Below are 57546 nucleotides of genomic sequence, written 5' to 3'. Positions count from 1 at the left end.
TGGAACGTCTTTCCGCCCCCATGATCAGTTTGTCCTTGGCTTTTTCCAAGTCCACCATGCTGACTAAACGCTTGTTGTAGCGCGCGGCAAACAAGGCCGCTTCGTTAACCAAGTTGGCTAAGTCAGCACCGGAAAATCCTGGCGTACCTTGGGCGATATATTTGATTTTGACGTCATCCGCCGCAGGGACTTTTTTCAAATGCACATTAAGGATTTGTTCCCGGCCCCTCACGTCAGGCAACCCGACTACCACTTGACGGTCAAAACGGCCTGGACGCAACAACGCTTTATCCAACACGTCGGAACGGTTGGTTGCGGCGATAACGATAATACCTTCGTGACCTTCGAAGCCGTCCATTTCAACCAGCAATTGGTTCAAGGTTTGTTCGCGCTCGTCGTTGCCACCGCCCAAACCGGCACCACGTGAACGACCAACCGCATCGATCTCGTCGATGAAGATAATGCACGGTGCGTGTTTTTTAGCTTGTTCGAACATGTCGCGCACCCTGGAGGCACCAACACCGACGAACATTTCCACAAAGTCCGAACCGGAAATAGTGAAGAACGGCACTTTGGCTTCGCCGGCAATCGCTCTGGCCAACAAAGTTTTACCGGTGCCCGGAGGCCCCACCATCAAGGCACCGCGCGGTACTTTACCACCCAGTTTTTGGTATTTTGACGGGTCTTTAAGGAAGTCGACCATTTCTTCGACCTCTTCCTTAGCCTCGTCGCAACCTGCCACGTCGGCAAACGTCACCTTGTTTTGATCCTGATCCAGCATCCGTGCCTTACTTTTACCAAAGCCCATCGCACCGCCGCGACCACCGACGCCGCCGCCTTGCATTTGGCGCATGAAGAATACCCAAACTGCAATCAGCAACAAAATCGGACCAAATGACACGAAGATTTGCATCAGCATAGACGGCTCTTCGGGAGGCTGAACGGATATTTCCACACCATTAGCCAACAGATCGTCGATCAAATGCGGATCGTTAGGCATATAAGTCTTAAACTTATCGCCGGAGACCATTTTGCCTTTGACAGTATTATCGGAGATCGCAACCTGCTGAACTTGTCCAGCTTTGACAGCGTCGATCAATTGCGAGTACGAAAAAGTCGCGTCGCTACGAATCGCCCGCGACCCGAAACTGTTGAATACAGCCATCAACACTACGGCGATGACCACCCACAAAATTAAATTTTTAATCATATCGCTCAAGTTACGCGCTCCGGCCTGGAATGGCCTCAAAATTTAAAAACCGAGTAATTGTATCAGGACTACTCGCATCCCACCGCCATCATAGCCCTATGAACGGCGACTTTCGCAGTTTTATTTAAAACCTTTCGCCAAAATATACACTTCGTTACTTCTGGGCCGCGAAGCTTTCGGCTTTCTAATCACCACACTGCTGAACTGCTGACGCACTTGATTATAGTATTCATCAAATCCGGCGCCCTGAAACATCTTGATCAAAAACGTCCCACCCTTAGCCAATATATGTTGCGCGGCATCCAGAGCCAATTCGCCCAAGTAAATCGCCCGCGGCTGATCCATTTCCCGACTACCACTCATATTGGGGGCCATATCCGACAATAACAAGTGAACCGGTTCGCCATCAAGCACTTTATATAGCTGCTCCAGCACATCGTCTTCCCGGAAATCGCCTTGAATAAAATCGACGCCATCAATAGGATCGATAGGCAATAAATCCAGCGCAATCACCTTATTTTTTTTACCGACGATTTTGCTGACATATTCGGACCACCCACCTGGTGCAGCGCCCAGGTCAACTATATTAATACCAGGTTTTATGATTTTGTCTTTTTCTTGGATTTCTATCAGCTTGAACACGGCACGAGAGCGGTAGCCCATGGCCTGCGCTTTCTTGACATACTCGTCTTGGAAATGTTCCTGCATCCACTGCTGGCTACTTTTGCTGCGTGCCATATTTTCTATTCGTGTAAAATTGCTGGGTTTTTAAAGTTTAAGGAAACAGAGTGAATCCTATTCAAAAGAAAAAGCTGAAAGCTGAAGCTCACCCGCTCAATCCGGTGGTGATTATCGGCCAGGCAGGCTTGACCGAAGCAGTTATCAAAGAAATTAATGTAGCGTTGGACGCTCACGAGCTGATCAAAGTCAAAATTCGCGCAGAAAGAGACGAGCGTGCGGCTATTAGAGAACAAATCTGCGCGCAAACCAAGGCGGAACTGGTGCAATCTATTGGTCAAATAGCCGTTATTTATCGTTTGAACCCCAAGAAATAAACTCAATGGGGAGGCATGCCTCCTCCCCATTACCAATCGACTTAAATATATTGGACCGAGAGAATCTCGTATTCGATATTGCCGCCCGGCGCTTTTACCGTCACCACGTCTTCAACTTCCTTGCCGATTAATGCCCTGGCAATCGGCGAACCCACCGAAATGCGGCCTTCCTTGATGTTGGCTTCGTCTTCGCCGACGATCTGATAGGTCACTGTCTTGCCGGAATCGAGATCTTCGATTTCCACTGTCGCCCCGAACACGACCTTGCCGTTGGCTTCGGTTTTTGTCACATCAATGATATTGGCGTTGGATAACTTGCCTTCGATTTCAGCGATGCGGCCTTCGGCAAAGCTTTGCTGTTCGCGCGCCGCGTGGTACTCGGCATTTTCTTTTAAATCGCCGTGTGCGCGCGCCTCAGAGATGGCCTGAATGATGCGCGGTCTAACCACAGTTTTAAGTTCTTCCAATTCGGCGCGCAATTTATTGGCACCCACCACTGTCAGTGGAAATTTTTGCATTTACTGCTCCCCTCTTGAATTCAAATTCATCCGTTAAAATGTCTTATGCAAGTCTTGCAGGCAATTCACGTCGCCGGCATCGAGTTCGCCCAAGGCATAACAAGCCGCACGCGCACCCGCCATCGTCGTGTAATAGGTTACCTTGCGCTGCAAGGCTTCGCGGCGCATGGTAAACGAATCAGCCACGGCTTTAACACCCTCGGTGGTATTTACGATTAATTGCACTTCGCCGTTTTTAATCATGTCCACGGTATTGGGCCGACCTTCGTTGACCTTGAAGATTTCCTTGCAAGGAATACCGGCTTCTTTCAATACCTTGGCAGTACCGCGAGTGGCCACAATCTCGTAATTTTTGTCGATCAGCATTTTGGCCAGTTCCGGCAGCTTAGGTTTGTCGGCATCACGGATACTGATCAACACCTTGCCGCTGTGACTCAAATCCACACCACACGCGCGTTGCGATTTGGCAAACGCTTCGCCGAAGGTCTTACCGACGCCCATGACTTCACCGGTCGATTTCATTTCTGGTCCCAACAGCGGATCAACGCCGGGGAACTTAATGAACGGGAACACCGCCTCTTTCACCGAGAAATATTCGGGAATACGCTCTTCGGTAATGCCCTGCTCTTGCAAGGATTTACCGACCATCACCCGCGCGGCGATTTTCGCCAGCGGATAACCGGTGGCTTTGGAGACAAACGGCGCGGTTCGCGAGGCCCGCGGATTGACTTCCAGTACATAGATGGTTTCGCCTTGAATCGCAAACTGAGTATTCATCAGACCGCGTACACCCAGCGCTTCGGCCATTTTCGCGACTTGTGCACGCAGCTGATCCTGCATATGTGCCGGCAAGTCATAAGGCGGCAACGAACACGCAGAGTCACCGGAATGCACACCGGCTTGCTCGATATGTTCCATCAAGCCACCAATCAGCACTGTCTCGCCGTCGTAAATCGCATCAACGTCCATTTCCACCGCATCGTCCAGAAATCTATCCAGCAATACGGGCGAATCGTTGGAAACGCTGACCGCTTCTTTCATGTAGCGGCGCAGCCCTTCTTCGTTGAACACGATCTCCATCGCCCGACCACCCAACACATAGGATGGGCGCACGACCAAGGGATAACCGAGTTCGCGAGCCGAATTAACGGCTTGCTCGACCGAACGTGCAGTGGCATTGGGTGGTTGCAACAGATTCAAACGCTCCAGCAATTTCTGAAAACGCTCGCGATCTTCAGCCAAGTCGATAGAGTCCGGCGAAGTGCCGATAATCGGCGCACCAGCAGCTTCCAAGGCCCTAGCCAGTTTCAACGGTGTTTGCCCGCCGTACTGGACGATGACGCCTTTGGGTTTTTCCAATTCGATAATTTCCAACACATCTTCCAGCGTCAAAGGCTCGAAGTACAAACGGTCGGACGTATCGAAGTCGGTAGAAACGGTTTCCGGGTTACAGTTGACCATGATGGTTTCGTAACCATCTTCGCGCAACGCCAAGGCCGCATGTACGCAGCAGTAATCGAACTCTATACCCTGACCGATCCGGTTCGGGCCACCGCCAAGGATGATGATTTTTTCCTTGTCGGACGGATTAGCCTCGCATTCCTGTTCGTAAGTCGAATACAGATAAGCCGTATCGGAAGCAAACTCCGCCGCGCAAGAATCGATGCGCTTGTATACCGGGCGCACGCCTTTTTTGTGGCGGACGCTACGCACTTCCGATTCCTTGGTTTCCAACAGTTTCGCGAGGCGTCTATCAGAGAAGCCTTTACGCTTCAGCCGCAACAACTCGCCCGGCTCCAGGGTCGCCAGGGTTTTGGTGGACAAGGTTTTTTCGGTATTAATCAGATCCTCGACTTGCGCCAGAAACCACGGATCAATTTTCGACGCCTGATGAATATCCGCAAAACTCAAACCACTACGGAATGCATCCGCCAAATACCAGAGGCGTTGCGGGCCGGGATAGCGTAGTTCTTTGAGAATGGTGTCTTCGCTATTAGCATCGTTCAAATCGGCAATTTCATCCAGACCATCGACACCCACTTCCAAGCCACGCAAAGCTTTTTGCAAAGATTCCTGGAAGGTGCGGCCAATCGCCATCACCTCGCCGACCGACTTCATTTGCGTGGTCAGCCTGTCATTAGCTTGCGGGAATTTTTCGAAGGCAAAGCGCGGCACCTTGGTAACCACGTAATCGATGGACGGCTCGAACGACGCAGGCGTAGCGCCGCCGGTAATTTCGTTACGCAATTCATCCAGCGTATAGCCCACAGCCAATTTGGCCGCGACTTTGGCAATTGGAAAACCAGTGGCTTTAGAGGCCAGCGCCGATGAACGCGACACCCTGGGGTTCATTTCGATGACAATCAAGCGGCCGGTGTCGGGATTGATGGCAAACTGTACGTTGGAACCGCCGGTATCCACGCCGATTTCCCGCAATACCGCCAAGGAAGCGTTACGCAGAATTTGATATTCCTTGTCGGTCAGAGTTTGCGCCGGGGCTACGGTGATCGAATCGCCGGTGTGCACGCCCATAGGATCGAAATTTTCGATCGAGCAGATAATGATGCAATTGTCTTTGGAATCCCGCACCACTTCCATTTCAAACTCTTTCCAGCCCAAAATGGATTCTTCGATCAATAGCTCGCTGGTCGGCGACAAATACAGGCCGCGCTCGCAAATCTCGATGAACTCTTCGCGGTTATAGGCAATACCGCCGCCGCTGCCGCCCATCGTGAACGAGGGGCGAATCACGGTGGGGTATCCCACTTCTTCCTGTGCGGCAAACGCTTCTTCCATGCTGTGTGCGACTTTGGCTCTGGACACTTCCAAACCAATGCGCGCCATCGCTTCATTGAACAGTGCACGATCCTCGGCCATATTAATCGCTTCTTTGGTCGCGCCTATCATTTCCACGCCGTATTTCGCCAATACGCCGTGTTTGTCCAACGCCAACGCGCAGTTCAGCGCGGTCTGGCCGCCCATCGTCGGCAGGATGGCGTCGGGACGTTCTTTTTCGATGATTTTCTCAACGGTCTGCCAGTCGATAGGCTCGATGTAAATTGCATCGGCCATATCCGGGTCGGTCATGATCGTCGCCGGATTGGAGTTGACCAGAATCACCCGGTATCCCTCTTCCCGTAGCGCTTTGCAAGCCTGGGTGCCGGAATAGTCGAACTCGCAAGCCTGACCGATGACAATCGGTCCTGCGCCCAGTAATAAAATCGATTTTATGTCGGTTCTTTTTGGCATATCACTCTGTATAAAACTTAAGCGGAACGAGGCTGGTTCATCAAATCGATGAAATCGTCGAACAAGGACTCGACATCTTGCGGGCCGGGACTGGCTTCCGGATGCCCCTGAAAGCTGAAGGCCGGCACGTCGGTGCGGGCGATACCTTGCAGACTACCGTCGAACAGCGACACATAGGTCGCTTTCAGATTGGCGGGCAAAGAGTCGGCGCTGGCGGCAAAACCGTGGTTTTGGCTGCTGATCATCACCCGGCCGGTTGCCAGTTCTTGCACCGGATGGTTGGCACCGTGATGGCCGAATTTCATTTTCTCGGTTTTCGCGCCGCTGGCTAAAGCCAATAACTGATGGCCCAAACAAATACCGAACACCGGCACTTTTTTATCCAGGATGGTTTTGATCGCTTCGATGGCATAGGTGCAAGGCTCCGGATCGCCGGGGCCATTGGATAGGAAAACACCGTCAGGATTCATTGATAACACTTCGGCGGCGGGCGTTTTGGCCGGAACGACCGTGACCTTGCAGCCGCGGTTGGCCAACAAACGCAGGATATTGCGCTTGATACCGAAATCGTAAGCCACTACATGCTTGGTCAAATCAGGCGCTTGTTGATGACCTTCGCCCAGCTTCCAGACGTTTTCGGTCCAGACATAGGCTTGCGCGGTAGTCACTTCCTTCGCCAGATCCATGCCTTTCAGGCCTGGGAAGCCTTCGATGGCCTGTTTCGCAGCGTCTAAATCAACGGATTCGCCGGCCATGATGCAACCGCGTTGCGCGCCTTTGTCGCGTAACAAGCGGGTTAATTTGCGGGTGTCGATGTCGGCAATCGCCACCACGTTGTGCTCGCGCAAATATTCGGGCAGGGTTTTCGCGTTACGCCAGCTGCTGGCCAGCAAAGGCAAATCCCGTATCACCAGGCCGCTGGCAAACACTTTGACAGATTCGTCGTCTTCAGGATTAGTACCGACATTGCCGATGTGCGGATAAGTCAATGTGACGATTTGCCGTGCGTACGACGGATCGCTGAGAATTTCCTGATAGCCGGTCAGTGCCGTGTTAAAAACCACTTCTCCCACGGAACAGCCGTCGGCACCTATCGAAATGCCGTGAAACACCGTCCCGTCTTCTAGTACCAGTAATGCAGGTTTGTTCAAGATTGGCCACCTTAGATGTAGAAAACGGGATAAATCTTGCGATTCATCCCGTTCCTGATAGATAAAAACTTAGGTGATTTTACGAAATTATGGCTGTTTGGTCATTAACAATTTTCTAACTTGGTGCGTCACCGAGATTCCGCTGTTTCACAAAGGCGCTGTATTTATTGCCAATTCCGCCTTATCCGGATTGGCCGGGCGCCAGCAGCCACTGCACCGGGCTGTGTAAGGACAACAGGTTCAGTCAATGTTCGAATTTGCCGATTTCGGCTTGCAGTTTTTCTTGCTGCGCCGCCGTTAACAACATAAACACCTCATGATCGAGCTTGGATTTTTCCAAGGCCATCTGCTGATGCATCGCTGCGGATTTCTCAAGCAACGCTTTGGCCTGTTCCTCATTGTAATCCGCGGAAAAGCTCAAAGCGTGCAATTCGGCTCGTAGCGCATGCTCGTCTTTAAATCGGGCCTGGCCGTCACCAATTCGGGTTTTCATTAAATTCTTGATATCCGCTTCCTGCTTTTCGCTGAGATCAAGATTTTTTAAAAATCTCGGCAAATGTTGCTCGCCGTCCGCTTCGCCAAACCTATGTATCGGCGGTTTGCCGCCGCCATGGTGCCCGCCGTGCGGCGGCTCAGCCATTGCAGTTAGGGGTAACAAGCCAAGCACTAACACTAATTTTTTCATAACACTCTCCACAAAACGATGATAAATCCAAGGACAAAACCTGTTCAATTTCGTCGTAGCCAGTATTTCAAATCAGAGGTTAAGTGCTGTTAGTGCCGTGTAAAATCAGGTAAACCCCGCTGGTTGTCTAAAGAAGCCGCGGCTATGATGATGAACACACAGCCAACGAGCGAGAACCATGCATAAAGTGTTAATTATCGATGACGACGTCGAACTGGCGGGATTATTCCGAGAGTATCTAACGCAGGAAGGTTTTAATGTGGACGTCAGCCATACCGGCGCATCCGGACTGCAACATGCCCTATCCGGCGAATATCAATTAGTCATTTTGGACATCATGCTGCCGGATATCAAAGGCACCGAGATATTGACGCGCATCCGCCTGGAAAGCAGGGTTCCGATACTGATGTTTACCGCCAAGGGCGATGACGTGGACCGCATCATTGGCATGGAATCCGGCGCCGACGATTACGTCCCCAAGCCCTGCACGCCCAGAGAACTGGTTGCCAGAATTCGGGCGATTTTGCGCCGAACCCAGCCCGCCGCCAGTTTGTCATCAGGACCGATTGTGGCCGGGCCGTTGAAACTGTGGCCGGAAAAACGCAAAGCCACCTGGTTTGAGCAAGACCTGGACCTAACCAGCACCGAGTTCAATTTACTGGAAACTTTGGCCAGTCAGGTGGGCCGGGTCGTCAGCAAAAACGAGCTCTCCGAAAAAGCCCTGGGCAGGCCTCTGGCGCGTTTCGACCGTAGCATTGACGTCCATATGAGCAGCATCCGCCAGAAACTCGGCAACCAACCGGACGGCCATTCTTACATTCAAACCGTGCGCGGCCAAGGCTACCAGATGATCAAGGTATAAGATGGGCAGATTGTTTTGGAAGTTTTTCTTTGCTTTCTGGCTGGCTCTATTGACCGCAGGCATCGGTGTCGGTACCGCCGTCTGGCTAAGACACTCCGCGCAGCAAAACCTGTCGGCCAAACCAGCCGATGTCGTCGATGTCAGACGCGCTTCGCTAGTCAAGCTGGCCGCCAGCACCATGCCGCATGGCGGCGTCAAGGGCTTGCACGATTTTATTCAGACCTTGCAAAACACCCGTTTTCCACCGATATACGCAGTAGACGATACGGATCGGGAATTACTGGGCAGACCCTTAGCGACAGAGGTATTGCAGCAGGCCAGAGCCTTACAGCGAAAAAACGCCTACCCGGATGCCATACAAATGATTGCGGCCGACGACGGCCATCGTTATCTACTTTTCGTACCCTTGCCGGAACACGGTTTTGGCAGCCTGTTCAGGCCGTCATTTCCGGGCAACCCCGAACTGCCTGCATTTGGCTTCGACGGCCCCCTTTTTGGAGACCGGCCACCCCCGTCGAGCGCTAACCTGGAAGAGCACGGCCCTCGCCCGCACCGCGAGCCGCCCACGCCGATTTTACCGATAATCTCCGGCAGCTTGGCTAGCCTGCTGTTCAGCGGACTGTTGGCCTGGTATTTCGCCAAACCCATTCGCAGCCTGCGCGACGCTTTAAGCGCTGTAGCTCAAGGCCGGCTAAATACCCGCATCGGCAATGCAATGGGTAGACGGAGCGACGAATTGGCGGACCTGGGTCGTGACTTTGACCATATGGCGCAACAAATCTGCTCGCTAATCAATGCTCAGCAACGTCTGCTGCACGATGTATCCCACGAACTTCGCTCGCCGTTGGCGCGTATCCAAGCCGCTATCGGCCTAGCCCAACAACAACCGGAAAAATTGCCGGCCACGCTGGAACGCATCGAACGGGAATCGCAACGCATCAGCGATTTGGTCGGCGAACTATTGATGCTATCTAAGCTGGAAGCGGGCGTTGCGCCAGGAAAACTGGATGCAATCAATCTCGACGACCTACTGGCCGACATTGTCGCCGATGTGCGTTTCGAAGCAGAACCGAAACATATCGAACTGAGGTATCTCGGCGATGTTGACGTGGAGGTCGAATGCCAAGGCGAACTATTACATCGCGCTATCGAAAACGTGCTGCGTAACGCCGTGCAGCACTGTCAAGCCGACGGTACGGTATGCATTGCCGCCGATTTTGATAGCGCTAATCGTCACTTAAGAATTCGGGTGGACGATGACGGCCCTGGGGTACCCGATCAGGATTTGACGGCCATTTTTCAGCCGTTTTTCCGTAGCGGACAAGCACAAAAACCGCACAGCACCGGCCTGGGACTCACCATCGCGCATCGAGCCGTCGAGGCGCATGGCGGCAGCATCAGCGCTAGCAACCGGCTGCAAGGCGGTTTAAGCGTGGCGATCGAGATCCCGTTTCCAACGCGACAAACAAATTAGAGGTACATATGCTGAAATTAAAACACCGGATTACCGTCGCGCTGGCGGTTTTATTGGCGGCAGCAACTTTTCATGCCGACGCCGGCCCACACCATCACGGCGGTGGACATTTTGGCGGCCATTTTCATCCTGGCTTCGGCTTCTACTTCGGCGCTCCACTCTATCCCCGACCGTTTTACCCGTCCTATCCTTACTACCCGGCTTATCGGTATTACCCGCGGGAAATCATCACGGTACCGGTGCAACCCCCGGTCTATATCGAACGCGAGCGCAGCCAACCCCAGAACAGCCCCTTAGCCGAAGGCTACTGGTATTACTGTACCGATCCAGCCGGTTACTATCCTTACGTAAAAGACTGTGCGACTGGTTGGCAACAAGTTGAGCCGACGCCGCAAAATTAACAGGAGATCGCAAACATGAGCACTAACCTCCAATTGGCTGGAATCTGCATGGCACTGGCCTTGAGCGGCTGCGCCCATATGCCTTCGGGCCCGAGTGTGATGGCGCTGCCCGGCACCGGCTTATCATTCGAACAATTTCGCCAGGACGACTACCAATGCCAGCAATACGCGGCAGGGCAAGTAGGCGCTACGCCGAATCAGGCCAGCACCGATAGCCAAATCGGCAGTGCCGCAGTCGGCACGGCAGTGGGAGCGGCCGCCGGTGCCGCTATTGGTGGAGGCGGCGGAGCCGCAATCGGCGCAGGCACCGGTTTGGTTGCAGGTACTATCGTCGGCAGTGGCGAATCAAGACGCTCCGGCTATGCCACCCAACAAGGTTACGACAATGCCTATGTGCAATGTATGTATGCCAAGGGCCACCGGGTGCCGGTATCCGGTCAGTTTTCTTACCAATCGCCGGCCCCGAAAACATCACAGCCTAGCATCCCGCCACCACCGCCCGGATTACCGCCACCACCTCCGTATCGGTGATAGTCAGGAAGGGCTTGCGTAACTAAAAAGTCATCCGCAAGCCCGCTTCCAGAATGTGGTCGGAAATATTGGTTTGGCCCAAGCGGGTTTCATAACGCACGAACCCTGAGCCGCCATTGGGCAATGTAGCGCTGAGCGAACCGCCGAGGTTGACATAATCGCGATCGGGCTCGCCGGTTTGAATCGTAAAATTACCCTGCCCCGGCTCGGCCTGAGCCAAGCGCATGTGAATCAGCCGGTTGTCGTTAAGGTATTGATGCTCCCATTCCACGCGCGCGGCCGGCGTGAATACGCCCCATGACGTGCTGAGCGCATAACTGATTTGGGTACCGAGATTGCTGACGAAAGAATGATTGATTTGCTCGCCTGTGATTATGTCGAAACCGTTGCCGCTGTGCTCTTGGTATTGGGCGATATTCATGCCCAGATACTCTAAACGCAGATAAGGGCCGATGGCCCACTCGTCCCAATTGAAGTCTTTGCCGCTGCTTAATGCAAAACCGTATTGATTGCCGGTGGTTGTCGATGCGGATTGGCCGGCGAATCCGGAAAAGGCGTATTGGCGGTTAAAGGCATAGTCATTACCGCCGTAATTTCCCACCCAATCCAGATAAATATCCTCGGGCAGATAATAGCTGCCGTATAGTGCGCCCAGATAAGTATCGCTGCTCATATTGCCGGCCGAATCGGCATATTGGGTGGAAGAATGCGTGTAGTTAAACGCGGCACCAACCACCAATTTGTCGCTAAGTCGATAATCCGCGCCGCCCGTTACGGTGCGCGCTTGCGAATCAAAGCCGCGATCCCAGGCATCACCGCGCAGATTGGCAAAATTAAAGCGGGTTTGTAAAAACACACCCAGCGGCGAATCTCGGAACAACTCGTCATCGCCCGCCGCGCCGCCTAGCCCCTGAGAGCCCACGGGGTTGGCGGATAATTGGATCCCGTTAAAATTCACCGACAAAGGCGCACCGCCGCCGCCTGCCCGTAAGCTCGCCAATCGGGTCAGCGGGCCATCCATGCGCGTTGCGCCCAATTTCACCGGCCCGGCCATCTGGCTCGGCACCTGATCCGGCGTTAATGCTGCAACAGCGGTGGTTTGCTGCTCCGGACTGAGTGCTTGCAGTTGCAGACACCGGGTAGCCAAAATCCCGCTTGGCGTAGCGCAAGCCTCATTCAAGGCGGGCGCGAAAGTCTGCTGGTTAAAGGTTAATTCCGCTGAGGTGCTGGTTTCGGTCGTAAAAGGTTGCAGACTCCAGGGTGCCAATTGGCCTCGACCCCCACCGAAACTGCGTATCGCTCCCAATAAGTATTGGTTTTCCGGCAGATTGGGGTCGATGTAAATGTTGTAGTCGCTGCTAATGCTGCTTAATTGGTTCACGCCATCCGCCAATACCAGTCGACTGGCATACAATGCGGCGCCCGGCGTGCTATTACCATCGACCAAGCTCAAACCGTTGCCGCTCGCTACCGTTACAGAACCCCAGGCAAAATTATTGACCGCACCGGCAGTGGTCTGCCCCTGATCGCTACCCACCAAGCTCATCGCATGCTGCGTCGCGCTCGGGCCGCTGAAAACCAGATCGGCATTTGCGGTATTCCACAGGGTATTTTGCGTACTGGCATTAATAAAGTCGCCGGTTACGATGAAAACATCGCCGGCACCGCCCACCAAATAACCGCTGGCACCTATGGAAAGATTGTTGAATTGATTGATCGACGGGTCGCTCTCATAGCGGCCGTTATTCGTGAAGTTACCGGTAAACGCCACCGAGGTATTTACCGTTCTGAAAACACCGTCGTTACTGACATTGCCATCAAACCGATGCGTGTTGTTACCGGAAATATCGACGCGCCCTTGCCCGCTGTTATAGAAATCGCCGGTCCCGGTAATTAGACCGGTTTGCGCCAGATTGAATTGGCCGGTATTGCTTATAGTGCCGGTATTGTTCAGCACGCCGTGATTGCTGAAAGTACCTTGGTTACTCAGTTGCCCGGCGTTGCCGAAACTTCCCTGATTGACCAGTGCGCCGGCGTTTGTCAGCGTATTGCCCGTTACATTGTCGATGCTGCCGCTATTGACCATCTGTCCGGCATTCTCGATTACACCTTGGTTGTTGATGGCGCCGAAATTGGCGAAAACGCCTGAGCCATGACTGAACGTGGCGCTGTTATTGACTAATGTGCCATAGTTGTTGAAATCGCCGCCGGTGTTGTAATAGTAACCGGGCAGAGTGCTGAAACTGTCATTCGCACTAATAGAACTAACGGCTATAGGTGTGACAGTTACCTGAAAAGGCGCGAAACCGGATACGCCATTCTGGTCTTTCCCAAACCCGCCGGCAGTATTCGGTTGGTAAACATAGTCCAGCGTTGCGCCAAGACCGATAAAGTAAGTCCCCGGCGTTTTAGGGGCCGTGAGTTGACCGGAAAACGATCCGCTCAGGCTACCGAAACCGGGACCGATTCCGCCGGAGTAAAACCCGGCCGAGCCAGCCTGTGCCGGGGCAATCCAAGCGGTATAAAGCTGGATAATGCAGCCTGGGCAGTAACTGGTGTCGCCTTCCTGGATGCTGTAACCACCCGCCAAATTAACAGTGGCCCCAGACCCTACCGTTGCCGAATTTCCGGCAAAACTCCCCCTGTCTGCGCCGGCAAAGAACGGCTGAGTAATCGTGACATTACGCCCAATCACCGACCAGGACACATTGGATGACAACGCATCGGCTAGCGCAGACCCGGAGGCGCAAGCCAACAAGCCAATCCGTATCGGACCCTTTAATTTCATCACACTGTTAATTTGCTATGCGCTTGGATTGCGGGATTTGAAGAACTATGCACATAAGATTAGCCGAATCATTCAACAAAACAACCGCATCGTTAGGTACTCTCAACGATGCGGAATATCAAATAATTTACAAGGACCCCAAATAAGCGGCCACCGCCTTGATGTCGTCTTCGCTAAGCGATTGTGCCAGAGCATTCATTTGCGGGGCCTTGCGCGCGCCTTTTTTGAAATCGGTTAGCTGTTTGGCTAAATATTGCGGATGCTGTCCGGCCAGTTTCGGCACCATACCCATACCTTGCGCATTGTTGCCGTGGCAACCCAGACACATAGCAGCTTTGTCTTTACCCTGCTTAACCAAATTGGCGTCGCTGCTACCGGCCGATTTGCCGTGCAAGCTGGCGTAATACGCAGAAATATTTTGAATGTCGGTGTCGCTCAAGCCTGAAGCCAAGGGCTTCATCACCTCGTTATCACGCTGACCGTTGCGAAATTTATTCAGCTGACTCTCGATATACACCGCGCTCTGCCCCGCCAGACTGGGCCATAACGGGCTGCTACTGACGCCGGCCGCACCGTGGCAACCTTGGCATGCAGCCGCTTTCGCCTTGCCTGCTTCGATATCCGCTGCATTGACGCCTGCGGCAAACAGCCCCAGCATGACGATATATTTCATTTTATGATATTTATTATTCATCGGAATCACCCTTGGTTGGCTTGTTGTACAATCCTGACCACATAATGCGCTATCAGGCTTCTGCATCATAGTCAGGCGACATTGACTAAGCAAACCTAAATCCCTTCAACCCACTCGAACCAAAGGAATAGGCCATGTCGTGGTTGCTATCGCTTTTTAATCAAGATTCCGTGCCGCACACACTACTAATTATTAGCTTGGTAGTGGCAAGTGGCCTGGTGTTGGGCAGAGTAGCGCTGGCCGGCATTCAACTGGGCATCGCCGGCGTGCTGTTTTCCGGACTGCTATTCGGGCATTTCCAACTGAGTATCAATCCGGAAGTGATGCATTTCTTGCGAGAATTCGGCTTGGTACTCTTCGTTTACGCGATTGGTTTGCAAGTCGGCCCCAGCTTTGTCAGCTCGTTTTTTCGTTACGGCCTGCGCCTGAACGGCATGGCCGCCGCGATTGTGCTATTGGGCGCATTGATCACGGTCTTGATCAGCATTGTCGGCGAGATTCCGATGCCGGTAGCGGTGGGCCTGTTTTCCGGCGCCACCACCAATACCCCATCGCTGGCCGCCGCCCAGCAAGTACTGGGCGGGATTACCGGCATCGACAGCGAAACCTTGAAAATGCCGGGCTTGGGCTATGCGGTGGCCTACCCATTCGGTATCGCCGGCATCATTCTGGCCATGCTACTAAACAAACGCTTGTTTAAAGTCGATATAGCCGACGAAGCCAAAAGCTTTGCCGACCAACAACAGCAAGACACCCATGTACCGATCTGGAAGGATTTGCGGGTGGAAAACCCTAATCTGAACGGTTTAACGCTGAGCCAAATTCCGTTTTTCGAAGGCATGAACGTCGTTATGACCCGGATTCTGCATAACGGTGCCGTCGATGTTGCTGGCCAGGAAAGCCGCCTGGCAATTGGCGACACCATCCGCCTAGTCGGCGAACGTGAACCTTTGGAACAACTGAAAATTCTGATCGGTCCGGAGTCGGATATCGATCTAAAACAAATTGCCACCAATTTGCAAAGCAGACGATTGGTAGTCACCAACAAATCCGCGATCAATCAAACCGTCGGCAATCTGTGCATGCTTTACGGCGTCACTATTTCCCGAATTCATCGGCCTGATGTCGAGTTCTCGCCCACCAGCAATGTGCATGTCCACTTCGGTGACGAGCTGAATGTGGTGGGTCATCAGGAAGCGTTAAACAGTATCGAAAAAGCCCTGGGTAACTCGCTGGAAGAACTCAACCATCCGCAGATCATGCCGATTTTTATCGGCATCTCGCTGGGAGTGTTGCTGGGCAGTCTGCCGATGTATTTACCCGGCATTCCTTCCGCGGTAAAGCTGGGTATGGCCGGCGGGCCGCTCTTGGTGGCGATTATGCTGAGCAGGGTGGGCAACTGGGGCACGATGACCTGGCATTTACCCAAAAGCTCCAACATCATTTTAAAAGACATAGGGATTGTGTTGTTCCTGGCCTGCGTCGGTTTGCACTCCGGCGATCAATTCGTCGAGACACTGGTCAAAGGCGATGGTTTTTACTGGATGGCCTGCGCGGCATTAATCACTTTGCTGCCTCTGCTGATCGTCGCGGCCGTGGGCCGGATAGTCTACAAACTCAACTTCCTAACACTTTGCGGCTTGCTGGCCGGCAGCATGACCGATCCGCCCGCGTTGGCGTTCGCTAATAACCTCAGCCCGGCGGCAGCGGTGTCCATGGCCTATGCGACCGTGTATCCCCTGGTCATGATTCTGCGGATCATCGCCGCGCAGCTGATTATCTTGTTGGTGCATTAAAACCGATTCATTCATCGGATTGTCTGGTTTGGCGGCTAAATCCCCGAGCCAGATGAGGCGCGTAATGCGATGACATCGAGCTTAAACATCAACTACCAAAATCTGGCTCCCCGCAATGGCAAGTTATATCTTCTGCCAGCCTTCTACCCAACCGGCATTGCAGACAGTTATTTGCACAGCTTATTGCAAAACCTGACCTGGCAAACCGAGCAAATCCATATCTTCGGGCGTTGGGTGCCGGTACCGCGCTTGATGGCCTGGTACGGCGACCCTGGCGCCTACTACCGCTATTCCGGGGTAGATCACCAACCCTTGCCCTGGACCAGCGAGCTACAATCCATACGAAGCGACGTTGAAACCGTTTGCCAGCAGTCTTTCAATAGCGTATTGGCCAATCTGTATCGCGACGGCCGGGACTCGATGGGCTGCCATGCCGATAATGAAAAAGAGCTGGGAGCGAATCCGCTGATCGCGTCGCTCAGTTTCGGCGAGACGCGCTTACTGCGTTTTCGGCATACCCATAACCGCAGCACGCTGGATATTGAGCTGCGTCACGGCGACTTGTTGATCATGGCCGGCGCGTTGCAACACCATTGGCGCCACGAACTACCCAAAACTCGGCAAGCCAAGCAAGCGCGTATCAATCTGACTTTTCGGCGGATTGTGTCAACGCCCACTTCGCCCGCGCTATCCGCAGCGCGTTAACCTTTTCGACCAACAGCTGCCGGACAGTCTGCTCAGCCGGTAGCTTGCTATTTACGCGAGTATTATCGCCATCCAGTTTCACCAGATATTCTTGGTTTTCGGCAAATACACTAACCATATCCCGATTATCGCCGCGCCGATGAATAATGTATTTAGGCGAGGTTTTCGCTGCGCCGAACAATACCCCGTTCCAATCCGAATAACATTGTTTGCCGGCAACCAAACCTCGCAAGCTGTTAAAAACATCAATTTGTTGATATTGATTATTTTCCACGCTTGCAGGCTGATAACCATCGGCAATTACTAAGGGCACTTTGGCCGACGCTTTATACTGGCCATATAACTCGACTTCGGCTTTTTTTAAGGGCGTCATCGAATGATGGTCGCCGACAATAATCAAGAGACCATTCTTGAAAAAGCCCTTATTTTGTAGTTCTCGATAAAACCGGCCTATTTGCTTATCGGTATAGGTAATGGCTGCCGATTCGGATTTTTCCTTAGTCTCGGGATTAATATAGGGATGATGGCTGCTAACCGTTTTGATAAACAGCAAAAAATTATTTCTCTTATTTTTCTCTATCCTGTCCAAGACTCTTAAATATAAGGCCTCATCCGGCGCGGCCTCAAAATGAAACCGTTCCCATTTTTCGTACTCCGGCTGGTCGTGGCCTTCGATATAATCAAAACCTACACTTTTTGCCCAGACTCCGGTATTACCAAACTCCAAATCGGCAGTCGTTAAAAATTCGGTTTTATAACCGTGCTTTTTAAGAATATTGGGTAGGGAATCTTTTATATTATAAAAACTATAAAACGACGTACCGCCGTCGTCGGTATAACTGGAGGGCGGATAGAGCGGCTGCAAGCCCGTCAGCAGCGCGACTTCGCCATCTTCGGTGATAAAACCGTTGGCGTAAAAATTCTTGAACGCTTGATGTTGGCTGGCAATGGCATCCAGATTGGGCGTCCAATCGTGGATGCCGGAGAAATATCGGCTTTGATAAGCGGAAAGGGACTCCACCATCAAAATAATAATATTCTTAGTGTCTACCGGTTGAGTTTGGCAGTTTATAGGCTCTTGAAAACTAAAGTTATCGACATAGGCGGCGCTATACGGCGCAGCCTCGGATAATATGGTTAAGTTATAGTCAATGACGTTTTTATAAATCCAGGCATGGGCGTATTTTTCATTATCGGCAAACGCCGCGGCCAACGGTAAGCCAAGAATTAAGCAGATGGGCCACTTTTTGAAATAAGGATTTATGGATTTAAACCTTACCCACGAAAAATATAACGGCACAGCCAAGACTAATGCGCTAAGCCCAAGCATACCAAAATCGCTTAATCCATAAATTTGCTGAATATATTTATACGAATAATCCGCATATTTTATTGCGTCACCCAAAGCCAAATGGGTATTAAAATTAACGATAATGGCGTAATCGATAATATAAAGCGCAAACAACAACAAAGCCGCCAAACGTAATATTGCTGCCAGCCCACGCATGATAGTCGGCAGAAACGAAAAATACAGCAATATAAAAATACCGCCATAAATCAGCGCGTCATTACATAAAACCTGAGTAAATCCCAGCAAACGGGTGCCGGTATAGTGATAAATAAAATTATCGACATACCACCCTTTCAGCAGCAAGGGCGCAACCAATATAAGCCATAAAACAGTTTTGCCCATGCCGAGGAAGCAGTTGAAAATGCGGTTAATCGCGAGTTAACTTCAGGAAGTTGAAGATATCAACTTCAATTACACCGAATGCACTGATCCACAGCAACGCATCGTAAGCATCCAGCCATTCTGACTGCATCAGCCAAGCCACGACCATACCGATCAAGCCAATAAATACCAGCACGGTGACCAACCAAAACGCCTGCCGGTGCCGCTCCACCAAAGCCGGCCAGCGCACTTCCAACTCGAGCAACACGATCAATCCAAACCAAAGCAAGGAGTTGACCACATCCAGCCATTCGTTATCGCGGACGTAGCTGCCGAACACCAGCGCAATCACCACAATCAATACATTACGCACTGCGTGCAAGGTACGCTCGTTGAATGGCGCGGCCTTGACGGTTTCCAGCTCGAACATCACCAACAATATCACCCAGGTCAGCGCATCAACCGCCGTGGTCAGCGTATCGACCGCTGCGTATATGCCGATATTCAACGTCAACAAGGCCAGTATCGCCAGTTTGTATTTGGGGTAGGTAAGAAAAAACTCGGCGTTGGGCATAACGGTAAGATGAATTGAGTCGAACGCCAAACTACTCATGGCAAAGGTTCGACGGAAAAGACATGAACCAAGACGACGTCAGGCTGGCGCCGTCATGACCAACAGGAATTATTTAACGAAACAGGCTTTTTCCGCCTCGGCATCAGCGTCTTTCAGCTTGGTGCGCAAATCCTTCGATTGTTTGGGATCGCGAAACGCCGCGCCGGCTTCGCCTGGGGTTTTTTGCATCTGGGTAAAGGTTTTGGCCGATTCGTATTCCTCAAAACTGAGTTTTTCGGCGATTTTGTCGATTTTGCAACCGCAAGCGTATTGGCTGATATAGGTTAGGCCGCCATGTTTGGCCACACATTCCAGCACGTATTCGACGCGGTCGCGGGTGGGATAATCATTGACCAGTGCCGCAGGCTCGCCGGCAGCGGCGTCCGGTTTTGAATTTTCCTGGGTAGCGGCGCAACCGCTTAACAGCGTGATAACAGCGAGAGTAGCGAAGAATGATTTTGTCATGGTGCTCGTTTTTTCGTTATAGGGATATTAAATTATTGCTCGGCGGCGAAGTCGACAATCTGTCGTAATTGCGGGTTCATTTCCTTGGCGAATTTATTCAAGACGGGGTTGCCCGTATCTTCCGGTAACAAATGCGTCCTGACGATGGTTTTACCTTCGAATTGATAGGTCACCACATTGCAGGGCATATAGCCTATCGCGTGCGGGGTGATTTCCAGCACTACTTTTGCCAACGTCAGATTGCAAAACTGTACCGTATCGTATTCCGGAAAGTTCGTGGCCCCTCTGTCGCGGATGACCTTCCCCACCCGACTGTGGCCAGTAATGCGAAAGTTATGTTCGGCAATCGCTACTTCCAGTTCGGTCAATACTTCGTCGTAGGGTTTGCTGGTTTCCACCTGGTAATACGTCACTTCTTCGGTATGCACAGACTGCGCGGCACAACTTGCAATCAACGGCAGGCTTGCGAAAATGACGACTCTTTTAAACATCGGCAAAGCTTACCATCATGAACGGGCAAAACAAAGTGAGCGGCGTAGTGCTGGCGGGCGGTATGGCTCGGCGCATGCAGGGCCAGGACAAGGGCTTGTTGATATGCCATAACCGGCCCTTGGTGAGTTATGCGCTGGCCGCCATGAACCCATTAGTCAACGAGTTATTCGTCAGTGCTAATCGCCATCAAGACCAATACCGGCAATTCAATTATCCGGTCATCAGCGATGCCGAACTCAGCTTTGACGGACCGCTGGCCGGCATTCTGGCGGCGATGCAGACCGCTCAGCATCCGATATTACTGGTAGCGCCGTGTGATTCACCGTTGGTTGCAAGCATGCATTTGCAACGCTTGCTCGACGCATTAACAAGCCAGGATGCTGACATCGCCGTGGCATTTGACGGCGAACGCTTACACCCGGTTTTCGCCGCGCTGAAAACCCGCTTGCAAACGGATTTACAGAACTACCTGCATAGTGGTGAGCGCAAGTTACAAGCTTGGTTTCACCGACATTCAATGGTCGAGGTGGATTTCAGCGACTCGCAGCACCTCTTCGTCAATATTAATACGCCGGCGGAATTGTCGGCGGTGGAGCAATCGTTAGCCGAAATCTTGCCTTAATAGCGAGTTGCTATTAGCCGCTCAGTGCACCGCTTTTTCACTGCTGACGATTAACAGCGCTTCTCCCGAGCGATTACCCAAAACCGTAGCATGCATACGCACCGGGATAATTTTCTGATCCTTGGTGATACGTTTGGTCTTAATACTTTTCACGCCGCCGACAAGAATCAATTCCTGAATCAGTTGTTGGGTAATGCCCCTTTCATCGTCAGAGACGATCTCGGCAAACGTCATACTGGCGGCGTCCAAGCTATCCCAGCCGTATAAGATTTCGGCACCTTTATTCCAAGCGGTAATCTTACCTGACACTTCAAACAGGATGATCGCTTCATCGGTGTCCATCACTATCGTGGCCAGCTTTTGCAAACAATTTAAACACTCCTGTTTTTCGACCTGATGCTGGTGAACGTAATCGCGCTCGGTTAACGCGATTAACTCCCTGGCCGAATTCTCGGCCTGGAACATACAAGCCGACGCCGAAACGTGCACCACCTTACCGGATTTGCTCAGCCGCTTGGCCTGAAACGACGGCAAGGTGTTACCCACTTTCAGGTTGCTTAAACCTTGCTTGGCAAAATGCTTTTCGTCGTCCGGAATCAGATTGTAAAAATTCATTCCCAGCGCTTCATGCGCCGACCAGCCATACAGTTTCTCGGCAGCATGATTCCACGTCACGATGGTACCGTCCGGTTCGAGCAAGGTAATCGCATCGTTGGAAAACTGCACAAACTTGGCCAATCTCAGTGTTTCCTGCTCTTCACGCTTATGCAACTCCAATTGCGCGCTTTTCAGCTGATTGATGTCCACAAAAGTCAAAATAACGCCGGCATTCACTTTGGCTGAAACCACGTAGGGAATTACCCGCAATAGATACCAGGTGCCGTTTTCAAGTTGAATTTCCTGATCGAAACAGTTGTGTTGATCGTTGACACCTTTAACGACAGCGATAACATCCAGGTCTTTGATGGTATGCGTCAAGTGATAAAACGGCCGCCCGAGATCGGTTTCCAAAATATGGAATATCGACTGTAGTTTCGGAGTAAATCGCCTAATATCCAGATTCTCGTCTAAAAACAGCGTAGCGATATTGGTACTATTGAATAAGTTATCCAAATCGTTATTCAGTAAGGTCAACTCGACAATTTTGCCCTGGTGTTCGGCATTGACGGTGTAAAGCTCTTCGTTGACCGATTGCAATTCCTCATTCGTACTCTGCAATTCCTCATTACTTGCCAATAATTCTTCGTTGGTGGCTTGCAGTTCCTCGTTGGAGGTTTCTAACTCTTCCACGGTGGCTTGCAGGTTTTCGCGGGTAAACTGTAATTCTTGCTCCAGATCGATGATGCGTTGTTTAGCATCTAAATTGACATCGTAGACCAAGGTTTCCGTTTCGCTAAAACAAGAAGGATCGACCGTCTCCGTGATCATCGCCGCTACTAAGATTTCTTGGCCCTTCTTGCCCGGCAGGGGTTTAAATTGCAGTCTAAACGTCCGTAAACTGTCCTGCTCTCTGACCCGAATATTGGACAACACAATTTCGTTATTCGCTTTTAAGGCTTTTTGGATACCTGTGGAAATGGGTATGGATAAATCTTTTTTAACAATTTTACTGACATTACTCACCAGTTTACCGCTGGGATAACTCAAATAATCTTTAGAATCGCCGAAAATATGGGATATTTCCATATTCTCATTAATTATCATCGTAAACGGCAATACGTCGTTTGATATTGCCCTAATGAACCGGTCCAATACTCTTTCTTCCTGACCACTAAGCGCATTCGAGGAGCGCACCGAACTCGGATACGGCGCGTAAGTCATCAAAGCACTGGGCGAGGCGGTAAAACCCAAGGATTTATATTTGCCTTTGGAACGATATAATTTTGATTTGGCGCTTGCCACATCGAAATACTCACCCATATCGCCTATCGTTTCACTGGTACCCAGCACCAACAAGCCTTCCTTTACCAGAGAAAAGTTGAATAACTCCAATATTTTTTTCTGTAAAACAGGTTGCAAGTAAATCAACACGTTTCGACAGCTGAGAATATGAATATTGGTAAACGGCGGATCTTTAATCAGGTTATGCTGGGCAAACACCACCATTTCCCGAATTTTTTGACTGACCTGAAAATAATCTTCCCGGCGAATAAAGTATTTCGACAGGAGCTTGGGCGGAATATCCGCAATAATACTTTCCGGATATTTACCGTTACTGGCTTTCTCAATGGCTGTTAGATCGACATCGGTCGCAAAAATCTTCACGCGAAAATAATGTCCTGAATACTCCCGATATTCCGATAACAACATCGCCAAGGAATAAGCTTCCTCACCAGTGGAACATGCGGTCACCCAAACTCGCAACTCATCTTCTTGCAATAACTTGACAACTTTTTTTAACCAATGCTCACGAATATCGTCAAATACGTGCTCGTCGCGAAAAAAACTGGTAACCCCTATCAACAACTCCTGAAATAACACTAAAACTTCATGAGGATTTGTTTGCAACAAGTTTAAATACTCGGATATATCTTTTAAGTGATTGATCGATATACGCCGTTCAATGCGTCTAACTACCGTATTGGGTTTATAAAAGGTAAAATCGATTTTGCACTTTTCTCTAAGGATTGAAAAAATCCGCGTGATGTCACTGTCGTCAGACGAGACGATATTTTTTTCCTGTAAGGTGGCATAGGGATGCTTAACAAACGCCAACAACTGACCGGGCATCTTCTCCGGCGGCAAACTAAAATCCGCCAAACCCGTAGCAAAAGCATTTTTGGGCATACCGTCGAATTTGGCGGAATTTTCGTCTTGCACCATCACCATGCCGCCGAATTCTTTGATGGCCCGAATACCACGTGTGCCATCACTGCCGGTGCCGGACAAAATGATACCTACCGCCAGCTCTCTGGCGTCCTCGCTCAAGGAGCGCAAAAATATATCGATCGGCAGATTAATCCCTTTGCTGGGATCTTGCTCGGCCAACAATAGCTGGTTGTGAAACACCGTGACGTTTTTCCGGGGCGGAATCAAGTAAACGGTGTTGCGCTCGATTTTCATACCGTCCTCGATGCGCCTCACCGGCATGGCGGTATGTTTGGACAATAGTTCAGCCATCAAACTTTTATACTGTGGTGACAAATGCTGAATCACCACAAACGACAAACCGCTATTCGCAGGCATATTCTTGAAAAATGCCTCAATCGCTTCCAAGCCTCCGGCCGAAGCACCGATCCCGACAATATACTGCGGCGGCACTTTTACAGTGTTTTGATTATCCATAAAACCATGTTATTTAATATCAATCGTTTAAATCAATAAAGCCTCTGGACAACATTACCCTTCACGCGGCGATAAAAAAAATCAAGCCTTATTTGCGTCGGTGATCACGTCGCTAATATTTGTGATAGTCACGACTAATTTACGCGCTTTCAAATCAAACGATTCGCCTGCCGTATCACTGCCGTCATCCGCATTACCTTTGATTAGAGCAGGGAAAGCAAAATTCTTATCCCCTTGCAAACGCAACTGTAAACTTTTATGGGTTGGCGCTTTGAAAAAAGCGTCAAAACGGTGAATAAATATATTCTTGTCTTCTTCGAAAATTAGCTTGGAAAAATGCGTTTTCTGTAATTTACTGGCTTTATAGCCCAACATATCTGCAAAGGTATGATTCGCTTGTTCTATGAAGCCTTGATAATCTAGGGTTATAATACCCACTGGAACACAATGGTAGGTAAAGTTTAACTTATTGTTTAAACGGGACAATTCAAACTGCGCTTTTTGCAGCTCTTCATTCTGCATTTGCAATTCAATTTGGTAAACTTGTAAATCATAAAATAAACGCTGAATTTCTTCCGGCGTAATACTACTGATTTCTTGCGGCGTGAAATCTATAATTTTCTCCGCCATTTCTTTTAATTTAGCAGCATGAGAATCTAATGTCATAACAGTATTTCCTTATTAATTTATATTTATTTTTTGAAAACCTTAGCGGAAAATTCTAGTTCCCACTATTTCTACTCCCTATCGATTCGTCCACTTCTATCCTCTTCGGATTTTACCGATACCTTACCTGCAACTTATTGAATTAAAAACTGACGCAGCGCCCAGCACTGGGATTGTAATACAGAACAAGATACTCGAGCGTTTGCTGCGTAGTGTTTGCCTGCCTTAATACCCCTACTTTTTACTTGAACATTTATTTCAAGCGGTGAATTTTTTAGTTCCCGAATAAACAGATATCCGCGCAAATAAACCACCGCCTTTTCGGATCAAACACAAGCAAACGCAGCGTAGTTTTCCGCAAAATATCAGCACTGGCAAACACTACAATTAGTGGCGTTAATATCCTACCGATCAAAGGTTGTGTCATTTACGCCGCATTATGCTAACGTAAATTTTTTTTTGCTTGGAACCACGATGAAACGATCCACTCTCGCCATCATTCTGACATGCTGTTCGTCGGGTATTTTTGTCCCATCAGCCTTTGCAATCACTACGCCGGCAGATCAGGATAAATTGCGCATTCATACCAGCATGCCTCGAAGAACCAGCGATTCGCTGTTTTCATACACGGCGGAATGGCGTATCGACGATGGGGAGCTATATCGCTCTACCGGCTTGAGCTTTCTGAATGCACACAAGTTTGATGATCCGACACAGGCTCACGCGGTCACCAAAAAACTACTTACATCAATGAAAGACGGCATGATTCAGCTCGATCCGAATTGGCGCGGCATCACTATTACCCAACCGCCGGAACAAGCAGAATTAATCATCGCCAACAAAACCGGCTATTCGTTGACCACGGTAACGGTTAGAGATTACAGCAACCAAGGCTTGCGTTTCGATCTTGCCGATAAACACTTCAACGCCAACGGCGTGCAAGTGGCTTTTGATTTGGTGTTCAGCGCGGATGTCGAATATCTGGACGGCTTTTCCTCGAAAAAAGCCCTCACCGCCTCACAAGGCGAAATCGAGATTAAGATAGACGACCAAAAACCGATTCATATCAAAACCGACGGTAAAACCACTCGCGAACTCGAGCAAGAAATCGCCAAACAGTTGAGTGTCTCTCACCTTGCTGAAACACCGCTTTATCCTGGCATGGTCAGCAACGATACCCGCAACAACAAACCGTTCGATGGCAGCGAAGTGCAATTTTTAAATCTTGCCGCCAAATCGATTGCCATTGACATTACCGACCCCGCCTTGGGCGTACTCGCCAAGTTCAAATTCAAAGACGAAAATCATTCGGTGAAGGTCGTGGAACCGCGTTTCATGCTTGGCGCGTTGGCCTTGACGGTACTTTTAGCCATTGTCTATTTTCGGCGCAAAAACCAACAGAAATCGATATAGCAGTTCTAATCTCCGGGTGGCCGCCAGCGCGCGCGGCCACCCGGCCTAACGTTTAAATCAATGCCCGGAATGTTCAGGCTGCTTATCCGTGACGCTGGTTCGACGCAAAATGTAGCGATCAGCAAGTTTGCCGGTGAACCGGTTGCCGTTACCATCCAACTGAATCAACGCATCTTTTTCAACCAGATATTGCTGGGAAGTTGCGCCATTCTTTGGCGTCAAAACCAGAGTGTTGGCTTTTTCGCCAGGGGCAAACTTACCCTTTTCAGTAAACTCCCTTTCCGATTTCCCCAAAAATTGGGTCATCAGCAGATAACTGCCGTTTTTGTTCAAAGCCAGCGTGGTTTTCACGCCGATGCAGTCGGCACAGGGGGTTAGGCCATTATAAATCCCCGGCCAATCCATACTCTTGTGTTCGTGATGAGCATCCTTGTCGTCAGTCCCCGCCGTTTCGGCAAGCACTGGATTAAAAGCAGAAAAAGCAGCCATCACCAGAAAAATGACCAGATTTTTTTTTAATTTTGATCTAACTGTCCGCATATTTGCTCCTGAGCAAACCGTCGCTAATAATAATTTTTTGAGTACGTACCACGCTGGAAATCCTTTGTGCGCCGGAGTTCATTCACGACAAGTCTGGCTAAGGAAAAATCTGCAGTAGACACCCCATGCCCACCGTTTGATTTCTATTCATTGACCTAAGCGCATACAGTTGCTCTATTAAAGCCCCGCTTACAAAACCTCAGGATTCCAACTGCCTATTGTGGCATAGCTGCAAAGGATTGACTGATTTCAATCAACAAACATATTTAACGGAAGCAACAAAGCTTTAAAACGGAAATACCGATAGATTCAAACCGATCATCGCGACATTCATTACAAATCCGTAGTTAGCCATGGTTTTGCGGAGTTTCGACTTAAACATCGCCACGGCAGCCAACGCTAAGCCAACCAGATCCATCACGATAAAAGCCACCACTAAGAAGCGTAAGCCATCGCTGTTGGAGACGCCATCCGTAGCGGCATAGATCGGAAATAAAATAAATAACCAGATAACAAAGTTACAAGCTGCCAGCAACAACGCCGCATTAGAAAACCCAAGCAATCGAAATTTCACATGGCGGGGCGGCGTTTCTTGAAATTCGTTGATCGGTTGATTCATTGTGGCTACCACGGGTTAGTGATTCGACAAGGACGCTTGCAAGCAGTTTTTCGGTGTTTCATGCCAGCGGGTCCCGTTAACTTTTTTGGGGCAAACTATCGATTTGCACCAAATAGTGACACGACGACTTCGCCATTACCAGTTTTTTGGCTTTTTGGCTCGCATCAGAGATTTCCAACCACACAGGGTTTTTAAATTTCCCGTCCTCCATGTCTTCCCCGCTCCGGTAAATACCGAGGCCGTTCTCGGCGCGCTTTCAGCCCACCCTCCTCTAACAATTAGTACCGCTGATTTATTGCTTTCGGTTAGCCCGGCGCTAAAGGTATGATTACCCTAGCAATCAGATGGTAAAGTCATCAGTAAGAATGACAAAGCCCCTGCTGTTCATGCCGTTGGTTGCCAACCTAATTCCTATCAAAACGCATACAAGAAGGAAGGATATGAACAATCTCTCAGAAGAAGAACGTCAAAAAATTTTGCAAAGCTCACCGGTCGGCACCTGGGCATTGATGTTGATAGTCGGCGGCGGCATGGTCGTAGCCTGGCTGTTGATGTATTACGGCATCTTTTTGCCTCGCGGCCATATTGGTTAAGGGGGAGACATGCATATCGATAAACTGGAAAAAAACTGGGCCGGTATCTCGTTAGGGATAGCCGGCCTGTTTGTGACCGTCATTTTAGGGTCGGCGTTTTTTCACGGCATTCACGCGCCGAGTAACGTCGAAACCATAGACTCCGCCAAACTGCATCTTTCTGCGGAATTTGCCGAGGATAAACTCGGCGTACAACATAATGCTAACGGTAGCGTCACCGTGCGCATGGTAGCCGGCCGCTACGGCTTTTATCCGAAAGAACTCACCCTGCCCGCCGAAACCGAAATCACTTTTCGCTGGGTGAGTCTGGATGTAATTCATGGCGTGCATATGCCGATGACCAATATGAGCACGATGATTGTGCCCGGCTACGTTGCGCAGGTAAGCACCGCCTTTCATCACGCCGGCGAGTATCCAGTGCTGTGCAACGAATATTGCGGCATGGGCCACGCGCATATGTGGAGCAACATCAAAGTGGTGAGCAAGGCGCAATGGGAAGCACTCAACAAACAAGGGGGAGCAAATCATGGATAACGCAGCGGAAAAAAAATTGGCGCTGACCCATTTCTGGGTAGCGTTTGGCTCGTTCGGGCTGGCGGCAGTGATGGGCCTGTATCAGGTCATCGAGCGTAGCGGCTTCTTCGGCTTTCTGGAATCGCGGGAAGTGTATTACGCATCGGTCAGCACCCACGGGGTGTTGATGGGCTTTGTCCTCACCACATTTTTTATTATGGGCTTTGGCTACTATGTGGCCAACACCACCCTAAAACTGCCGGTTTGGAATAAGACTTTTGCCTGGACCGGCTTCGGCGTGGCATTGACCGGCGTAGTCTTGGCGGCATTACCGTTGCTGCTGGGCCAAGCTTCGGTGCTGTTTACCTTTTATCCGCCATTGATGGCGCATCCGCTGTTTTACATCGGCGCCACGCTGCTGGTCGTCGGCTCCTGGTTTTGGTGCGTGTCGATGATTGTCATGTACATGCAATGGAAAAAGGCTAATCCGGAGCAACCGGTGCCGCTGGCTATGTTCGCCACCACCGCCAATGCAATCCTCTGGCTGTGGACCAGCGCCGGGGTTGCGGCTGAAGTCTTGTTCCAACTGATACCTTGGGCCTTGGGCTGGATCGATACGATCGATGCCGGCTTGGCGCGCACGCTGTTCGCCTGGACTCTGCATCCCATCGTTTATTTCTGGCTGATCCCGACCTACACCGCGTTTTATACCTTGGTACCCAAGCAAGCCGGCGGCTTTTTGTTTAGCGATGAGATGGCCAGAGCGGCGTTCATTCTATTAGTGGTATTCAGCTTGCCTATCGGCTTTCACCATTTGTACATGGACCCGGAACAAGGCCACGGCTGGAAAATTCTGCATGCGATTGGTACCTTTGTCGTCACCTTGCCAACCTTCATCACCGGTTTTACCGTGATTGCCTCACTGGAAATCGCCGGTCGTTTGAACGGCGGCAAGGGCTTGTTCGGCTGGATTGCCGCCCTGCCCTGGAATAATCCCATGGTATTGGCCATCATTCTGGGCTTGTTGATGCTGATCTTCGGCGGCTTCGGCGGCTTGGTTAATGCCAGCTACGCGATGAACGCGATGGTGCACAACACCGCCTGGATTTCCGGACACTTCCATCTGATCTTCGGCGGCACCACTATCATCATGTACTTTGGCATTGCCTATTACTTCTGGCCGATTTTGACTGGCAAGCCGCTGTTCTGCCCGTCCATGGCCATTGCCCAGCTTTGGAGCTGGTTCATCGGCATGATTATCATGACCACACCTTGGCACATCTTGGGCTTGCTAGGCCAGCCACGCCGCATCGATAGCGTCAATTACAACAATCTGTTGACGATTTCCTGGGAACCCTACGAGGTCACGATGATTTTCGGCGGTTTGATCCTGGTCGTTTCGGCCGGCATGCTGGTTTACAACCTGTATAAAACCCATCTCGGCAGCGAAAGTTATCAGGGTGAAGTGGAATACGCCGAGCCGATTCACGCGGTCAGTAATCTGCCCGGCTATCTAAACAACTTCACCTTATGGAATATCGTGATCGGCGTGTTCATGCTGATCGCGTTCGGCTATCCGATCCTGCAATTCTTCTTGATGGAAACCTTTGGTTCAGGCAGATGGGGGGTCTGATCATGAAAAAACTCATTCTAAGCGCAGCATTATTGTTGCCCAGCGCGGCTTTTGCCCAGCCTTCCTCACAAGTCGCCTGGACTGCCGAACAGTTAAATTTCGTGAAAGCCGGCAACCCGCAAAAAGGCGAAGAACTAGCCAAGGCTTGCAGCGCCTGTCACGGCGAAAAAGGCATCAGTATCTCGGCGGCGTTCCCGTCGCTAGCCGGGCAATTGCCGACCTATTTGTACAAGCAATTGCAGGATTATGCCGACGGTAGCCGGGATAACGCGATGATGTCGGGCTTGGCCAAAACCCTGAGTAACCAGGACGCCGCCGATTTGGCGGCATGGTTCGGCTCGCAACCGCCAGCCTTCCAATCGAAAACAGTAATGGTCTATGAAAAAGCCGAAGCCTTGGTTAAAAACGGCAGCCGTGAGCGGGTGTTACCACCTTGCGAAGTCTGCCATGGCGGCGACGGCAAGGGGCAAGCCGTCGATATTCCGGCCATCTCCGGCCAAAATGCAGATTACATCTCGGCCACACTGCATGCGTTTAAGGAAGGCTCTCGTCACAACGACATCTACAGCCGGATGCGCATCATCGCGCAAACCCTGACTGATGAAGAAATCAGCGAACTGGGTTATTACTACCAAAATATCAAAAACTAGTAACATGCTTGGCACGGGAGGCAAGGCTTTTGCCTCCCGTTTGAAACCTTGCGCTAAGCGATACCCTGCTCAATAACCCGGAAAACATCTATGTCTGATCGCAACCAAACACCTGTTAAATATGCGTACAAAGGCGCCAATCTGATCAGCTTCGGCCTCTCGATCAAATTGCTGTTCACCGGTTATCTAACGACGATAGCCGCCGGTTATTTAATGGCCTTAATCCAGATTTTGTTTACCCACGGCATGGCCGACGGCAAATTCGGTTTGTCGATGGACGATATTGTTTACAGCTACTATGGCGACCGCTCCGGTTCGGTGTTGGAATCCAAATTGAATGGATCGATGAAATACAACGCACCGGAACAGGAGCGTTTCAAAATCATTCAATGGGTCAGGGATGGCGGTGACGAAGCGGTTTATAACAAGGACATCAAACCCATCGTCGAGCAATTTTGCATAGGCTGTCATAGCGCCAATGCCGGTTCGTTGCCGGATTTCACCAAGTTCGAAAACTTAAAAAAGCTGACCGAATCAAACGAAGGCGCAACCTTTCAATCACTGACCCGCCTGTCGCATATCCATTTGTTTGGGATCAGTTTTATTTTTATGTTTGTCGGCATCATTTTCAGTTTTAGTACCGGTGTGCCTTGCAAATATAAATACCCCGCCATCGTGATGCCTTATTTGTTTCTACTGATTGACATCGCCTCGTGGTGGCTGACTAAACTCAATCCCCACTTCGCCTTGTTGGTGATTGTCGCCGGGGCCGGCTTGGGCGTTTCCTTTGCCTTTATGTGGACCGTGTCCATGTATCAAATGTGGATACTGGGCGGCATTCTGAAGCAATCCGACCGCCGCAACGCGATATTGCGCGATTGACTGCTGAGTTGATTGGTGGGGCGCCGGCAAATTTTTAGGCGCCCACTTGGCGATGACAGGCGGCGAATTTAATCGGTAAGTTGTTCCGCAGTGGCTAGAATTTTCGCTAAATCGTCATTCTGGCTGTCGAGTATTTCCAGACAAACCGCCTCATCCAACCCCAGCAAGTCCGGCACTTCCTCCGGACACACCTGGTTCGATGCGTCGCCTATGCCTAAACGTCCCAACAGGCAATCGCTGTAAAACGTCAGCAGATTCAGTTGGTGGTTTTCGCCGCGATAGAAGGGGTTGTGATGGTGATAGACAATATCGGTAATCATGCGCGGCATCGACCACACATTCATCAGCCAGGCGCCGATTTCGGCATGATTCAGCCCGAAGGCAAAAGTTTCCAGATTGAAAATCGCCAGACTGGGATTGGCGGTGATCAAGCCACTCAAATAACTGAATTCGTCAGGAAAACGATGCCCCAGTAACGGGAAACCAATATTGTGCATCAAGCCTGATAAAAACAAGGCTTGCGGCTCAGGTCGCGTAGCGGCCGGCATAACAGCGGCCAACTGCGCCATCAAGCGGGTGCTGGCCAAGGCATGGGTCCAGAACATCCGCGTACCTATCTGCCCTTCCTTTGGCGATTTCAACGGTGCCAGCACCGCCAAACCCAAAGCCAAATCCAATACAAAATCAAACCCCAAAACACGAGTAATCGCATCATGTACCGTCGTGATCTGGCCGCGATAACCGTAGAGCGCCGAACTGGCCCAACGGGTAATTTGCGCTGTCAATAAAGGGTCGAGTTCGATGATGTCGGCTAATTTGCGCGCATCCGCGCTGGGATCGGCGATCAGATTCAATATGCGCAGCGCGCTGCCGGGCAAAGGCGGCAGCGCTTTAATCTGGGCGATAGTCTCGCGCATGTCGCGCGGCGGGGTCAAACCGTTGCGTTGCCGGCTGCCAACGTTATCAAGCGTCCAGTTTATCAGGTTGGATTCCATCATTGCCCCGCCACTTAATTTAGATTGAGTCGGTTAAGTTTACGGTACAGCGTTCGTTCACTGATATTCATTTCCGCCGCTATCAACTTGCGATTCCCCTGATACTTGCTGATCAAACTATTGATAAACTCCGCCTCGAATTGCGCCATGCTGTTAATTGGCGGGGAATATGCATCGGCACTTGCCTCACTGGCGGCGGCCGGCTCCCCTACTGCTTGGCGCTGCATAAAATGTATGTCGGCTTCTTGAATGCTTTTATCCTGACACAAGCCGGCCGCCAATTGCAGACAGTTTCTCAGCTCGCGAATATTGCCGGGCCAAGCGTATTGGATAAGCTTGATTAAGGCCGATTGCGTCATTGTATAGCCGCTATCGGCCTCGGTGTTTAACTGCGCTAAAAAATGATCGATCAATAAGGGCAAGTCCTGTCTACGCTGCCTCAGTGGCGGCACTTCGACCGGAAACACCGATAAACGGTAGAACAAATCTTCGCGAAACCGACCGGCTTTGACCATGTCCGCTAAATTTCTATGCGTAGCACATACCACTCTGACATTGGCTTTTTGCATCGCCGTGCCGCCTACCCGCCGAAATTGGCCGCTTTCCAGGGCGCGCAGCAGTTTGGGCTGTTGCGACAGCGGCAAATCGCCAATCTCGTCGAAGAACAGGGTGCCATTGTTAGCTAATTCGAATAAACCTTTTTTTGCAGATGTCGCGCCGGTAAACGCACCCTTTTCATGCCCGAACAATTCGCTTTCAAATAACTCTTCGCCCAGAATCGTACAATCGACAATCACAAAATTGCCATCCGCCTGCCGGGAATGGCTATGCACAAATTCCGCCGCCAATTCCTTACCGGTGCCGGTCTCACCCAGCAATAATACCGGTGCTTGCGTATCCGCCGCCTGTTGCAGCCGAGTTTTGTATTGTGCAAACGCCGTCGACTTACCGATCATGGCCGGTGCCTCGTTGCCTTTTGCCGCGGATCTTTTCAACACGGTTAGCGTTTCGCCTAAATACAATGTGGCATCGGCATCCAGCAACGGAAAACCGCGCGCACTGAAAGAACGCTGGGAACTGGCATCGTTGGTGTCGGCAAAAATACCGGCGTAGGCTTCCAGAGTTTGAAATAAGCGCTGATGGCGGCAATTGCGGTTATCGACGCAGCACGGTTGGCCGACCAAATTCTGCCGCATGACGCCAAAACTCTGTTCCCAAGCGCGATTCACTGCCACGATGCGTAAATCGGCGCCGATGATGATCAGCGGCAGATCATGAGTTTCCAGCAACGATTCCAGCGTAAAGGCACTGTGCGGCATAAATTCCTATCAATGTTTTCGGTGTTGTTAGCGCGTTAAAGGCCATTTAAACCCTTCGGCCCTTGGCATCAATGTTGCGCAATACCGCTAAGCATAACTCATTCATCACCAGGGAACACCTATCAAAGTTGGTCAACTGCCGTTATGAATACGCCTATGTTTTAACCCTAGGGCAAGCGAAGCAGCATAACTATAGACTCAGATGCGCCTACTGGGTGGGTCATCAAAACCGCGATGGCGAGAATAGGCGTCTCATTCATCCCTCAACGATAAGTGTGCCGGTATGCGAGCCACTGCTAATGACCGCAATCCAGTGAAAAAAGGGAGGTTAAGAATTTCAGGAAAATGCAAAAGATGATGGGCAACAACGATATGACAATCGTTGGCATACTGCAGCGTCGGGGCTTACTAACCAAACGGGGCCGGCAATCGGCCCCGTAAAGTTTTTTTTGACTGGAGCGCCTATTTACATCTGCGATTGCAGATAGTTTTGAATGCCGACTTTTTCGATCAGGTCCATCTGGGTTTCCAACCAATCGACATGCTCTTCTTCGCTTTCCAGAATGTGTTCGAACAATTCCCTGCTGACGTAGTCGTTGATGCTTTCACAATAAGCTATCGCCTCTTTCAACAAAGGCAAGGCCAGATGTTCCAATTTAAGGTCGCATTCCAGCATTTCCTTGGGGTTCTCGCCTATCATCAAACGGCCGAGACTTTGCAGATTGGGCAATCCTTCCAGAAACAAAATCCTTTCGATCAACTTATCGGCGTGTTTCATTTCGTCGATCGATTCGTGATATTCCTTTTCATTCAGCTTTTGAAAGCCCCAATTTTTGAACATCCGGGCATGCAAAAAATATTGATTGATGGCAGTTAATTCGTTTTCCAGTGCCTTATTTAAAAATTCGATTACTTTTTTATCGCCTTGCATGTCAAATCTCCTGGGTTTTTATGATTAGTTGGGCGTCATTCGCAGCCTGCAATAGCCGACATGCATTTTTTCTATCCAAAATTTGCGCAATGTCCTTGTTACATTTACCGCAATCGCCCCCGACGCCGAAACATTGCACCAACTGTTTCCGCGAACATAAGCCGCTGTCTATGGCAGCATCGAGCTGACTGTCGGTGACGGCTTTGCAAAGACACACGTACATGGGCTACGCCACCCGCCTGCGCTGAACTTGCGCCGGATCGGCGGTGATTTTACGATAAATCTCCACGCGGTCCCCTTCCTTAACCGATGCATCCAATTTGGCCAGTTTACCGAAAATCCCGACCTTTTGGCTCTCCAGATCGATCTCGGGATATTGCGTCAACACGCCGGACAATTCAATCACTTCGGCGATGGTACTGCCCTCCGGCACTTCCAGCCGCAACCAGAGTTGCCTGTCCGCCTGCGCATAACATACACCCACATTCATAGTTTACGCTCCTTCTTCCAAGACAATCGCATCAGTAATGATAGGTTCGGTAATTTTGGCTGCCGCTTTCCGGTCCAACAAGCGTTTCAATGCCACCATGAAACCCAGCATGATGAAGCCACCCGGCGGTAATGCCATCAACAAAAAACCTTTGTATTCCGGAATCAAAGTGGTTTCCAAAAACCGGAAACTTTCGCCCAACAACACAGACGCATTGGCGAACAAGGTGCCGGCCGAACTAATCTCCCGCATCGCCCCCAGTACCACCATCGCCGCAGTAAAACCCACCCCCATCATTAAGCCGTCCCACATCGACGGCATTACCGGCTGCTTGGAGGCAAAGGCCTCGGCCCTGCCGAGAATGACGCAGTTGGTAACAATTAAAGGAATGAACAGCCCCAACACCTTATGCAATTCGTGCATCCAGGCATTCAGAAAAATATCCACCAAGGTCACCAACGCGGCGATCAGCAACACGAAAATCGGGATACGGATTTCAGAGGGAATCAGGTGCCTACTCGCCGAAACGGCGGCATTGGATGCGACCATCACCACCATGGTCGCCAAGCCCATGCCCAAGCCATTGGTCGCGGTACCGGTGACAGCCAACAATGGACACAGTGCCAGGTTTTGCGTCAACACGACGTTATTGTCCCACAGGCCGTCGCGGGCGATTTTTCTATATTGTTCTGAAAACAGAATCGAAAGATTCATAGCAAGGTCTCCTTGCAGCGATATTAGTTTTGATTTGGTGTCGCTGACGCGACGACTAGTTGAAATCGTTCTTGGACTGTCCAATGACAAGTGCAGTTTGACATCGGATAGGCTCTATTTCTCAGCCAACAGCTCCGCTTGATGCGCTTTGTAAAACTCCAACCCCCGCTTGATTGCCTGTACGACCTTGCGCGGCGTAATCGTCGCCCCGCTGAACTGATCGAACACGCCGCCGTCTTTTTTTACCGCCCATTGTTCGACGGTCAAGTTATTCAAGGATTTGCCATTGAACGACAGAACCCATTTAGATTTGGTCACCTCGATTTTATCGCCTAGGCCGGGCGTCTCCACATGCGCTATAACCCTTACGCCCAGGATTTCACCTTTACTGTCTATACCCATCACTAGACTAATCGGTCCTGCATACCCATCGGGCGCTATGAATTTAAAGCACACGGCATTCACTTCGCCTTGCTTTTTAGCCAAATAAACTTCAGTTTGATCAGCCCCCAGATTCGCATTGGCGGAAGGCAGCAATACGCTGTCTTTCAGCAAGTTGTTATCGTACAGTTCAGCCGGAACCACTTGCTCCAGGTTGGCCTGTAGATCTTCCTGCAAGCGAAGCTCGATCACACCGCGCGTCGCCAGATCGGCCACGCCCAATAAAATCGCCGCCAACAACGCGAAGCCACCCAACACACCGGCCTGATATTGTAAGAGCGGCCTAAGTTGCTCCAAATGACCAGGCTCCAGCCACACCGCCAATTTTTGCTTAAATTCGCTGACTGCGCGTAGCGCGTACTCTGTGTGTTGGTTCACTTTAGGCGTCGATTTGGCGGGTTCGGAATTCATAGCCAGTCTCAGGAATTGGAAATATCGAGCGGCTTGCCGTTACGGTAGCGGCCATAAATTCTGGGTCGGATGTAATGATCGATCAGCGGCGTGACGGCGTTCATCAATAAAATCGCAAAACCGGTGCCTTCCGGATAGCCGCCCCAGGATCGGATCACAAAAATCAGCAAACCGCAGCCAGCGCCGAAAATCACTTGCCCCAACGGCGTGTTAGGCGACGTGACATAATCGGTGGCGATAAAGAAGGCTACCAACATCACCGCGCCGGAGTTCAAATGCACCCAGGGCCCTAGGTAATGCTGACTATCCCAAGCATGAAAAATCGTCGACAACAGAAAGATACTGAACAGCAACGAGACAGGAATGTGCCATTTGATGACCCCTTGGCGCATCAGCCAAATGCCGCCGGCCAGTAATAATAAAGACGAGGTTTCCCCCAAACTGCCGCGCTCCCAACCGAGAAACGCTAAAAATCCCGAATATTCGATCAGACTGCCGGACAACAGGCGATTTTGCGAAAACTCGGTTTTCACCCAACCTAGCGTTGTGGCACCGGTCACCGCATCCGGGTTTTCCAAACCACCAAAAGTGATTGCCAAACTGTCGATTATGCCCGGCCCGGTAAACAGGGGGGAGACATTGGCCCAGGTAGTCATCTCGATGGGAAAGGAAATCAGCAACGCCACCCTGGCCAACATGGCCGGATTGAACAGGTTTTGCCCCAAGCCGCCGTAGACATGCTTACCCAACACAATGGCCAGCGCCGATCCAACGACGCCTATCCACCAAGGCGCCCAAGGCGGCAGAGTCATAGCCACCAGCAGACCGGTGACGATCGCCGAACCGTCGCGCAAATAAGGCATTGCCGCCACGCCTTTCATCTTCAGGCACAAGCCTTCGAAAGCCATTGCGGACAGCACTGTCACCGCCAACAAATACAGCGCCGGCCAACCGAACAATAACACGCCGCAAGCCGTGGCCGGTGCCAGGGCGATAATCACCAAGCGCATGATTTGATCGACGCGGCGGGTGGCCGCCACGTGAGGCCCGCTAATCGGTTTATTACTCATACGGTTTCCTCTGCTGGCGCTGCTTGCGCCTGTTGTGCGGCAGCCAAACGGGCGGCTCTGGCTTCCTGAGCACGCAAAGCTTCCGCTTCGGCTTCCAATCTGGCTCGTTCCATCCGATTATTTCTATCTTCGACTAAACGCTTGGTTTGTTCTGCCTTGTGCTCGGCTTGTTGGCGTTTAACTAACTCGCCGGAAGCGAATTTAAAGTAATGCACCAAGGGTATATTCGACGGGCAGACATAAGAACAACTGCCGCAGCTAATGCAATCTTTTAGGCCCAAATCAACCGCTGAGTCCAACTGATTGGCTTTGATCCGGCTAGCCATTTCCAAGGGCAACAAACCCACCGGGCAAGCGGTCACGCAACTGGAACAGCGAATACAAGGCTGTATAGCCGGCTCGTCGATGTCGGCATGCGATAAGGCTAGGATGCCGTTGCAGGCTTTCACCACCGGTACTTCGGCAATTGGCAAAGCGTCGCCCATCATCGGTCCGCCCATCACTAAGCGGGCCATTTTCGACTTTTCCAATCCGCAAAACGCCAATACTTCCGACATCAAGGTGCCGATGGGCACTTCCACATTTCTGGGTTTGGCAACGGCCGCGCCGGAGACCGTAACCACCCGGCTAATCAAGGGTTGTCCCAAGCAAATGGCTTGATAGACGGCAAAGGCAGTAGCGACGTTGTGCACCACCACCCCAATGTCCGTGGCTCGCCCGTCGGCGGGAATTTCCTGGCCGGTTAAATAACGCAACATTTGCCTATCCCACCCCATCGGATAGCGGGTCGGCACTTGCGCCACCACGATATTGGGAAAATCCCGGGCGGCCGTTTGCATGGCCGCGAAAGCTTCGGGTTTATTATCTTCGATACCCACCATAGCCTTCGGGGCATCCATGCCGCGCAACATTAACCGGATGCCGGCAACGATTTGCTCCGCGCGCTCTTGCATCAAACGGTCATCGCAAGTCAGATAAGGCTCGCATTCACCGGCATTAATCAGCAAGGTATGAATCTTGTTTTTGCGACCTAAACTGAGTTTGACCGCCGACGGGAATACCGCTCCGCCTAAACCCACCACACCGGCGGCGCCGACTCGTTGGCATATTTCTTCCGGTTCGAGTTGAAATGGGTCTTCCGGAACGATTAACTCGGCCCATTGCTCTTTACCGTCGCTTTCAATTACCACGGTGCGAATCGGCAGGGCTGACGGATGCGGTGCAGGAAAATCTTTGACGTCGGCGATAATGCCCGATGTTGGTGCATGCACAGGCGCCGAAATGGTGCCTTGGCTATAGGCCAGCAATTGGCCCTTCAGTACTTTCTCTCCGACCTTCACCACCGGCTCGGCAGGCTTGCCGACATGCTGTTGCACCGGAATGTACAATTTCTTGGGGATGGGAAAATCGGTGACGATGCTGAGCGGAGAGGTTTCGGATTTGTGCTCTTCGGCATGGATACCGCCGCGCAAACGGGGATTTTCGAACAAGGCGAACATAGGTGTCTCCGTCTCAAGCGGCCAGCGGTTTGGGCCAGCGCCAGTTGCGCAAGGTCACTTCCACAGGGTGCATTTGCAGACATTCGGTAGGACAGACTTCCACACATTTCTTGCAACCGATACAGGCATCCGCCACCACCGCGTGGATTTGTTTGGGTGCGCCGACGATGGCGTCTGTAGGACAAACCTTGAAGCAGCGGGTGCAACCGGTGCAGGTTTCTTCACTGACTCTTGCCACCATCGCTTCTTGGTCTTGGGTTTGGCTCAAATCGACATCAACACCCAGTAATTTGGCCAGTTGCTCCACCAGCGACGTACCGCCCGGCGGACATAATGTCACTGGCGCGGCACCGGATACCACGGCCTCGGCAGCCGGCCGGCAACCGGGAAAGCCGCATTGGCCGCATTGCGAACCGGGCATTAAGGCTTCAACTTTCTCGATCAACGGATCGGACTCCACCTTCAGGTATTTAGCGGCAATCCCCAACGCCACGCCCAGCAACAATCCCAGCGCTGTCAAAATAACAATGGCAGATAAAACGTACATAATGTGCCTCTTATTTGCTGTAAAGCCCCGCGAATCCCATGAACGCCAGCGACAGGATGCCGGCGGTGATAAATGCGATGGGGGTGCCGGAAAAAAGCGCCGGCACTGCCATGAGCGCTAAGCGTTCACGTAGACCGGCGAAGAGCACCATCACCAGGGTAAAACCCATTGCCGAACCAAAGCCGAACAGCAGGCTTTGCACGAAATTGTATTTCTCTTGGATGTTAAGCAGTGCCACACCCAAAACCGCGCAATTAGTGGTAATTAGCGGTAAAAAAATCCCTAAAACCTGGTACATGACCGGACTGGTTTTGTGTATCACCATCTCGGTAAACTGCACCACTGCGGCGATCACCAGAATAAAACCCAGCACTCGCAAAAATCCGATATCGAACGGAATCAATAAGCGATGCTCCAACACCCAGCTGGCCGCAGAAGCCAGGGTCAAGACAAACGTGGTCGCCAAACCCATGCCCAATGCGGTATCCAGCTTATTGGAAACCCCCATGAACGGGCATAAACCTAAAAACTTGACCAACACGACATTGTTGACCAAGGCCGTACCCAATATCAGTAGTAAGTATTCGCTCATCGTTTTAGACCCGGTGTTTTGTAACAAGACAGCATCATTTATGCCAATGCTGAGAAAACCCCACAATTCCCCGATTTAGTGCAAAGCCGATAGATTTAGCGCCAACATCTCTGTCCTAAAAAACACAGAGCTGAAACAAGTCCGCTAAAATTTGTCGTAAACCATACAAATAGCCGGGATTTTCCAACAGCAGCTAAGCCGAAACGCATTTGGCTCTCAAATTGCATGTAGTTTTCCAACTTAAGCCTAGAAAAACACGCGAGAACCATTTGCCATGACCAAATCCACCCCTGACTACCTGCAAGGCCAGATTGAGATTGAAACGGCCGATATACTATCGCCAGCCATCGGCCCTAGCGGGCAATCGCCAAGAAGCGGCAAAACCTCTAAAACACTGCCTTTCTCTTTGTTTGTTAAGGCGGTGGAGCAAGCGCCGGTGGCCATTTCGATCACCGATAAAAAAGCCAATATCCTTTACATCAACCAGGCCTTCACTGATGTAACCGGCTACAACGCCGCTGAAATTTTGGGCCAAAACGAATCAGCGCTGTCCGACAAGTCCACACCCAGACAGATTTATTATGATTTGTGGCACACCATTTCCCGTAAGCAGGTTTGGCACGGCCAATTGGTCAATCGGCAAAAAATGGGGCAACGCTACCTGGCTGATCTGACCATCGCGCCGATGCTGGACGACCGCGGCGCCATCAGTCATTACATTGGTATGCACCGCGATGTCACCCAGGCACACTACGCGGAACAACAAGTTAATAACCAAAAACAATTGATCGAATCGGTACTGAACGCTTCGCCGGTGGCGATGGTGGTGCTCGATTCGGACAAACGGGTCGTGCTCGATAATCAGATGTACAAAATGCTGATCAGCGAACTCGACAAAAAAGAGCCCGCGCTGTTCTTTCTGGAAGCGCTGGAGCAAGACATGGGCGACTTGTGGGGCGACAACATAGACAGACAGCAAGGCTTCGCCAATCGCGAGGTGAGGATTGAAAGCGCGGGGCTTAAAGGCACGCGCTGGTTTTCCTGCTCCGGCAATTGGTTTATCGAAAACGATGTCTGCGCCGACAGCTTCTTCGCCAGACAATCCAAGGATTACTTGTTGCTGACCATTAACGACATCAGTCCCTTGCGCCGGCAGCAGGAAAAGCTACAGATACAGACTTTGCGCACCATGTTGGCGGAAGAAGAACACATCCGCAGCATCCGCGAAACCTTGCTGGGCGCAATGCATCAGATTCGCCAGCCCTTGAACCAGATTCACGCGGCGATTCAAATCATGACGCAACGCAATGACGCCAACAATAGTCCGATCCGCGACCTATTGGGCCAAGTGCAAAAAATGGGGGAAGAAACGCTTGCCACCTTGCAGCGCTGTGTGCCGGAAATACCGGAGTCCGCGGTGGTGCCGGTGAACTTGAATCAGCTGCTGCACGAAGTGATGCTGCTGTATAGCACCAAGTTTTTGGCAAACGGCATCGTAGTGGATTGGCTGCCCAACCCGGTGTTACCCAATATCCTCGGCTCCGAAAACAAGTTACGCATGTTGTTCAAGCAATTGATCGACAATGCGGTCAATGCCATGAATCGTGCGGGCAGCCAGGAACGCATCATCAAAATCAGCACGGCTATCGAGCATGATTGGGTTTGCGTGTCGATAGCCGATTCCGGCCCCGGCATACCTGCCAACCAACGGAGCAAAGTATTCGAACCGTTTTTTACCACCAATCAAAGCACCGCCGGCGTCCAGGCCGGCATGGGACTGGTCATGAGCAAGGAAATCGTCAATCAGCATAACGGCATGATAGAAATCGACCCGCAATACAAAAACGGCTGTAGTTTTAAAATTAGCTTTCCCTGCCAAAAAAACCTAGCGATGGTGAACATCCATGAGTGATCGTTTATTGCTGGTTGAATCCGAACTGGATACGCTATTTCTGGTCAGTCAATTGCTGAATAGCACGCATGACTTGCGCACCAAGCTGAAAGGCATCCTGGAGATTTTGCACAAGCGTAACGGCCTGCATTTCGGCATGATTACCCTACGCGATGTCGATGACGACAGCATGAGCATTTGCGAGATCTACGGCGACGGCATAGACCGCTCGGTGCGTTACCAACCGGGCGAGGGACTGGTAGGCGCTATCCTCGACGAAGGCAGCACGATTGTGGTGGAACGCATCGCCGACGAGCCGCGTTTTTTAAGCCGCTTGGGCGTGTATAACCCGGATTTACCGTTTATCGGCTCCCCGCTGGCCATCGAACAAGGCGAAGTGGTCGGCATTTTGGCTGCGCAGCCTTGTACTTCGACGTTTTTGGGCGAGCGCGCCCGCTTCATGGAAATGGTCGCCAACCTGATCGCCCAAAGCGTGAACATGCTGCGTGTAATGGAACGCAAGCAAAACGAACTAGCTAGCGAACGCGACTATTTAAAACAAACACTGGTCAAAAACTACCGCTTCGAAAACATCATCGGCCATTCCGAGCCGATGCTGAAAGTGTTCGACATCATCCGGCAGGTGGCGAAATGGCATACCACTGTGTTGATTCGCGGCGAATCCGGCACCGGTAAGGAAGTGGTGGCCAGCTCGATACACTTTAACTCAGCCTGCGCCAACGGCCCGTTTCTAAAATTGAACTGTGCAGCCTTGCCCGACACCTTGCTCGAATCGGAATTATTCGGCCATGAGAAAGGTGCATTCAGCGGCGCAATCGGCCAACGCAAGGGCCGCTTCGAACTGGCAGACAACGGCACGCTGTTTCTCGACGAAATCGGCGAGATCTCCGCGTCGTTTCAGGCCAAATTATTGCGCGTGCTGCAAGAAGGCGAATTCGAGCGAGTGGGCGGCGTTCGCACCCTGAAAGTCAATGTCCGCATCATTGCCGCCACTAACCGCAATCTGGAGCAGGAAGTCGCCGAAGGCAATTTCCGCGAGGATTTGTATTACCGCTTGAATGTGATGCCCATCAATATGCCGCCGCTGCGCGAACGTATCGAGGACATTCCGGAACTGGCCAGCTTTCTGTTAAACCGTATCTCCCGTCAACAAGGCGGCCGGCCATTGGAAATCAAGGAAAGCGCGATCCGAATTTTGATGAAACACGATTGGCCAGGAAACGTCCGCGAACTGGAAAACCGCCTGGAACGCGCAGCCATCATGAGCCAAGAAGGCATTATCGACCGCGACGTGATTGCCAGCACCGGCCTGGAAAACGAAATAGGCATCAGCCGCACCCCGCAATCGATCAAACACATTGATCTGCACGACGAAAACATGGACGAACGGGAGCGGGTGATTGCCGCGTTGGAGCAAAGCGGTTGGGTACAAGCCAAAGCCGCGCGCTTGCTGGATATGACGCCTAGGCAGATTGCTTATCGGATTCAGACCTTGAACATCAATGTTAAGCAGATTTAGAAAACCTGCCGCTCAAGTTAAGCTGAGAGGGGGCGATTGAAATTGCCCCGTCCTAAGGAAAGATTTAAAGCTTTTCCCTGACGATACGGTAAATCTGCTCGGCGGCCTGTTCGCCGGTTTGCAACAAAATATCCAATTCGGCAAGTTGGGCTTCGGCAAACGGCCTGTCTTTCAAACTCGCGGCATTGATCTGCACATTCAGTGCCGCGCTTTTCAAGCCGGCGTAGCCTGCCATTACCGCCACGCCGGCATCGCTAATCACACCAAGATTACCGTGTTCGGCAGCCACCCGGCTCAACTCGATAGCCTTGGCGCAAGCTTTCGCGCATTCCAGCGGCACTAGCGTAGCCTCTCTGAGCACCGTTTGAATCTGTTCGGTGCGTACGGCTTTCTCATCGTCAGTGCTTTTAGGTAAGCCGTAACAGGCCATCAGTTTGTCGAATACATCGACATCGGCTTTGATCATGCCGATCAAGGTGCTACGCAAGGCTTCCGACTCGGTCAGCAAGGCCTTCATCTGTTCTTCCACCGCCGCGTATTTGGGTTTGCCGATGGTCAAATTACAGACCATGCTAGTCAACGCCGCCGCTTGCGCACCCATCACTGCCGCCGCGCTACCGCCGCCGGGCGTGGCTTGCTTGCCGGCTAGTTCGTCCAGGAATGTTTCTACCGATTTATCTTTGATTTCGTTCATTGACAGTCCTTAACTTTCGCGGCGCCAAATGGTGTTGCCGCCGGCCACATCCTCTAAAACTATGCCTTGTGCTTTCAATTGATCGCGGATTTGGTCGGCGCGCGCCCAGTCTTTGCCCGTTTTGGCAACTTTTCTGGCGTCGATCAATTGCTCGATTTCCGTTTCACTCATGCCATCCGGCGCTGCCCCACCCTTCAAAAAACTGTCCGGATCGTCCTGCAATATGCCCAAAATGGCCGCCAGTCGCTTTAATGTTGCCGCTAGCACGCTTTTTTCCTCGGCTTTGTTTAATTCGCGCGCTAAATCAAATAGAACAGCCAAAGCCACTGGTGTATTAAAGTCGTCATCCATCGCCTGTTCGAAACGCTGGCAGTAATCTGCATCGATAGCCGCATCGATAATTTCGACACCTCTCAAGGCTGTATACAAACGAGTCAAAGCCACACCCGCCTCGTCGAGCTGTTCGTCGGAATAATTCAGCGGGCTGCGATAATGGCTGGAGAGGATGAAGAAGCGGATCACTTCCGGGCGATATTGTTTCAACACCTCGCGCACGGTGAAAAAATTGCCCAGCGATTTGGACATTTTTTCTTCGTTGACCCGCACGAACCCGTTATGCATCCAGTAATTCACAAAGGGTTCGCCGGTGGCGCCTTCCGACTGGGCAATCTCGTTTTCGTGATGCGGAAATTGCAGATCCATGCCACCACCGTGAATATCGAAATGATTGCCCAGGCAGCAGGTGGACATTGCCGAGCATTCGATATGCCAGCCCGGTCTGCCCTGCCCCCATGGCGAATCCCAATAAGGTTCGCCAGGCTTGGCCATTTTCCACAGTACAAAATCCAGCGGATCGCGTTTGGCGGTATCGACATTCACCCGCTCACCGGCTTGTAAGTCTTCGATATTTTTACCGGACAGCTTGCCGTAGCCGTCAAAGCGGTTTACCGCATAAAACACGTCACCATTGCTACCGACGTAGGCAAACTCACGCTCGATTAATGTCGAAATCATCTTCACGATGTCGGCAATCGATTGCGTGGCTTTCGGTTCGATATCCGGCTGCAACACCGACAAAGCCCGCTCGTCTTCATGCATGGCTTCGATAAAACGTTCAGTCAATGCGGTAAACGCCTCGCCATTCTCGTTGGCGCGCTGAATAATTTTGTCGTCTATGTCGGTAATATTTCTGACGTAGGTAAGCTGATAACCTGAATGTCGTAAATAACGGGCGACTGTATCGAACACCACCATGACCCGCGCATGGCCAATATGGCAGTAGTCATAAACCGTCATGCCACAGACATACATGCCGACTTTGCCAAGCTGTTTGGGAATGAACTCTTGCTTACTTCGAGTTAAGGTGTTGTAGATTTTCAACATGTTGATCATAGGTGGATGTAGCGAAACATCTGGCAATCTATCAAGATTCCAGCTTCTCTTTCAAGATAAAAACACATAGAATTCGCGGCTTGCAGCGCGATTATGGAGCTATCAATGCGTACCACCCTGGTTTACCTGATGCTGTTTTTATTCTCAACCCTTTCATTTGCAACAGAAAATAAAATGTCCAATACACATAGCAAAGTCAAATTAACCACTTCCCTGGGCGACGTCGTCATTCAATTGGAAGACGAAAAAGCACCGGTTTCCGCCGCCAACTTTTTGGCCTATGTGAAACAGGGCTTTTATGCGGGCACCATTTTCCACCGGGTAATCCCAGGTTTTATGGCCCAAGGCGGCGGTTTCGACACCTCATTCAAACAAAAAGAAACTAATGCACCGATCAAGAACGAAGCCGACAACGGTCTGAAAAACAAACGCGGCACCTTGGCAATGGCCCGTACTAACGATCCGCATTCGGCAACCGCGCAATTTTTTATCAATTATAAAGACAATTCCTTTCTGGATCACACCAGCCCAAGCCCTAGCGGTTGGGGTTATGCAGTATTCGGAGAAGTGATCGAAGGCATGGATGTCGTCGATGCCATGGCCAAACAAGCCACCGGCAATCGCGGTCCGCATCAGGATGTACCGAAAACCGACATCGTTATCGAAAAAGCCGAAGTTATCAAATAATAATTAGCGGTTTCCGCCGGTAAGTGGGCTGAAACCGCTGTTGCTTAACGTGAAACAAGACGTACTCTTCATCTCCGACCTGCATCTGGCTTTGGAAAAACCGGAGATCACCCGGCGTTTCTTAGGCTTTTTGCAGCAGCGCGTCATCGAGGCAAAATCGCTGTATATCCTTGGCGATTTGTTCGACGCCTGGATCGGCGACGACGACAATACCCGGCCTATCCCGTCCATCAAAAACGCTCTCAAACAACTTAGCGACGCCGGCACCGAGATTTTTCTGTTGCAGGGGAACCGCGATTTTTTGTTGGGTCAAGATTTCTGCCGGGAAACCGGTATCCGTTTGTTGGACGAATATGCGACTATCGAATTGAATGGTCAGCGAATTTTACTAACCCACGGCGATTTACTCTGTAGCGACGACTTGGCTTACCAGGCTTTTCGCAGCAAATCGCACAGCCCGGAATGGCAACAAAATGTGCTGTCAAAACCTTTGTGGCTGCGGCTGATAGCAGCACGTTGGTATCGGTTGCGCAGCTATTATCATAAACGCGGCAAAACCCTGGATATTATGGATGTTAACCAGGATACGGTGGTCGAAAGCCTGCACAAGTATGGTTGCTGCACATTGATTCATGGACACACGCATCGACCGAAATTACACGAATTTATGCTGGATGGCCGGCCGGCCAGACGCTACGTGTTGGCGGATTGGAAACCGGATGGCGCGGAGGTTTTGTGTTGGAAGAACAACGATTTTCAAACAGAATCGGTCTGATACAAGCACAAAAAAACCGGTAGCGATTTAACAGAAGGCCAGCGACCTGCGTTTTTTAATCTCAAACCCGCTGATACACCACTGCCAGACACTACCGGGAATTGTCTTACTATCTCCGAAAAATAAGACTCAAAAGAAACCAACTAGTTCACTGGGTATATAATTTTACCGGGTCAATGCCCACGCGCGCTGTTCCAGGTGGACATTAAGCGCTATCTAAGCCGGTGCCTGCCTGTTACCAAAGTGTAAACAACTGTTAATTCACGACGACGCCCGCATTCATGCTAAGTTAGACTAAACTTTCCAAGCTCTACCAATTAAGGCCCCTTAACTCCTCCAGCCATGAAAAACCAAATACTTTATCTCTTGGCGCTATTTATCGGACTATCCACCATCGCCACCAGCCATGCCGATGAAGTTAACCTCCCCGACATTCTTGCCCGAGTCAAGCCCGGAATAGTAGCCATAGGCACTTATATGCCAACACGAAACCCGCGTGCGGTATTCCTGGGCACCGGCTTCGCCGTTGCCGACGGCAGAAAAGTGGTTACCAACGCTCACGTAACCGCAAAAAAACTAGACGAAGAGCACCTCGAACGTTATGCGGTTTTTTATCGCCACGAGCAAAAAGAACAAATGCAAATTGCAGAACTGACCGTGACCGATGAAGATCACGATCTGGCATTGCTAAAAGTAGACGGCGGAGTTTTACCCGCACTGGAAATCGGTGACTCACTAATAGTGCGGGAGGGCGAGCAATATGCATTCACCGGTTACCCAATAGGCATGGTGCTAGGTTTGTATCCGGTCACGCACCGAAGCATTATTTCGGCTATTTCACCCAACGCCATACCGGCAATCGCCACTCGGCAGTTAAACGTCAATATGCTGAAACGACTACAGACGCCCTTCAATGTGTTCCAATTAGACGCCACAGCCTACCCCGGCAACAGCGGCAGCCCCTTGTACGACATCAATTCCGGAAAAGTTGTTGGTATCATTAACAAAGTCTTTGTACAGGGCAGCAAAGAAAATGCCATATCCAATCCCAGCGGCATCACCTATGCTATTCCCGCTGAACATATCAAGACGCTTCTAAAACAGAATATCGTCAAATAGTGATTATCCAGGAGTTAGCGGTAGCCTTCACATGATAAGAATTTTTCGACATTACATTTCCACCGCCTACCTTTGGTTGCTTATAGTGGAATCTTTGGTGTTTTATCTGGCTATGTATTGCGGCGCTGGCCTCAGATTTTTATATATAGCATCCTGGTATTCCCAATCCGAACTCGCTGCTTCAGCAGCGGTTTACGCAGTGGTGTTTATCGCCAGCTGTTCCGGTTTGGGCTTGTACCGCAAAACACTGGATAAAGAAGAATACAATATTCTCCAGCGCATTAGCTTCAGCTTTGCCGTTGCGGTTTTTATACTGGCGTTCATCTACTACATCATTCCCGATTTGATGCTGGCACGCAGCGTCCTGATTTCCGCAATTATTTTTTCTTTTGTGGGCTTGCTGTTAACACGATATTTATTTTATCGCTTCGTCAATCTGGATAATTTAAAACGCAGGGTGTTAGTGGTGGGTTGTGGGCAAAGAGCGGGAGAACTCAGCGTCGTTAATTCCAGCTATATTTATAGAGGATTTGAAATAGTCGGTTACATCACGCTGGAGGACGAACCAATAAGCGTACCCCATGCGATTGCGCTCAACGAAAAAATCAGGCTAACAGATATTGTCGAAGCCGCTAACGTCGATGAAATAGTCATCGCTGTCGATGATCGTAGAAAAAAACTACCCGTGGAGGAACTGCTGGACATCAAAATGTCCGGCGTGCAAATCATGGACTTGCAAACTTTCTATGAGAGAGAGCAACGGCTGGTTTTTCTGGAGGCGCTGAGTCCAAGCTGGCTGATGTTTTCCGATGGTTTTGTGAGTGGCGGTTTACGCCCCATCGTCAAACGCAGCTTCGATATTTTAGCCAGTCTGCTACTACTCTCCGTCAGTTGGTGGCTAATGATCCTCACCATGTTGGCGATCTATATCGAAAGCGGCTTTGGTGCACCGGTTTTCTATCGGCAAAAACGTGTCGGCTATCGGGACATTCCGTTCGATGTCATTAAATTTCGCAGTATGCGTATCGACGCTGAAAAAAATGGCGCGCAATGGGCTAGCCAAACCGATGACCGCGTCACTCGCGTCGGCAAAGTGATTCGTAAATATCGGATAGACGAGCTGCCGCAACTACTAAACGTGCTAAAAGGCGATATGAGCTTTGTCGGCCCGCGCCCGGAGAGACCGGAATTCGTAAAAGGCTTCGAAGAGAATATTCCTTATTATAAAGAACGGCATAGGGTTAAACCCGGCATTACCGGATGGGCGCAACTATGTTACCCCTATGGCGCCAGCGAATACGATACCCGACAAAAACTGCAATTTGATTTGTATTACGTCAAAAACTACAGCCTATTTCTGGACTTGACGATAATGCTGAGCACTGTGGAGGTTATTTTGTGGGGTAAGGGAGCGAGATAAAAATATTTATACAAATTTTAATTTTAGTGATCAATAACTTACCATTAATCCTGCCACCCTATTAGGGAGAAGAAAAAATGAAAACTTCAATGCTACGATTTATTTTATTTACCTTAATATCGTTGCAACTCAGCAACTCAGCCTTGGCGGAGAACAACCAGAATTTTTATGTTTTCGGTGATAGCTTATCGGACACCGGCAACGTTTATATACAAACATCCGCCTCTGGACTTCCCATACCCGTCCCTCCCCAAAAGCGATATTTCAACGGTAGATTTTCGAACGGTCCAAATGCCGCTGAACAATTCTGGAAGTCACTCGGCAAATCGTCTAAAGTAAAACCTATATTGGCGCTCTCTCCAGAAAAACTCACGCTAAAACCAAATAAAAACCTAGCCATAAGCTTTGCTTATGGTGGCTCTGAAACTAGTTTCGGCAATTCGGTACTAGGACAATTTAATGTGACCGGCCTACTAGGGCAAGTAGGCATGTTCAAGGTCATAAAAAATGACAGCTTTGTTGAAAACTCTTTGGCTTTTGTTTGGAGTGGAGCAAACGATTATCTCAATCAATTTGGCAAGGGAATCGTGATTCCTACAGAACAAGTTGTCGACAATATCAGCAAATCGATTCGTAACTTGTATGCTTCAGGGATTCGCCGTTTTCTAGTGCCCAATCTCCCTGACCTAAGTGAAGTACCGATTGCTAATTTCATAGCTTACCAAGACCCCGCAAATCCTCATCCGGAAATTCTCGACCTCCTTTCATTCCAAACTATCGATCACAACAACAGGCTAAGGATAGAATTGAGAGAACTTGCAAAGCTACCTAAAATCAAAATTTATAAAGTCGACATTTACTCCATAACCAAATCCTTGATCGTTAGAGATGATCAGGTTGTAGCAGGACCTGCGGCAGGATGTCTCTATAGTCCAGTATTGACTCAAGACAATTGTTCAATAGTGCCTTTCGATGCAGGAAACGGTTTGATATTTTGGGATGAAATCCATCCAACCACAGAGGTTCACAAAGTTTTCGCCGAAGCCATGCTAGATTCGATTAAAAACTAGCAAGCCAGCTAGATGCTGGGTTGGCTTTATTAGCCAAACCCAGCGACCCCCAGTTTGTCTATAAGCCATAACGACCCGGGGCAATAATATTGTTTGGGTCGACAGCCTGCTTTAGAGAACGCAAAACATCAGGAACGGCATGTTCCTTAGCCGGCAAATCCATAGACTGGATACCGAGACGATAAGGCACAAAACCATGTTTTCGCCCCGTATCTAACAGTTCATGATAACAAGCATGCGCTCTGGCAACCTCATTTGCGTCTTGCCTATCAAACAAAATTGGAATGGTGCTGTCCCAACAGCGATCCGAAATACTAGTCAAGGTGATCAACGGCTCGATTCTGTGTTTGATACAAATGGATTTCACCATTTCGACATATTCACGAGTTAAATCGGGCTTCATGGGTAAAAGCGGCGAATACCAAATAAGCCCACAGCCGTCCTTATCCGGATTCATCGAGGTACCATCAGTCGGCATGACACCTGACCGCCAGTAGGCCAGAGGCAAGGCAATCTCGCTGGGCTCTCCCGCAAACAATTGCATGGTTTTATTCAACGTCCCCAACACATTAACTAAATGTAAGTCGCGGATAACTGGCAAAGCCTGCGCGGCGCCATGCATGAATTTCACTAAACCCGGGGTAAAAAAAACAAGCCGTTTGGCGACAGGCTTTAATATTCTTCGAATCTCCCCTCTCGCCGCAGCAACAACTTTCTTATTGCCATAAATAGCACCCACACCGGTCCATTCCATGACCTGATTGCGCGTCATAAGCTGCTGCAGCACATCTTCCGGAATCAACCCATCCGAGCCCAAGCGGTCTTTTGGGTAAGGCTCCGACATCGACAATACCCGGTGTTTGTTCATCAGGTTGATAGAACCCGTCACCGTTCCCACCTCACGCAACACCTGCCGGACTTTTTCAACCGCCAACCCTAGATCGTCAGCTTTTTTTACACTGAAAAAAAACGCTTCAACTCGCTCCGGCTTTGGCGCCAAAGCAATCGTCATCTTGGTGACAATCCCAAAATTACTTTGCGAGAAAAGACCGTCCATGTAGGGCCCCATCCCCCATTTAAAAGCCTTATCAACCGCCTCACCTCCCAAGCCTGAAAGCATGGAGCGATAAATTTCTCCGTTGGGCAACACAGCTTCCAGTCCCATTACCGCGGCGAAGTGATCAGCATAAGGGGTGATGCCGTAGCCTCGCTCTAAGGCATTTCCAACCAGACTACAATCAGGCCCAGCCCCGGTAACCGGAATCAGATAAGGATGGTCATGCTGCTTTAAATAAGCATCAAGCTGGCGTTGGGTAACTCCAGGCTCGATAGTGAGCAAACCTGTTTCCTTATCAAAGTCCAGAATTTTATTCATCCGTGATAAATCCACCAAGACACAGTGGTCTTGAGCAGGGTTTTTTGAGCCATAGCCCCAGTTACAACCGGTGCTGAAAGGATAAAGAGGTATTTGATATTTCGCGGCAATCTGAACTATTTGCTGAACGGCTGAGGTGAAATCAGGCCGGAGCAAAGCAGGTGATTGATTCCTTAGCGCCGTACAATTGGTTTCTGCCGCTTGCAAAAACTCCTTACAGGTGACAACGGAATCGTTACCTAAAAGGTCGCGCCAGTCCGAAAGTGCTTGCTCAAGATTAGGGCTGTCCATGGGAATCTCCTGTTAGTGTTTAAGTAGAAGGATAGTCGATTAAATGGGGGACTCCAACTCGCAAAATACCTACAGACGGCAAATTAATTTTTGCAGAGATAATAAGCTGTTCAGAAATGGGCTGTTGCCATTTCTACAGGGCAACCAAATGAAGGCCCAAAACGAAGCGATAAGACTCTCAAAGTTACATTTCAATTTGCCGCATCCTGATGCGATGACGCTGAGATACTTTAGCCTTACAAACACATTTTCCAAGAGATACCCAAACCCATCGAGACTCCATCGACGTGATCATTCCCCAAAGTTGAGTGTTGTTTGATAAGAATGATGGACACGGCGCCCGAGTTATAACTAAATCTGAAATGGTTTAATGAAGCCGGACACTTCTAAAAGCAGACTTTATACTGTTATTAGAGGTAAGCATGACAAACGAAAAACAACACAACCGACCCAAATATAGTTTGGAATTCAGGCAAGATGCCGCCAAGCTAGTTTTGGAGAAAGGCTATAGTCAGCAACAAGCAGCCGATCATTTGGGCGTATCGCTAAGTGCGATGGGACGCTGGGTTCGGGCGGAACGCAAGCCCTCGGCGACTGACGCGACGATGAAATAAAACAGCGTAAACTTGGGAGAGCATGACGAATTGATTCGCTTGCGCAAGGAAAATGAACAGTTACGGATGGAGCGCGAAATATTAAAAAAGGCGGCCGTCTTCTTTGCGAAAGAAGCCGAATACCCACAGGGCACAAGTAAAGTACGGGTTTATTCGAGAGCAAGAGAAGACGTATCCAGTGACCGTACTGTGTCGAGTGATGCAGGTGAGTACCAGCGCCTATTACGATTGGTTAAAAGCTCCGAAAGACGTTGATAAAGAGCACAAGATCGAAAAATGGCCGAAACAGCCAGGCAGATTTTTGTCGACAATAAGCAGTGCTTTGGTTCGCGTCGCCTAGCTGATCGCTTGCAAAAACAGGGATTTGCTGCGGGTCGTTTTAAAACCCGGCGACTCATGCGAGACTTGAGATTGCAGGTACGTTATCCCAAGCGATTTAAAGCGACGACCGACAGCAACCACAATGAGGCTATTTCACCCAATCGATTGGATCGGCAATTTCAAGTAGCCAAGCCTAATCAGGTGTGGACGACTGATATCACCTATGTGTGGACGCTGCAGGGCTGGCTTTACGTTGCGGTGATCATTGATCTCTTTTCCCGCCAAGTCGTTGGCTGGGCGATTGACGATCACATGCGCACATCGCTTTGCGTCAATGCCTTGCAAATGGCCTTCTACCCACAGGGCACAAGTGGCGGCGTAAGCCTCCGCCCGGCTTATTGCATCATTCCGATCGAGGTAGCCAATATGCGAGCCGAGAATATCGTCAACATTTGGCCGTCATGAAGATGGAGCAGAGTATGAGCCGAAAAGGCAATTGCTGGGATAATTCCCCAACCGAACGCTTTTTTCGCAGTTTAAAGCACGAACAGCTCAACTACGAAAAATTCAAAACCCAAGAAGCGGCGAAACTGAGCGTGATCGATTATTTGGCTTTTTACAATGGCCGGCGATCGCACTCAACATTGGGTTATCAATCCCCAATAGAATTTGAGCGGGAATTCTATAAAAAATCTGCCTGATTTGGTGTCCGGGTTTTGTTGACCATTACATCGCCGCCTGATTCAGTTCGTCTGTACACCAGATTTGACTATTTCTCCCGACGGCGCCCTTCCCAGAAATTTGCATGGACAGGCTTTCACTGTCAGTCTTTGTTATGAATTTTCTAGCCGGTCATTCATTTTCAACCCAGAATCGGCGAAAGACTGATTAAAAGCAAAAAAGTGCGAATCCTAACCCTGGTAAAGTGTCAGATAACTTTACAATCAATCAAACAAGCCATTGCAGCCGGCTTATAAATTATATATAAAACAACAGCTTATTATTTTGGCACAATTTCTGCTGTTGTTTATTTGAAGTTTGTCTTCATGATCGAATCTGAAAGTGAAGTTCGCCTTCACAAAATTATGAGACATTGCACTTATGTGCATATTGAAATACTGCAATTCATTTTGGTTTGCAAAAGATCTACATCTGGGATACTGATCGCTAACTTTTTTATAACCCTTTAAGGAATAGTCATGAAAAAATCTAATGTTATACGGAGCATTGCTGCTCTGAGTCTTGTCAGCGCAGGTTTCGCGGCTAACGCAGCAAGTATCGATGGCGTTATAACGCCTGAAACTATCACCGAATTCGATAGTGGCAGTTTCGCGCAAATAGTCACAAAAAACGCTGATGGCTCAGGTTCATTTACTGCTTGGGGCGAGGTAACAGGATTTAACAATATTGCTTACGATGTTTTTCCTGGTGGTCAATTAACCTATTCCGTTACAACTGACTACACCACAAACCAAATAAATATTCCAGGTGATACATTATTTACCGGGGGCGTTATCACATTCTATCTTGACAACCTAACAGCCTATGATCCTACCAATCAAGCTTCAGCAGAAGACGGCACTGTGTGGATGACTATTTTAGGAAAAGACCTGAATGCTATCGGAGATACTTTCCTGGGCACTATAAACGTTTTGGGCGGCGGCGGCGGTACCGCATTCTTTGATTTGTTGCTCGCCGGTTTGGGAACTGATATTTTTGATACAAATACCAAGCTTGTACCAACTACTGGCGAATTTGCCGATTTTTCATGGGGCTCCAGCATATTAGCCGGAAACACAGTCACATCAACATCTGGAGGCGTTACAACTTATTACTCGACTGGCTCTGGAGACCTTGGTGCCAGCGCTACAATTCCTGAACCAGGTTCTTTGTCGCTGTTAGGTTTAGGCATGTTGGCTTTTTCCGCTAGAAAAAAACGTTCAATCTAAATCTGCTTTTAAATGCCGGCTTTTATTCTTAATAGAAAACGGTCGGCATTATTCTTGAAAAAATTTAAGAAGGAAGCTTGCATAATGTGAATGCATGAGTCTTTCATAGAGAGTCGCGTAGTAGCGTAAGCCTGCAAACTGCCAATTAGATTTATCAATTGTAATATGCCCTCTTCGGAGGGCATTTTTATTTGAGAGCAAACCACGATGAACCGGATCCATTTTTTTGAAATTGAAGATCAACACTGGTGCCCAAAAGTATTGCGAGATGGCGTGACCGATTTCTTACAACACATTGTTCAGTCTTACCATTTATATCAGCCCATCACTCAGCGCTTGGTCAAGGCTTTAGATCAAAGTGGACAAAATTTGATTGTTGATCTTTGCTCAGGTGGTGCAGGTCCTTGGTTATCACTGTGGAAAGATGTACTTCAACAGTCCGATAACCGAATTTTATCTGTTACGCTGACCGATTTGTACCCAAACTTGGACGCCTTTCGAGCAGCGCATGCACAAAATATCGGTATCGTTTTCTGTACCGAGTCAATAAATGCGACGCAGGTACCCAGAGAGATAAAAGGTTTTCGCACTTTTTTTTCATCATTTCATCATTTGAAACCTGAGGAGGCTAAAGCCGTTTTGCGAGACGCTGTAGATGCAAAAACCGGCATTGCAATTTTTGAAAGCACACAACGCCATCCTTTGCTGTTGCTTTATATGCTGCTTACGCCTTTTTTGGTTTGGCTTAATACTCCATTTATTCGCCCATGGCGTTGGAATAGAGTGTTTTATACTTATATAGTCCCTTTGATTCCCTTTATAGTAATGTTTGATGGCATCGTTTCATGCCTACGCACATATACACCTGAAGAACTAAAAACCATGGTTAATTCAATTTCTGCTCCCTATTATAAATGGGATATCGGTTTACAGCGCTTTGGTATATTACCTATAGGGATAACTTATATGGTGGGATATATGCAAAAAAATAAGGTTAATTGATTAGGGGCTGTTGCCGTTTTTTACATAGGTAATAAAATAAAAGCGCATGCCAAAGCGACAAGGCTGTCAAAATTGCGTTTCAATTTGTCATATCGCGAGCGATGACTCTGAAATGCTTCAGTCTTGCAAAGACATTTTCAACGAGGTGGCGGTATTTATAGAGGCGCCCATCCATTCCGTCATTCCCAACGGTTGAATACTGTTTTCGAGGAATGATAGGGACACACCCTTTCTCGCGAATCTGAATCCGTAAGGATTCACCGTTGTAACTTTTGTCAACGACCGTGTAGTGAGCCAAAGGCAGTTTAGCTACTAATTCCGGCGCTTCCTTGCAGTGATGGAGCTCGCCACTGGTGACCGAGAAATGAATAGGCAACCCGCAGGCATCAATGGCCATATGGATTTTTGTGGGAGATAGTCAAATCTGGTGTACACCAGATTTGACTATCTCTCTCAATGGTTACCTGTCGCCCGCTGACTACGAATTGCAGCTCAAAGCTGCTAAGGATTTCGCCAAAAATAACTTCCCTGTATTGATACTGTCCCTAACTGGATTTGTAATGGAGAATACAACGACTTGAACCGTGGAAGATGAAAAAGTGACTGGCTACGAACCCGCG

Annotated in this window: 56 protein-coding genes and 1 pseudogene (1 of these 57 only partly in view); 26 read left to right on the top strand and 31 right to left on the bottom strand. The window is 50.0% G+C overall.

Annotated elements, in window-relative coordinates:
* Both ftsH and rlmE read right to left on the bottom strand, forming a co-directional pair.
* Window positions 1-1210: the 5' portion of an ATP-dependent zinc metalloprotease FtsH gene (gene ftsH / locus QLH52_RS21270; RefSeq protein WP_205451079.1), read on the bottom strand. 710 nt of this gene lie to the left of the window's left edge; the window shows 1210 of its 1920 coding nt (coding positions 1-1210); the start codon lies at window positions 1208-1210; its stop codon lies off the left edge, out of view.
* Between the two features lie 120 nt (window positions 1211-1330).
* Window positions 1331-1948: a 23S rRNA (uridine(2552)-2'-O)-methyltransferase RlmE gene (gene rlmE / locus QLH52_RS21265; protein WP_319962871.1), complete on the bottom strand. Its 618-nt coding sequence runs from the start codon at window positions 1946-1948 to the stop codon at window positions 1331-1333.
* A gap of 50 nt (window positions 1949-1998) precedes the next feature.
* Here rlmE and yhbY point away from each other — a divergent pair, with 50 nt between their 5' ends.
* On the top strand, window positions 1999-2265 hold the full coding sequence (yhbY, locus tag QLH52_RS21260) for a ribosome assembly RNA-binding protein YhbY (RefSeq protein ID WP_205451089.1): 267 nt from the start codon (window positions 1999-2001) through the stop codon (window positions 2263-2265).
* Window positions 2266-2306: 41 nt separating this feature from the next.
* On the opposite strand, the gene greA is transcribed toward yhbY, so the two are convergent.
* The 4 genes from greA to QLH52_RS21240 form a co-directional block, all read right to left on the bottom strand.
* Entirely contained in the window at window positions 2307-2783 is a 477-nt protein-coding gene (gene greA, locus QLH52_RS21255; protein ID WP_020485125.1) for a transcription elongation factor GreA, read from the bottom strand.
* 33 nt (window positions 2784-2816) lie between these two features.
* Window positions 2817-6032: a carbamoyl-phosphate synthase large subunit gene (gene carB / locus QLH52_RS21250; RefSeq protein ID WP_205451093.1), complete on the bottom strand. Its 3216-nt coding sequence runs from the start codon at window positions 6030-6032 to the stop codon at window positions 2817-2819.
* A gap of 17 nt (window positions 6033-6049) precedes the next feature.
* A complete protein-coding gene (gene carA / locus QLH52_RS21245; RefSeq protein WP_205451098.1) occupies window positions 6050-7183 on the bottom strand; it encodes a glutamine-hydrolyzing carbamoyl-phosphate synthase small subunit in 1134 nt (377 codons plus the stop codon).
* Between the two features lie 244 nt (window positions 7184-7427).
* Entirely contained in the window at window positions 7428-7868 is a 441-nt protein-coding gene (locus QLH52_RS21240; protein ID WP_319962870.1) for a Spy/CpxP family protein refolding chaperone, read from the bottom strand.
* A 178-nt stretch (window positions 7869-8046) separates the two neighbouring features.
* Here QLH52_RS21240 and QLH52_RS21235 point away from each other — a divergent pair, with 178 nt between their 5' ends.
* From QLH52_RS21235 to QLH52_RS21220, 4 genes are read left to right on the top strand one after another with little or no spacing between them, the layout of a single operon-like run.
* A complete protein-coding gene (locus QLH52_RS21235) occupies window positions 8047-8730 on the top strand; it encodes a response regulator transcription factor (protein WP_205451103.1) in 684 nt (227 codons plus the stop codon).
* 1 nt (window position 8731) lies between these two features.
* Window positions 8732-10204, top strand: a complete 1473-nt coding sequence (locus tag QLH52_RS21230) for a sensor histidine kinase (protein WP_319962869.1) — start codon at window positions 8732-8734, stop codon at window positions 10202-10204.
* Between the two features lie 8 nt (window positions 10205-10212).
* Window positions 10213-10605: a hypothetical protein gene (locus QLH52_RS21225; protein WP_319962868.1), complete on the top strand. Its 393-nt coding sequence runs from the start codon at window positions 10213-10215 to the stop codon at window positions 10603-10605.
* Between the two features lie 15 nt (window positions 10606-10620).
* Window positions 10621-11136: a glycine zipper family protein gene (locus tag QLH52_RS21220; protein WP_319962867.1), complete on the top strand. Its 516-nt coding sequence runs from the start codon at window positions 10621-10623 to the stop codon at window positions 11134-11136.
* A 22-nt stretch (window positions 11137-11158) separates the two neighbouring features.
* Here QLH52_RS21220 and QLH52_RS21215 read toward each other — a convergent pair whose 3' ends face one another.
* Window positions 11159-13924 carry an autotransporter domain-containing protein gene (locus tag QLH52_RS21215; RefSeq protein ID WP_319962877.1) on the bottom strand — a complete coding sequence of 922 codons (2766 nt, stop codon included), beginning with the start codon at window positions 13922-13924 and terminating at the stop codon, window positions 11159-11161.
* A 127-nt stretch (window positions 13925-14051) separates the two neighbouring features.
* Window positions 14052-14618 (bottom strand): c-type cytochrome, encoded by a 567-nt coding sequence (locus QLH52_RS21210; RefSeq protein ID WP_033155627.1) that lies wholly within the window; start codon window positions 14616-14618, stop codon window positions 14052-14054.
* Between the two features lie 134 nt (window positions 14619-14752).
* Here QLH52_RS21210 and QLH52_RS21205 point away from each other — a divergent pair, with 134 nt between their 5' ends.
* Both QLH52_RS21205 and QLH52_RS21200 read left to right on the top strand, forming a co-directional pair.
* Window positions 14753-16414, top strand: coding sequence for a putative transporter (locus QLH52_RS21205; protein ID WP_319962866.1), 1662 nt, complete (start codon window positions 14753-14755; stop codon window positions 16412-16414).
* A 69-nt stretch (window positions 16415-16483) separates the two neighbouring features.
* Window positions 16484-17119, top strand: a complete 636-nt coding sequence (locus QLH52_RS21200; protein ID WP_319962865.1) for an alpha-ketoglutarate-dependent dioxygenase AlkB family protein — start codon at window positions 16484-16486, stop codon at window positions 17117-17119.
* Here QLH52_RS21200 and QLH52_RS21195 read toward each other — a convergent pair.
* The 4 genes from QLH52_RS21195 to QLH52_RS21180 form a co-directional block, all read right to left on the bottom strand.
* On the bottom strand, window positions 17055-18812 hold the full coding sequence (locus QLH52_RS21195; RefSeq protein WP_319962864.1) for an LTA synthase family protein: 1758 nt from the start codon (window positions 18810-18812) through the stop codon (window positions 17055-17057). The genes QLH52_RS21200 and QLH52_RS21195 overlap by 65 nt on opposite strands.
* Window positions 18813-18837: 25 nt before the next feature.
* Window positions 18838-19404: a hypothetical protein gene (locus QLH52_RS21190; protein WP_319962863.1), complete on the bottom strand. Its 567-nt coding sequence runs from the start codon at window positions 19402-19404 to the stop codon at window positions 18838-18840.
* Between the two features lie 69 nt (window positions 19405-19473).
* Complete coding sequence (locus tag QLH52_RS21185) at window positions 19474-19869, bottom strand: hypothetical protein (protein WP_319962862.1); 396 nt, start codon at window positions 19867-19869, stop codon at window positions 19474-19476.
* Window positions 19870-19901: 32 nt separating this feature from the next.
* The gene (locus tag QLH52_RS21180; protein WP_319962861.1) at window positions 19902-20360 is read right to left on the bottom strand and encodes a DUF302 domain-containing protein; all 459 of its coding nucleotides are present in this window, start codon (window positions 20358-20360) and stop codon (window positions 19902-19904) included.
* A gap of 17 nt (window positions 20361-20377) precedes the next feature.
* Here QLH52_RS21180 and mobA point away from each other — a divergent pair, with 17 nt between their 5' ends.
* On the top strand, window positions 20378-20983 hold the full coding sequence (gene mobA, locus QLH52_RS21175) for a molybdenum cofactor guanylyltransferase MobA (protein ID WP_319962860.1): 606 nt from the start codon (window positions 20378-20380) through the stop codon (window positions 20981-20983).
* A 21-nt stretch (window positions 20984-21004) separates the two neighbouring features.
* Here mobA and QLH52_RS21170 read toward each other — a convergent pair whose 3' ends face one another.
* Entirely contained in the window at window positions 21005-24268 is a 3264-nt protein-coding gene (locus QLH52_RS21170) for a chemotaxis protein CheB (RefSeq protein ID WP_319962859.1), read from the bottom strand.
* 81 nt (window positions 24269-24349) lie between these two features.
* The gene (locus QLH52_RS21165; protein WP_319962858.1) at window positions 24350-24934 is read right to left on the bottom strand and encodes a PAS domain-containing protein; all 585 of its coding nucleotides are present in this window, start codon (window positions 24932-24934) and stop codon (window positions 24350-24352) included.
* Between the two features lie 474 nt (window positions 24935-25408).
* Between QLH52_RS21165 and QLH52_RS21160 the strand changes: the two genes are divergently transcribed.
* Window positions 25409-26347 carry a hypothetical protein gene (locus QLH52_RS21160; protein WP_319962857.1) on the top strand — a complete coding sequence of 313 codons (939 nt, stop codon included), beginning with the start codon at window positions 25409-25411 and terminating at the stop codon, window positions 26345-26347.
* 57 nt (window positions 26348-26404) lie between these two features.
* Here the strand turns inward: QLH52_RS21160 and QLH52_RS21155 are convergent, their stop codons facing one another.
* Both QLH52_RS21155 and QLH52_RS21150 read right to left on the bottom strand, forming a co-directional pair.
* Window positions 26405-26887: a copper resistance protein NlpE gene (locus QLH52_RS21155; protein WP_319962856.1), complete on the bottom strand. Its 483-nt coding sequence runs from the start codon at window positions 26885-26887 to the stop codon at window positions 26405-26407.
* Window positions 26888-27173: 286 nt separating this feature from the next.
* The gene (locus QLH52_RS21150; protein ID WP_033155638.1) at window positions 27174-27506 is read right to left on the bottom strand and encodes a hypothetical protein; all 333 of its coding nucleotides are present in this window, start codon (window positions 27504-27506) and stop codon (window positions 27174-27176) included.
* A gap of 440 nt (window positions 27507-27946) precedes the next feature.
* On the opposite strand from QLH52_RS21150, the gene QLH52_RS21145 reads away from it, so the two are divergent.
* The 5 genes from QLH52_RS21145 to QLH52_RS21125 all read left to right on the top strand — a co-directional run bounded on the left by QLH52_RS21145 (window position 27947) and on the right by QLH52_RS21125 (window position 31777).
* Window positions 27947-28099, top strand: coding sequence for a hypothetical protein (locus QLH52_RS21145; RefSeq protein WP_051669688.1), 153 nt, complete (start codon window positions 27947-27949; stop codon window positions 28097-28099).
* 9 nt (window positions 28100-28108) lie between these two features.
* On the top strand, window positions 28109-28633 hold the full coding sequence (locus QLH52_RS21140; protein WP_033155639.1) for a cupredoxin domain-containing protein: 525 nt from the start codon (window positions 28109-28111) through the stop codon (window positions 28631-28633).
* On the top strand, window positions 28626-30245 hold the full coding sequence (locus QLH52_RS21135) for a b(o/a)3-type cytochrome-c oxidase subunit 1 (protein WP_319962855.1): 1620 nt from the start codon (window positions 28626-28628) through the stop codon (window positions 30243-30245). Before QLH52_RS21140 ends, QLH52_RS21135 begins: the two co-directional genes overlap by 8 nt.
* Window positions 30246-30247: 2 nt before the next feature.
* Window positions 30248-30895, top strand: a complete 648-nt coding sequence (locus tag QLH52_RS21130) for a c-type cytochrome (protein ID WP_171696173.1) — start codon at window positions 30248-30250, stop codon at window positions 30893-30895.
* Window positions 30896-30985: 90 nt separating this feature from the next.
* The gene (locus QLH52_RS21125) at window positions 30986-31777 is read left to right on the top strand and encodes an elongation factor-1 alpha (protein WP_171696174.1); all 792 of its coding nucleotides are present in this window, start codon (window positions 30986-30988) and stop codon (window positions 31775-31777) included.
* 68 nt (window positions 31778-31845) lie between these two features.
* Here the strand turns inward: QLH52_RS21125 and QLH52_RS21120 are convergent, their stop codons facing one another.
* The 11 genes from QLH52_RS21120 to rsxA all read right to left on the bottom strand — a co-directional run bounded on the left by QLH52_RS21120 (window position 31846) and on the right by rsxA (window position 40786).
* On the bottom strand, window positions 31846-32775 hold the full coding sequence (locus QLH52_RS21120) for an HDOD domain-containing protein (RefSeq protein WP_084153217.1): 930 nt from the start codon (window positions 32773-32775) through the stop codon (window positions 31846-31848).
* A gap of 11 nt (window positions 32776-32786) precedes the next feature.
* The gene (locus QLH52_RS21115; protein WP_319962854.1) at window positions 32787-34091 is read right to left on the bottom strand and encodes a sigma-54 interaction domain-containing protein; all 1305 of its coding nucleotides are present in this window, start codon (window positions 34089-34091) and stop codon (window positions 32787-32789) included.
* 466 nt (window positions 34092-34557) lie between these two features.
* Window positions 34558-35022 (bottom strand): bacterioferritin, encoded by a 465-nt coding sequence (gene bfr, locus QLH52_RS21110; protein ID WP_033155643.1) that lies wholly within the window; start codon window positions 35020-35022, stop codon window positions 34558-34560.
* Window position 35023: 1 nt separating this feature from the next.
* Window positions 35024-35245: a (2Fe-2S)-binding protein gene (locus QLH52_RS21105; protein ID WP_033155644.1), complete on the bottom strand. Its 222-nt coding sequence runs from the start codon at window positions 35243-35245 to the stop codon at window positions 35024-35026.
* Window positions 35246-35248: 3 nt separating this feature from the next.
* Complete coding sequence (locus QLH52_RS21100; protein WP_171694546.1) at window positions 35249-35512, bottom strand: RnfH family protein; 264 nt, start codon at window positions 35510-35512, stop codon at window positions 35249-35251.
* Between the two features lie 3 nt (window positions 35513-35515).
* Window positions 35516-36226, bottom strand: a complete 711-nt coding sequence (locus QLH52_RS21095; RefSeq protein WP_020485092.1) for an electron transport complex subunit E — start codon at window positions 36224-36226, stop codon at window positions 35516-35518.
* Between the two features lie 114 nt (window positions 36227-36340).
* Window positions 36341-37078, bottom strand: coding sequence for an electron transport complex subunit RsxG (gene rsxG / locus QLH52_RS21090; protein WP_319962853.1), 738 nt, complete (start codon window positions 37076-37078; stop codon window positions 36341-36343).
* An 8-nt stretch (window positions 37079-37086) separates the two neighbouring features.
* On the bottom strand, window positions 37087-38148 hold the full coding sequence (locus QLH52_RS21085) for an RnfABCDGE type electron transport complex subunit D (RefSeq protein ID WP_319962852.1): 1062 nt from the start codon (window positions 38146-38148) through the stop codon (window positions 37087-37089).
* On the bottom strand, window positions 38145-39647 hold the full coding sequence (gene rsxC, locus QLH52_RS21080) for an electron transport complex subunit RsxC (RefSeq protein WP_319962851.1): 1503 nt from the start codon (window positions 39645-39647) through the stop codon (window positions 38145-38147). The genes QLH52_RS21085 and rsxC overlap by 4 nt, the downstream gene beginning before the upstream one ends.
* Before the next feature lie 13 nt (window positions 39648-39660).
* Window positions 39661-40194, bottom strand: a complete 534-nt coding sequence (gene rsxB / locus QLH52_RS21075) for an electron transport complex subunit RsxB (RefSeq protein WP_319962850.1) — start codon at window positions 40192-40194, stop codon at window positions 39661-39663.
* A gap of 10 nt (window positions 40195-40204) precedes the next feature.
* Window positions 40205-40786 carry an electron transport complex subunit RsxA gene (gene rsxA, locus QLH52_RS21070; protein ID WP_026147191.1) on the bottom strand — a complete coding sequence of 194 codons (582 nt, stop codon included), beginning with the start codon at window positions 40784-40786 and terminating at the stop codon, window positions 40205-40207.
* A 274-nt stretch (window positions 40787-41060) separates the two neighbouring features.
* Here rsxA and nifL point away from each other — a divergent pair, with 274 nt between their 5' ends.
* Window positions 41061-42698: a nitrogen fixation negative regulator NifL gene (gene nifL / locus QLH52_RS21065; RefSeq protein WP_033155812.1), complete on the top strand. Its 1638-nt coding sequence runs from the start codon at window positions 41061-41063 to the stop codon at window positions 42696-42698.
* Window positions 42691-44217: a nif-specific transcriptional activator NifA gene (gene nifA / locus QLH52_RS21060; RefSeq protein WP_020485085.1), complete on the top strand. Its 1527-nt coding sequence runs from the start codon at window positions 42691-42693 to the stop codon at window positions 44215-44217. The genes nifL and nifA overlap by 8 nt, the downstream gene beginning before the upstream one ends.
* 64 nt (window positions 44218-44281) lie before the next feature.
* Here the strand turns inward: nifA and fchA are convergent, their stop codons facing one another.
* Window positions 44282-44911, bottom strand: a complete 630-nt coding sequence (gene fchA, locus QLH52_RS21055) for a methenyltetrahydrofolate cyclohydrolase (RefSeq protein WP_205451128.1) — start codon at window positions 44909-44911, stop codon at window positions 44282-44284.
* A gap of 9 nt (window positions 44912-44920) precedes the next feature.
* The gene (gene cysS / locus QLH52_RS21050) at window positions 44921-46294 is read right to left on the bottom strand and encodes a cysteine--tRNA ligase (protein WP_319962849.1); all 1374 of its coding nucleotides are present in this window, start codon (window positions 46292-46294) and stop codon (window positions 44921-44923) included.
* A 114-nt stretch (window positions 46295-46408) separates the two neighbouring features.
* Here cysS and QLH52_RS21045 point away from each other — a divergent pair, with 114 nt between their 5' ends.
* The 5 genes from QLH52_RS21045 (at window position 46409) to QLH52_RS21025 (ending at window position 51374) form a co-directional block, all read left to right on the top strand.
* Entirely contained in the window at window positions 46409-46990 is a 582-nt protein-coding gene (locus QLH52_RS21045) for a peptidylprolyl isomerase (protein WP_319962848.1), read from the top strand.
* Window positions 46991-47039: 49 nt separating this feature from the next.
* On the top strand, window positions 47040-47765 hold the full coding sequence (locus QLH52_RS21040; protein WP_319962876.1) for a UDP-2,3-diacylglucosamine diphosphatase: 726 nt from the start codon (window positions 47040-47042) through the stop codon (window positions 47763-47765).
* A 342-nt stretch (window positions 47766-48107) separates the two neighbouring features.
* Window positions 48108-48884 carry a S1 family peptidase gene (locus QLH52_RS21035; RefSeq protein ID WP_319962847.1) on the top strand — a complete coding sequence of 259 codons (777 nt, stop codon included), beginning with the start codon at window positions 48108-48110 and terminating at the stop codon, window positions 48882-48884.
* Window positions 48885-48915: 31 nt separating this feature from the next.
* Window positions 48916-50304, top strand: a complete 1389-nt coding sequence (locus QLH52_RS21030; protein WP_033155656.1) for a TIGR03013 family XrtA/PEP-CTERM system glycosyltransferase — start codon at window positions 48916-48918, stop codon at window positions 50302-50304.
* A 77-nt stretch (window positions 50305-50381) separates the two neighbouring features.
* Window positions 50382-51374 (top strand): SGNH/GDSL hydrolase family protein, encoded by a 993-nt coding sequence (locus tag QLH52_RS21025; RefSeq protein WP_319962846.1) that lies wholly within the window; start codon window positions 50382-50384, stop codon window positions 51372-51374.
* A gap of 58 nt (window positions 51375-51432) precedes the next feature.
* On the opposite strand, the gene QLH52_RS21020 is transcribed toward QLH52_RS21025, so the two are convergent.
* Entirely contained in the window at window positions 51433-53040 is a 1608-nt protein-coding gene (locus QLH52_RS21020; RefSeq protein WP_319962845.1) for an FAD-binding oxidoreductase, read from the bottom strand.
* Window positions 53041-53462: 422 nt separating this feature from the next.
* Here QLH52_RS21020 and QLH52_RS21015 point away from each other — a divergent pair, with 422 nt between their 5' ends.
* From QLH52_RS21015 to QLH52_RS21000, 5 genes are all read left to right on the top strand, one after another.
* The gene (locus QLH52_RS21015; protein WP_319962844.1) at window positions 53463-53654 is read left to right on the top strand and encodes a transposase; all 192 of its coding nucleotides are present in this window, start codon (window positions 53463-53465) and stop codon (window positions 53652-53654) included.
* Window positions 53655-53930: 276 nt separating this feature from the next.
* Entirely contained in the window at window positions 53931-54440 is a 510-nt protein-coding gene (locus tag QLH52_RS21010; RefSeq protein ID WP_319962843.1) for a DDE-type integrase/transposase/recombinase, read from the top strand.
* On the top strand, window positions 54437-54676 hold the full coding sequence (locus QLH52_RS24670) for an integrase core domain-containing protein (RefSeq protein WP_225892890.1): 240 nt from the start codon (window positions 54437-54439) through the stop codon (window positions 54674-54676). Before QLH52_RS21010 ends, QLH52_RS24670 begins: the two co-directional genes overlap by 4 nt.
* Window positions 54677-55174: 498 nt before the next feature.
* On the top strand, window positions 55175-55924 hold the full coding sequence (locus QLH52_RS21005) for a PEP-CTERM sorting domain-containing protein (RefSeq protein ID WP_319962842.1): 750 nt from the start codon (window positions 55175-55177) through the stop codon (window positions 55922-55924).
* Between the two features lie 207 nt (window positions 55925-56131).
* Window positions 56132-56926, top strand: coding sequence for a class I SAM-dependent methyltransferase (locus QLH52_RS21000; protein ID WP_319962841.1), 795 nt, complete (start codon window positions 56132-56134; stop codon window positions 56924-56926).
* Window positions 56927-56946: 20 nt separating this feature from the next.
* Here the strand turns inward: QLH52_RS21000 and QLH52_RS20995 are convergent.
* A pseudogene (locus QLH52_RS20995) lies at window positions 56947-57335 on the bottom strand (IS5 family transposase); the annotation flags it as partial.
* Window positions 57336-57546 lie beyond the last annotated feature (211 nt).

It is taken from the genome of Methylomonas defluvii, assembly GCF_033949435.1.
GTDB lineage: Bacteria > Pseudomonadota > Gammaproteobacteria > Methylococcales > Methylomonadaceae > Methylomonas > Methylomonas defluvii.
This window is presented reverse-complemented; position numbering and strand designations above follow the sequence as displayed.

What these genes read in the sequence shown, in the direction of transcription:
- QLH52_RS21235 (WP_205451103.1), top strand. Translation starts at nt 8,047, where the DNA reads ATGCATAAAGTGTTAATTATCGATGACGACGTCGAACTGGCGGGATTA.
- QLH52_RS21195 (WP_319962864.1), bottom strand. Translation starts at nt 18,812, where the DNA reads ATGGGCAAAACTGTTTTATGGCTTATATTGGTTGCGCCCTTGCTGCTG.
- QLH52_RS21185 (WP_319962862.1), bottom strand. Translation starts at nt 19,869, where the DNA reads ATGACAAAATCATTCTTCGCTACTCTCGCTGTTATCACGCTGTTAAGC.
- nifA (WP_020485085.1), top strand. Translation starts at nt 42,691, where the DNA reads ATGAGTGATCGTTTATTGCTGGTTGAATCCGAACTGGATACGCTATTT.
- QLH52_RS21170 (WP_319962859.1), bottom strand. Translation starts at nt 24,268, where the DNA reads ATGGATAATCAAAACACTGTAAAAGTGCCGCCGCAGTATATTGTCGGG.
- QLH52_RS21165 (WP_319962858.1), bottom strand. Translation starts at nt 24,934, where the DNA reads ATGACATTAGATTCTCATGCTGCTAAATTAAAAGAAATGGCGGAGAAA.
- bfr (WP_033155643.1), bottom strand. Translation starts at nt 35,022, where the DNA reads ATGCAAGGCGATAAAAAAGTAATCGAATTTTTAAATAAGGCACTGGAA.
- QLH52_RS21150 (WP_033155638.1), bottom strand. Translation starts at nt 27,506, where the DNA reads ATGAATCAACCGATCAACGAATTTCAAGAAACGCCGCCCCGCCATGTG.
- QLH52_RS21130 (WP_171696173.1), top strand. Translation starts at nt 30,248, where the DNA reads ATGAAAAAACTCATTCTAAGCGCAGCATTATTGTTGCCCAGCGCGGCT.
- QLH52_RS21010 (WP_319962843.1), top strand. Translation starts at nt 53,931, where the DNA reads ATGGCCGAAACAGCCAGGCAGATTTTTGTCGACAATAAGCAGTGCTTT.
- QLH52_RS21180 (WP_319962861.1), bottom strand. Translation starts at nt 20,360, where the DNA reads ATGTTTAAAAGAGTCGTCATTTTCGCAAGCCTGCCGTTGATTGCAAGT.
- QLH52_RS21095 (WP_020485092.1), bottom strand. Translation starts at nt 36,226, where the DNA reads ATGAATCTTTCGATTCTGTTTTCAGAACAATATAGAAAAATCGCCCGC.
- QLH52_RS21140 (WP_033155639.1), top strand. Translation starts at nt 28,109, where the DNA reads ATGCATATCGATAAACTGGAAAAAAACTGGGCCGGTATCTCGTTAGGG.
- nifL (WP_033155812.1), top strand. Translation starts at nt 41,061, where the DNA reads ATGACCAAATCCACCCCTGACTACCTGCAAGGCCAGATTGAGATTGAA.
- QLH52_RS21100 (WP_171694546.1), bottom strand. Translation starts at nt 35,512, where the DNA reads ATGAATGTGGGTGTATGTTATGCGCAGGCGGACAGGCAACTCTGGTTG.
- QLH52_RS21020 (WP_319962845.1), bottom strand. Translation starts at nt 53,040, where the DNA reads ATGGACAGCCCTAATCTTGAGCAAGCACTTTCGGACTGGCGCGACCTT.
- QLH52_RS21045 (WP_319962848.1), top strand. Translation starts at nt 46,409, where the DNA reads ATGCGTACCACCCTGGTTTACCTGATGCTGTTTTTATTCTCAACCCTT.
- QLH52_RS21205 (WP_319962866.1), top strand. Translation starts at nt 14,753, where the DNA reads ATGTCGTGGTTGCTATCGCTTTTTAATCAAGATTCCGTGCCGCACACA.
- QLH52_RS21135 (WP_319962855.1), top strand. Translation starts at nt 28,626, where the DNA reads ATGGATAACGCAGCGGAAAAAAAATTGGCGCTGACCCATTTCTGGGTA.
- rsxG (WP_319962853.1), bottom strand. Translation starts at nt 37,078, where the DNA reads ATGAATTCCGAACCCGCCAAATCGACGCCTAAAGTGAACCAACACACA.
- QLH52_RS21240 (WP_319962870.1), bottom strand. Translation starts at nt 7,868, where the DNA reads ATGAAAAAATTAGTGTTAGTGCTTGGCTTGTTACCCCTAACTGCAATG.
- QLH52_RS21105 (WP_033155644.1), bottom strand. Translation starts at nt 35,245, where the DNA reads ATGTACGTGTGTCTTTGCAAAGCCGTCACCGACAGTCAGCTCGATGCT.
- QLH52_RS21030 (WP_033155656.1), top strand. Translation starts at nt 48,916, where the DNA reads ATGATAAGAATTTTTCGACATTACATTTCCACCGCCTACCTTTGGTTG.
- rsxC (WP_319962851.1), bottom strand. Translation starts at nt 39,647, where the DNA reads ATGTTCGCCTTGTTCGAAAATCCCCGTTTGCGCGGCGGTATCCATGCC.
- QLH52_RS21125 (WP_171696174.1), top strand. Translation starts at nt 30,986, where the DNA reads ATGTCTGATCGCAACCAAACACCTGTTAAATATGCGTACAAAGGCGCC.
- QLH52_RS21230 (WP_319962869.1), top strand. Translation starts at nt 8,732, where the DNA reads ATGGGCAGATTGTTTTGGAAGTTTTTCTTTGCTTTCTGGCTGGCTCTA.
- QLH52_RS21155 (WP_319962856.1), bottom strand. Translation starts at nt 26,887, where the DNA reads ATGCGGACAGTTAGATCAAAATTAAAAAAAAATCTGGTCATTTTTCTG.
- QLH52_RS21225 (WP_319962868.1), top strand. Translation starts at nt 10,213, where the DNA reads ATGCTGAAATTAAAACACCGGATTACCGTCGCGCTGGCGGTTTTATTG.
- QLH52_RS21025 (WP_319962846.1), top strand. Translation starts at nt 50,382, where the DNA reads ATGAAAACTTCAATGCTACGATTTATTTTATTTACCTTAATATCGTTG.
- QLH52_RS24670 (WP_225892890.1), top strand. Translation starts at nt 54,437, where the DNA reads ATGAAGATGGAGCAGAGTATGAGCCGAAAAGGCAATTGCTGGGATAAT.
- QLH52_RS21115 (WP_319962854.1), bottom strand. Translation starts at nt 34,091, where the DNA reads ATGCCGCACAGTGCCTTTACGCTGGAATCGTTGCTGGAAACTCATGAT.
- cysS (WP_319962849.1), bottom strand. Translation starts at nt 46,294, where the DNA reads ATGTTGAAAATCTACAACACCTTAACTCGAAGTAAGCAAGAGTTCATT.
- rsxA (WP_026147191.1), bottom strand. Translation starts at nt 40,786, where the DNA reads ATGAGCGAATACTTACTACTGATATTGGGTACGGCCTTGGTCAACAAT.
- greA (WP_020485125.1), bottom strand. Translation starts at nt 2,783, where the DNA reads ATGCAAAAATTTCCACTGACAGTGGTGGGTGCCAATAAATTGCGCGCC.
- QLH52_RS21005 (WP_319962842.1), top strand. Translation starts at nt 55,175, where the DNA reads ATGAAAAAATCTAATGTTATACGGAGCATTGCTGCTCTGAGTCTTGTC.
- QLH52_RS21215 (WP_319962877.1), bottom strand. Translation starts at nt 13,924, where the DNA reads ATGAAATTAAAGGGTCCGATACGGATTGGCTTGTTGGCTTGCGCCTCC.
- QLH52_RS21015 (WP_319962844.1), top strand. Translation starts at nt 53,463, where the DNA reads ATGACAAACGAAAAACAACACAACCGACCCAAATATAGTTTGGAATTC.
- fchA (WP_205451128.1), bottom strand. Translation starts at nt 44,911, where the DNA reads ATGAACGAAATCAAAGATAAATCGGTAGAAACATTCCTGGACGAACTA.
- QLH52_RS21160 (WP_319962857.1), top strand. Translation starts at nt 25,409, where the DNA reads ATGAAACGATCCACTCTCGCCATCATTCTGACATGCTGTTCGTCGGGT.
- rlmE (WP_319962871.1), bottom strand. Translation starts at nt 1,948, where the DNA reads ATGGCACGCAGCAAAAGTAGCCAGCAGTGGATGCAGGAACATTTCCAA.
- QLH52_RS21120 (WP_084153217.1), bottom strand. Translation starts at nt 32,775, where the DNA reads ATGATGGAATCCAACCTGATAAACTGGACGCTTGATAACGTTGGCAGC.
- QLH52_RS21210 (WP_033155627.1), bottom strand. Translation starts at nt 14,618, where the DNA reads ATGAATAATAAATATCATAAAATGAAATATATCGTCATGCTGGGGCTG.
- QLH52_RS21035 (WP_319962847.1), top strand. Translation starts at nt 48,108, where the DNA reads ATGAAAAACCAAATACTTTATCTCTTGGCGCTATTTATCGGACTATCC.
- mobA (WP_319962860.1), top strand. Translation starts at nt 20,378, where the DNA reads ATGAACGGGCAAAACAAAGTGAGCGGCGTAGTGCTGGCGGGCGGTATG.
- QLH52_RS21220 (WP_319962867.1), top strand. Translation starts at nt 10,621, where the DNA reads ATGAGCACTAACCTCCAATTGGCTGGAATCTGCATGGCACTGGCCTTG.
- QLH52_RS21085 (WP_319962852.1), bottom strand. Translation starts at nt 38,148, where the DNA reads ATGAGTAATAAACCGATTAGCGGGCCTCACGTGGCGGCCACCCGCCGC.
- carB (WP_205451093.1), bottom strand. Translation starts at nt 6,032, where the DNA reads ATGCCAAAAAGAACCGACATAAAATCGATTTTATTACTGGGCGCAGGA.
- QLH52_RS21000 (WP_319962841.1), top strand. Translation starts at nt 56,132, where the DNA reads ATGAACCGGATCCATTTTTTTGAAATTGAAGATCAACACTGGTGCCCA.
- QLH52_RS21145 (WP_051669688.1), top strand. Translation starts at nt 27,947, where the DNA reads ATGAACAATCTCTCAGAAGAAGAACGTCAAAAAATTTTGCAAAGCTCA.
- QLH52_RS21200 (WP_319962865.1), top strand. Translation starts at nt 16,484, where the DNA reads ATGACATCGAGCTTAAACATCAACTACCAAAATCTGGCTCCCCGCAAT.
- QLH52_RS21190 (WP_319962863.1), bottom strand. Translation starts at nt 19,404, where the DNA reads ATGAGTAGTTTGGCGTTCGACTCAATTCATCTTACCGTTATGCCCAAC.
- rsxB (WP_319962850.1), bottom strand. Translation starts at nt 40,194, where the DNA reads ATGTACGTTTTATCTGCCATTGTTATTTTGACAGCGCTGGGATTGTTG.